This window comes from Microbacterium bandirmense, assembly GCF_037204185.1.
Taxonomy (GTDB): domain Bacteria; phylum Actinomycetota; class Actinomycetes; order Actinomycetales; family Microbacteriaceae; genus Microbacterium; species Microbacterium bandirmense.
The window spans coordinates 226386-283456 of record NZ_JBBDGM010000001.1 but is presented as its reverse complement, the minus strand read 5'-3'; the positions used below and the strand labels follow the sequence as shown (position 1 = coordinate 283456).

At 68.8% G+C, this 57071-nt stretch carries 55 protein-coding genes and 1 tRNA gene (2 of these 56 cut by a window edge); 20 read left to right on the top strand and 36 right to left on the bottom strand.

Translation table 11 applies throughout. The features are described 5' to 3' along the window. The 7 genes in view from WDU99_RS01360 to sufB are tightly spaced (at most 29 nt apart) and all read right to left on the bottom strand, a layout consistent with a single transcriptional unit that may run on beyond the window. Window positions 1-348, bottom strand: the 5' portion of a protein-coding gene (locus tag WDU99_RS01360; RefSeq protein WP_337330636.1) for an MFS transporter. 1047 nt of this gene lie to the left of the window's left edge; the window shows 348 of its 1395 coding nt (coding positions 1-348); its start codon is at window positions 346-348; the stop codon falls past the left edge of the window. Beyond that, a complete protein-coding gene (locus tag WDU99_RS01355; RefSeq protein ID WP_337330635.1) occupies window positions 345-1520 on the bottom strand; it encodes a MalY/PatB family protein in 1176 nt (391 codons plus the stop codon). The genes WDU99_RS01360 and WDU99_RS01355 overlap by 4 nt, the downstream gene beginning before the upstream one ends. A 29-nt stretch (window positions 1521-1549) precedes the next feature. Beyond that, window positions 1550-1879, bottom strand: a complete 330-nt coding sequence (locus WDU99_RS01350; protein ID WP_337330634.1) for a metal-sulfur cluster assembly factor — start codon at window positions 1877-1879, stop codon at window positions 1550-1552. 9 nt (window positions 1880-1888) lie between these two features. Beyond that, window positions 1889-2659 (bottom strand): Fe-S cluster assembly ATPase SufC, encoded by a 771-nt coding sequence (gene sufC / locus WDU99_RS01345; RefSeq protein WP_337330633.1) that lies wholly within the window; start codon window positions 2657-2659, stop codon window positions 1889-1891. Continuing rightward, window positions 2660-2986 carry a non-heme iron oxygenase ferredoxin subunit gene (locus WDU99_RS01340; RefSeq protein WP_337330632.1) on the bottom strand — a complete coding sequence of 109 codons (327 nt, stop codon included), beginning with the start codon at window positions 2984-2986 and terminating at the stop codon, window positions 2660-2662. Next, the gene (gene sufD / locus WDU99_RS01335; RefSeq protein ID WP_337330631.1) at window positions 2983-4176 is read right to left on the bottom strand and encodes a Fe-S cluster assembly protein SufD; all 1194 of its coding nucleotides are present in this window, start codon (window positions 4174-4176) and stop codon (window positions 2983-2985) included. The genes WDU99_RS01340 and sufD overlap by 4 nt, the downstream gene beginning before the upstream one ends. After that, complete coding sequence (sufB, locus tag WDU99_RS01330; protein WP_337330630.1) at window positions 4176-5594, bottom strand: Fe-S cluster assembly protein SufB; 1419 nt, start codon at window positions 5592-5594, stop codon at window positions 4176-4178. The genes sufD and sufB overlap by 1 nt, the downstream gene beginning before the upstream one ends. Window positions 5595-5833: 239 nt before the next feature. Here sufB and WDU99_RS01325 point away from each other — a divergent pair, with 239 nt between their 5' ends. Beyond that, window positions 5834-6952 (top strand): COX15/CtaA family protein, encoded by a 1119-nt coding sequence (locus WDU99_RS01325; protein WP_337330629.1) that lies wholly within the window; start codon window positions 5834-5836, stop codon window positions 6950-6952. 9 nt (window positions 6953-6961) lie between these two features. Here WDU99_RS01325 and WDU99_RS01320 read toward each other — a convergent pair whose 3' ends face one another. Next, window positions 6962-7894 carry a heme o synthase gene (locus WDU99_RS01320; protein ID WP_337330760.1) on the bottom strand — a complete coding sequence of 311 codons (933 nt, stop codon included), beginning with the start codon at window positions 7892-7894 and terminating at the stop codon, window positions 6962-6964. Window positions 7895-8127: 233 nt separating this feature from the next. Here WDU99_RS01320 and tkt point away from each other — a divergent pair, with 233 nt between their 5' ends. Genes tkt through pgl form a run of 6 tightly spaced genes read left to right on the top strand, consistent with a single transcriptional unit; the run spans window position 8128 to window position 16234 of the window. Then, entirely contained in the window at window positions 8128-10233 is a 2106-nt protein-coding gene (gene tkt / locus WDU99_RS01315) for a transketolase (RefSeq protein ID WP_420063963.1), read from the top strand. Further along, the gene (tal, locus tag WDU99_RS01310; protein WP_337330627.1) at window positions 10230-11342 is read left to right on the top strand and encodes a transaldolase; all 1113 of its coding nucleotides are present in this window, start codon (window positions 10230-10232) and stop codon (window positions 11340-11342) included. The genes tkt and tal overlap by 4 nt, the downstream gene beginning before the upstream one ends. Continuing rightward, on the top strand, window positions 11339-12943 hold the full coding sequence (locus tag WDU99_RS01305; RefSeq protein WP_337330626.1) for a glucose-6-phosphate isomerase: 1605 nt from the start codon (window positions 11339-11341) through the stop codon (window positions 12941-12943). Before tal ends, WDU99_RS01305 begins: the two co-directional genes overlap by 4 nt. 33 nt (window positions 12944-12976) lie before the next feature. After that, the gene (gene zwf / locus WDU99_RS01300) at window positions 12977-14518 is read left to right on the top strand and encodes a glucose-6-phosphate dehydrogenase (RefSeq protein ID WP_337330625.1); all 1542 of its coding nucleotides are present in this window, start codon (window positions 12977-12979) and stop codon (window positions 14516-14518) included. After that, entirely contained in the window at window positions 14515-15450 is a 936-nt protein-coding gene (locus tag WDU99_RS01295; protein WP_337330624.1) for a glucose-6-phosphate dehydrogenase assembly protein OpcA, read from the top strand. Before zwf ends, WDU99_RS01295 begins: the two co-directional genes overlap by 4 nt. Window positions 15451-15454: 4 nt before the next feature. Further along, window positions 15455-16234, top strand: a complete 780-nt coding sequence (pgl, locus tag WDU99_RS01290; RefSeq protein ID WP_337330623.1) for a 6-phosphogluconolactonase — start codon at window positions 15455-15457, stop codon at window positions 16232-16234. Here pgl and WDU99_RS01285 read toward each other — a convergent pair. After that, window positions 16228-17310 (bottom strand): multidrug DMT transporter permease, encoded by a 1083-nt coding sequence (locus WDU99_RS01285; protein ID WP_337330622.1) that lies wholly within the window; start codon window positions 17308-17310, stop codon window positions 16228-16230. The two genes, pgl and WDU99_RS01285, sit on opposite strands and share 7 nt — an antisense overlap. 43 nt (window positions 17311-17353) lie before the next feature. Between WDU99_RS01285 and def the strand changes: the two genes are divergently transcribed. From def to WDU99_RS01270, 3 genes are read left to right on the top strand one after another with little or no spacing between them, the layout of a single operon-like run. Further along, window positions 17354-17923 (top strand): peptide deformylase, encoded by a 570-nt coding sequence (gene def / locus WDU99_RS01280; RefSeq protein ID WP_337330621.1) that lies wholly within the window; start codon window positions 17354-17356, stop codon window positions 17921-17923. A gap of 54 nt (window positions 17924-17977) precedes the next feature. Beyond that, complete coding sequence (locus tag WDU99_RS01275) at window positions 17978-18373, top strand: septum formation family protein (protein WP_337330759.1); 396 nt, start codon at window positions 17978-17980, stop codon at window positions 18371-18373. A 22-nt stretch (window positions 18374-18395) separates the two neighbouring features. Continuing rightward, a complete protein-coding gene (locus WDU99_RS01270) occupies window positions 18396-19382 on the top strand; it encodes a diaminopimelate dehydrogenase (RefSeq protein WP_337330620.1) in 987 nt (328 codons plus the stop codon). 82 nt (window positions 19383-19464) lie between these two features. Here WDU99_RS01270 and WDU99_RS01265 read toward each other — a convergent pair. The 5 genes from WDU99_RS01265 to dusB all read right to left on the bottom strand — a co-directional run bounded on the left by WDU99_RS01265 (window position 19465) and on the right by dusB (window position 24843). Continuing rightward, a tRNA-Asn gene (locus tag WDU99_RS01265) sits at window positions 19465-19540 on the bottom strand. A gap of 86 nt (window positions 19541-19626) precedes the next feature. Continuing rightward, window positions 19627-20394 carry an ATP-binding cassette domain-containing protein gene (locus tag WDU99_RS01260; protein ID WP_337330619.1) on the bottom strand — a complete coding sequence of 256 codons (768 nt, stop codon included), beginning with the start codon at window positions 20392-20394 and terminating at the stop codon, window positions 19627-19629. A gap of 33 nt (window positions 20395-20427) precedes the next feature. Continuing rightward, window positions 20428-22278: a DNA primase gene (gene dnaG / locus WDU99_RS01255; protein WP_337330618.1), complete on the bottom strand. Its 1851-nt coding sequence runs from the start codon at window positions 22276-22278 to the stop codon at window positions 20428-20430. Next, window positions 22278-23672, bottom strand: a complete 1395-nt coding sequence (locus tag WDU99_RS01250; protein ID WP_337330617.1) for a deoxyguanosinetriphosphate triphosphohydrolase — start codon at window positions 23670-23672, stop codon at window positions 22278-22280. Before WDU99_RS01250 ends, dnaG begins: the two co-directional genes overlap by 1 nt. Beyond that, window positions 23662-24843 carry a tRNA dihydrouridine synthase DusB gene (dusB, locus tag WDU99_RS01245; RefSeq protein ID WP_337330616.1) on the bottom strand — a complete coding sequence of 394 codons (1182 nt, stop codon included), beginning with the start codon at window positions 24841-24843 and terminating at the stop codon, window positions 23662-23664. The genes WDU99_RS01250 and dusB overlap by 11 nt, the downstream gene beginning before the upstream one ends. Before the next feature lie 59 nt (window positions 24844-24902). Between dusB and WDU99_RS01240 the strand changes: the two genes are divergently transcribed. Then, window positions 24903-25397: a glutathione peroxidase gene (locus WDU99_RS01240; RefSeq protein WP_337330615.1), complete on the top strand. Its 495-nt coding sequence runs from the start codon at window positions 24903-24905 to the stop codon at window positions 25395-25397. A gap of 17 nt (window positions 25398-25414) precedes the next feature. Here the strand turns inward: WDU99_RS01240 and WDU99_RS01235 are convergent, their stop codons facing one another. Then, window positions 25415-26095, bottom strand: coding sequence for a DsbA family oxidoreductase (locus WDU99_RS01235; RefSeq protein WP_337330614.1), 681 nt, complete (start codon window positions 26093-26095; stop codon window positions 25415-25417). A 53-nt stretch (window positions 26096-26148) separates the two neighbouring features. On the opposite strand from WDU99_RS01235, the gene WDU99_RS01230 reads away from it, so the two are divergent. Then, complete coding sequence (locus tag WDU99_RS01230) at window positions 26149-26757, top strand: P-loop NTPase family protein (RefSeq protein ID WP_337330613.1); 609 nt, start codon at window positions 26149-26151, stop codon at window positions 26755-26757. Here WDU99_RS01230 and WDU99_RS01225 read toward each other — a convergent pair. Together WDU99_RS01225 and recO are read right to left on the bottom strand one after the other, a co-directional pair. Beyond that, window positions 26697-27500 (bottom strand): isoprenyl transferase, encoded by an 804-nt coding sequence (locus tag WDU99_RS01225; RefSeq protein ID WP_337330612.1) that lies wholly within the window; start codon window positions 27498-27500, stop codon window positions 26697-26699. The two genes, WDU99_RS01230 and WDU99_RS01225, sit on opposite strands and share 61 nt — an antisense overlap. Next, entirely contained in the window at window positions 27497-28225 is a 729-nt protein-coding gene (gene recO, locus WDU99_RS01220) for a DNA repair protein RecO (protein WP_337330611.1), read from the bottom strand. The genes WDU99_RS01225 and recO overlap by 4 nt, the downstream gene beginning before the upstream one ends. 36 nt (window positions 28226-28261) lie before the next feature. Between recO and WDU99_RS01215 the strand changes: the two genes are divergently transcribed. Then, window positions 28262-28948, top strand: a complete 687-nt coding sequence (locus WDU99_RS01215; RefSeq protein WP_337330610.1) for a trimeric intracellular cation channel family protein — start codon at window positions 28262-28264, stop codon at window positions 28946-28948. A 40-nt stretch (window positions 28949-28988) separates the two neighbouring features. Further along, a complete protein-coding gene (locus WDU99_RS01210; RefSeq protein ID WP_337330609.1) occupies window positions 28989-29513 on the top strand; it encodes a tRNA (cytidine(34)-2'-O)-methyltransferase in 525 nt (174 codons plus the stop codon). Between the two features lie 24 nt (window positions 29514-29537). Here WDU99_RS01210 and leuA read toward each other — a convergent pair whose 3' ends face one another. The 13 genes from leuA to lepA form a co-directional block, all read right to left on the bottom strand. Then, entirely contained in the window at window positions 29538-31298 is a 1761-nt protein-coding gene (gene leuA, locus WDU99_RS01205; protein WP_337330608.1) for a 2-isopropylmalate synthase, read from the bottom strand. A 177-nt stretch (window positions 31299-31475) separates the two neighbouring features. Then, complete coding sequence (locus tag WDU99_RS01200) at window positions 31476-32423, bottom strand: quinone oxidoreductase family protein (RefSeq protein WP_337330607.1); 948 nt, start codon at window positions 32421-32423, stop codon at window positions 31476-31478. Further along, the gene (gene era / locus WDU99_RS01195) at window positions 32423-33319 is read right to left on the bottom strand and encodes a GTPase Era (protein ID WP_337330606.1); all 897 of its coding nucleotides are present in this window, start codon (window positions 33317-33319) and stop codon (window positions 32423-32425) included. The genes WDU99_RS01200 and era overlap by 1 nt, the downstream gene beginning before the upstream one ends. Then, entirely contained in the window at window positions 33312-34607 is a 1296-nt protein-coding gene (locus WDU99_RS01190) for a hemolysin family protein (protein ID WP_337330605.1), read from the bottom strand. Before WDU99_RS01190 ends, era begins: the two co-directional genes overlap by 8 nt. Continuing rightward, complete coding sequence (gene ybeY / locus WDU99_RS01185; protein ID WP_337330604.1) at window positions 34604-35062, bottom strand: rRNA maturation RNase YbeY; 459 nt, start codon at window positions 35060-35062, stop codon at window positions 34604-34606. Before ybeY ends, WDU99_RS01190 begins: the two co-directional genes overlap by 4 nt. Before the next feature lie 16 nt (window positions 35063-35078). Then, window positions 35079-36104: a PhoH family protein gene (locus tag WDU99_RS01180; RefSeq protein ID WP_337330758.1), complete on the bottom strand. Its 1026-nt coding sequence runs from the start codon at window positions 36102-36104 to the stop codon at window positions 35079-35081. A 67-nt stretch (window positions 36105-36171) separates the two neighbouring features. Further along, window positions 36172-36519 carry an HIT domain-containing protein gene (locus WDU99_RS01175; protein ID WP_337330603.1) on the bottom strand — a complete coding sequence of 116 codons (348 nt, stop codon included), beginning with the start codon at window positions 36517-36519 and terminating at the stop codon, window positions 36172-36174. Window positions 36520-36561: 42 nt separating this feature from the next. Beyond that, the gene (locus WDU99_RS01170; protein ID WP_337330602.1) at window positions 36562-37290 is read right to left on the bottom strand and encodes a 16S rRNA (uracil(1498)-N(3))-methyltransferase; all 729 of its coding nucleotides are present in this window, start codon (window positions 37288-37290) and stop codon (window positions 36562-36564) included. Window positions 37291-37292: 2 nt separating this feature from the next. Further along, a complete protein-coding gene (gene dnaJ / locus WDU99_RS01165) occupies window positions 37293-38402 on the bottom strand; it encodes a molecular chaperone DnaJ (protein WP_337330601.1) in 1110 nt (369 codons plus the stop codon). 45 nt (window positions 38403-38447) lie between these two features. Further along, window positions 38448-39491: a heat-inducible transcriptional repressor HrcA gene (gene hrcA / locus WDU99_RS01160; protein ID WP_337330600.1), complete on the bottom strand. Its 1044-nt coding sequence runs from the start codon at window positions 39489-39491 to the stop codon at window positions 38448-38450. A gap of 81 nt (window positions 39492-39572) precedes the next feature. Then, window positions 39573-40811: a radical SAM family heme chaperone HemW gene (gene hemW / locus WDU99_RS01155; RefSeq protein WP_337330599.1), complete on the bottom strand. Its 1239-nt coding sequence runs from the start codon at window positions 40809-40811 to the stop codon at window positions 39573-39575. Then, entirely contained in the window at window positions 40811-41461 is a 651-nt protein-coding gene (locus tag WDU99_RS01150) for a DUF1990 family protein (protein WP_337330598.1), read from the bottom strand. The genes hemW and WDU99_RS01150 overlap by 1 nt, the downstream gene beginning before the upstream one ends. A gap of 43 nt (window positions 41462-41504) precedes the next feature. Next, complete coding sequence (gene lepA, locus WDU99_RS01145; RefSeq protein ID WP_337330597.1) at window positions 41505-43355, bottom strand: translation elongation factor 4; 1851 nt, start codon at window positions 43353-43355, stop codon at window positions 41505-41507. A gap of 252 nt (window positions 43356-43607) precedes the next feature. On the opposite strand from lepA, the gene WDU99_RS01140 reads away from it, so the two are divergent. The 5 genes from WDU99_RS01140 to WDU99_RS01120 all read left to right on the top strand — a co-directional run bounded on the left by WDU99_RS01140 (window position 43608) and on the right by WDU99_RS01120 (window position 50132). Next, entirely contained in the window at window positions 43608-44591 is a 984-nt protein-coding gene (locus WDU99_RS01140; RefSeq protein WP_337330596.1) for an ABC transporter permease, read from the top strand. A gap of 2 nt (window positions 44592-44593) precedes the next feature. Then, the gene (locus WDU99_RS01135) at window positions 44594-45526 is read left to right on the top strand and encodes an ABC transporter permease (RefSeq protein ID WP_337330595.1); all 933 of its coding nucleotides are present in this window, start codon (window positions 44594-44596) and stop codon (window positions 45524-45526) included. After that, window positions 45523-47481, top strand: coding sequence for an ABC transporter ATP-binding protein (locus WDU99_RS01130; RefSeq protein ID WP_337330594.1), 1959 nt, complete (start codon window positions 45523-45525; stop codon window positions 47479-47481). The genes WDU99_RS01135 and WDU99_RS01130 overlap by 4 nt, the downstream gene beginning before the upstream one ends. Window positions 47482-47631: 150 nt before the next feature. Further along, the gene (locus WDU99_RS01125; RefSeq protein WP_337330593.1) at window positions 47632-49341 is read left to right on the top strand and encodes an ABC transporter family substrate-binding protein; all 1710 of its coding nucleotides are present in this window, start codon (window positions 47632-47634) and stop codon (window positions 49339-49341) included. 68 nt (window positions 49342-49409) lie between these two features. Continuing rightward, complete coding sequence (locus tag WDU99_RS01120; protein ID WP_337330592.1) at window positions 49410-50132, top strand: alpha/beta fold hydrolase; 723 nt, start codon at window positions 49410-49412, stop codon at window positions 50130-50132. Here WDU99_RS01120 and WDU99_RS01115 read toward each other — a convergent pair. Beyond that, window positions 50083-51471 carry an MFS transporter gene (locus WDU99_RS01115; RefSeq protein WP_337330591.1) on the bottom strand — a complete coding sequence of 463 codons (1389 nt, stop codon included), beginning with the start codon at window positions 51469-51471 and terminating at the stop codon, window positions 50083-50085. The genes WDU99_RS01120 and WDU99_RS01115 overlap by 50 nt on opposite strands. Before the next feature lie 32 nt (window positions 51472-51503). On the opposite strand from WDU99_RS01115, the gene rpsT reads away from it, so the two are divergent. Beyond that, on the top strand, window positions 51504-51764 hold the full coding sequence (gene rpsT / locus WDU99_RS01110) for a 30S ribosomal protein S20 (RefSeq protein ID WP_337330590.1): 261 nt from the start codon (window positions 51504-51506) through the stop codon (window positions 51762-51764). A 101-nt stretch (window positions 51765-51865) separates the two neighbouring features. Here rpsT and holA read toward each other — a convergent pair whose 3' ends face one another. The 5 genes from holA to leuS all read right to left on the bottom strand — a co-directional run. After that, entirely contained in the window at window positions 51866-52921 is a 1056-nt protein-coding gene (gene holA, locus WDU99_RS01105; protein WP_337330589.1) for a DNA polymerase III subunit delta, read from the bottom strand. A gap of 51 nt (window positions 52922-52972) precedes the next feature. Next, entirely contained in the window at window positions 52973-53473 is a 501-nt protein-coding gene (locus tag WDU99_RS01100; RefSeq protein WP_337330588.1) for a hypothetical protein, read from the bottom strand. After that, window positions 53470-55734 (bottom strand): ComEC/Rec2 family competence protein, encoded by a 2265-nt coding sequence (locus WDU99_RS01095; protein ID WP_337330587.1) that lies wholly within the window; start codon window positions 55732-55734, stop codon window positions 53470-53472. Before WDU99_RS01095 ends, WDU99_RS01100 begins: the two co-directional genes overlap by 4 nt. Continuing rightward, window positions 55731-56390 (bottom strand): ComEA family DNA-binding protein, encoded by a 660-nt coding sequence (locus WDU99_RS01090; RefSeq protein ID WP_337330586.1) that lies wholly within the window; start codon window positions 56388-56390, stop codon window positions 55731-55733. The genes WDU99_RS01095 and WDU99_RS01090 overlap by 4 nt, the downstream gene beginning before the upstream one ends. Before the next feature lie 131 nt (window positions 56391-56521). Further along, window positions 56522-57071: the end of a leucine--tRNA ligase gene (gene leuS / locus WDU99_RS01085; RefSeq protein ID WP_337330585.1), read on the bottom strand. The gene runs 1976 nt beyond the window's last position; the window shows 550 of its 2526 coding nt (coding positions 1977-2526); the start codon falls outside the window, past its right edge — the gene reads right to left on this strand; the stop codon is at window positions 56522-56524.

The following is a 57071-nucleotide window of genomic DNA, read 5'->3' as shown; positions in this document are numbered from 1 at the left end:
CCCCAGCCCCTGGATCAGGCGGCCCGCGATGAACACGTACATGTCGGTCGCGAGACCCGAGACCAGCAGCCCCAGGGCGAACAGCGCGACGGAGGTGTACAGCGCCGCGCGGGGGCCGCTGCGATCGCTCCACGTGCCGGAGGCGACCATGCCGATCACGCTGGTCGCGAGCGTGCCCGAGAACGCCACCGCGTACAGCGCTTCGCCGTGCAGGTCGGCGCTGACCACCGGCATCACCGTCGTGACGGCCAGCGCCTCGATCGCCGCGAGGAAGATCAGCACGACCGAGCCGATCGTGATGCCGAGCCGGGTGCGATCCCAGATGGTCTCGGTGGTGGTGCCGCTCACCTCGACGTCTCGCCGTCGGCGTCGCGCAGTCCGGCGATGCGCAGAACGGCTTCCGTGAGGATCTCGGGACTGGTGCCGAAGTTCAGCCGAACATGACCGGCGCCCTCCGTCCCGAACGTCGGACCGGCGTTCAGCGCCACCTTCGCCTCGCGCAGAATGCGCCGCGAGGGGTTCGCACCCCAGCCGAGCTCTGTGAGGTCGATCCACGCGAGGTAGCCCGCATCGGGCATCCGATATCGCGCCCCCGGAAGGTGCGTCGCCAGCAGGTCGGCGAGCAGCCGCCGGTTCTGGTCCAGTGTGCTCAGCAGGCCGTCCAGCCAGGTGTCGCTCTCGGGTGCGAAGGCGGCGACCGCCGCCAGCAGACCGAACTGGCCGGTGCGCCACTCGACCTCGACGGGGAGCCCGCGCAGCAGCGCTCGCCGCTCGGGCGACGCGGCGACCATCAGCGCGCACTTCAGGCCGGCGAGGTTGAAGGCCTTGCTCGCACTCACCACGGCGAACCCGACGCGCTCGGCGGCGGGGCCCGTCGACAGGAACGGGGTGAACTGAGCGTGCGGCTGCACGAGCGGCGCATGGATCTCATCCGAGACGACCGTCGCGCCGTGGCGGTCGGCGAGCTCGGCCAGCGCACGCAGGGACTCGGCGGAGTGCACCGTGCCGGTCGGGTTGTGCGGGTTGCAGAGCAGCACGGCACGGACGCCGGATGCCAGCGCCGCGGCGATCCCGTCGAGGTCGAGCTGCCAGCCGCCCCCCGTCTCACGCAGCGGCACGCGCTCGACGACGCCGCCCGCTTCGGAGACGAGGTCGAAGAACGGCGGATAGACCGGCGGGTTCACGATCACGCGCTCCCCGGGCTCGACCACCCGGCGCAGGATCTCGACGATCCCCATGCTCACATCGGCGGTGCTGCGCATGCCCGCAGGGTCGGGTGCCCAGTCGAAGCGTCGCTGGGCGAACGCCGTGTAAGCGGCCGCGAGCGGTGTGCGGGATGCCACGTACCCGGTGTCCCCGATCCGCACCGCACGCTCCAGAGCGGCGGTGATCGCCGGAGCGAGCGCGAAGTCCATCTCGGCGACGAAGAGCGGGAGCACCTCTTCGGGGTACTCCCGCCACTTCTCGCTCGTGCGCTCGCGCAGCTCTGCGAGGCTCAGGGCCCGGACAGGAGCAGTCATGCGTCCTCCGACGGTGACCCGACCTCGGGTCAGATGGCGAAACCGAGGGCGCGCATCATGTCGCGCCCGTCATCCGTGATGCGCTCGGGGCCCCACGGCGGCATCCACACCCAGTTGATGCGGAACCTGTCGACGACCGCGTCCAGCGCCTGGGCGGTCTGCTCCTCGAGCACGTCGGTGAGCGGGCAACCCGCGCTCGTCAGCGTCATGTGGATGACCAGTGCGTCGTTCTCGTCGTCCCACGACAGGTCGTAGATCAGTCCGAGGTCGACGACGTTGATCCCGAGCTCGGGATCCATGACGTCCTTGAGCGCTTCGGTGACGTCGTCGTACTTCTCGGGAGTGAGGGTCGCGGTCATGCCCTCAGCCTACGCTTCGATCGGGGCTGCCGGGTCGATGAACCGGTCGTAGCCCTCGTCCTCGAGGCGGTCGGCCAGCTCGGCGCCGCCCTCTTCGACGATCTTGCCCGCGACGATCACGTGCACGAAGTCCGGGCGGATGTACCGCAGGATGCGCGTGTAGTGCGTGATGAGCAGCACACCGAGGTTCGTGGCCTCCTTGGCGCGGTTGACGCCCTCCGAGACGATCTTCAGCGCGTCGACGTCCAGACCGGAGTCGGTCTCGTCGAGCACGGCGAACTTCGGCTTGAGCACCTCGAGCTGCATGATCTCGTGACGCTTCTTCTCACCACCGGAGAAGCCCTCGTTGACGTTGCGCTGCGCGAACTTCGGGTCCATGCGCAGGTTCGACATGGCGCCCTTGACGTCCTTGGTCCACTGACGGATCGACGGCGCCTCGCCGTCGATGGCCGTCTTCGCGGTGCGCAGGAAGTTCGTCACCGTGACCCCGGGGATCTCCACCGGGTACTGCATCGCGAGGAACAGACCCGCGCGGGCCCGCTCGTCGACGCTCATCTCGAGCACGTCCTCACCGTCGAAGGTGATCGTGCCGCTGGTGACGGTGTACTTGGGGTGACCGGCGATCGTGTAGGCCAGGGTCGACTTGCCCGAGCCGTTGGGGCCCATGATGGCGTGCGTCTCACCGGTGTTGATGGTGAGGTCGATCCCGTTGAGGATCGGCGTCTCGCCCTGGTCGGTCTCGACCGTTACGTGCAGGTCGCGGATCTCGAGAACAGACATTCAGACTTCCTTAATGACAGTGGGGTCGATGAGCACGTCGTCGCCGTCGATCGTGACGACGTAAACAGGGACGGGCTCGTAAGCGGGGAGGTTGAGGGGGTGGCCGGTCTCGAGCGAGAACGCCGAGCCGTGTGCCCAGCATTCGAGCGTCTTGCCCTCCACGAAGCCCTCGGCGAGGGAGATGTCACCGTGCGTGCAGCGGTCGCCGATCGCGTGGATCTCGTCATCGGCGTCCTTGACGATCGCGATGGCGACGTCGTCGATGACCACGCGCAGCGGCGTGTCCTGCTCGAGTTCGCCGACACCGCATGCGCGCTGCGCGGTCACTTGTCCACCGCCGCGAGCTCGGCCTCGACGGCCGTGAGCAGTTCCTCCTGCACTGAGGGGATGCCGATGCGCTGGATGACCTCGGTGAGGAATCCGAACACCACCAGGCGACGGGCCTCGTCTTCGGTGATGCCACGGGCCTGCAGGTAGAACAGCTGCTCATCGTCGAAGCGCCCCGTGGCGCTGGCGTGACCGGCGCCGGCGATGTCACCGGTCTCGATCTCGAGGTTCGGGATCGAGTCGGCGCGAGCCCCCTCGGTCAGCACCAGGTTGCGGTTCGCCTCGTACGAGTCGGTGCCCACCGCGTCGGGTCCGATCAGCACGTCGCCGATCCACACGCTGTGCGCGCTCGCGCCGTTCAGCGCGCCCTTGTAGAGCACATCGCCGGTGGTGTGGGCGCCCTTGTGGTGCAGGTAGACCTGACTCTCGAAGTGCTGACCCGCATCGGCGAACGACAGCCCGTACAGGTAGCCGTGCGAACCGGTGCCGGCGAGTTCGACGTTCGGGTTCACCCGCACGATGCCGCCGCCGAGGCTGACGACGATGTGGGTGAGCTCGGCATCGCGGTCGACGCGCGCCTGGTGCGCCGACGCGTGGATCGCGTCGTCGTCCCACTGCTGCACGGTCACGAGCTTCAGCTTCGCGCCGTCGCGCACGATGATCTCGACGTTCTGCGCGTACTGCGCGCTGCCGGTGTGTCGCAGCACGACGGTCGAGACGCTGTGACGGCCCGCCTCGATCACGAGGTGGGCGTCGGCGCGACCGCCGGTGCCGTCGATGCTCACGACGATCGGCTCGTCGATCTCTTCGTCATTCGGGATGCTCAGGTGCAGGGCATCCGGTGCACCCTGCCACGCCACCGCCGCGACGATGTCCTCGGGCGTGAAGAACTCGCCGCGCGGCGCGGTGCCGTGTGCGAGAGCCGGGGCGACGTACTGCGGGTGGCTGAAGGTGTAGCCGACACCCTCGCCCTCGGCGGTCTCGAACAGCGGCTTCAGCTGCGCGACCGGGGTGTGCTTCCAGTTGACCTCACGGCCGGTGGGCACGCCGAAGTCGTCGGGATCGAACGACCGGGGCCGCTCGGAGCGGGTCTGCACCGGCACGAAGCCGGCGTCCTGCACCTGGGCGGCGGGGTCGATGTGCGCGTTCGTCTGCGGCGCCAGCTCGGGCGCCTGTGTGGGGGCCGTCATCAGCCGACCGATCCTTCCATGCCCATCTCGATGAGCTTGTTCAGTTCCATCGCGTACTCCATCGGCAGCTCGCGCGCGATCGGCTCGATGAAGCCGCGCACGATCATCGCCATCGCCTCGGTCTCCTCGATGCCGCGCGACTGCAGGTAGAAGAGCTGCTCGGCGCTGACCTTCGAGACGGTGGCCTCATGACCGAGCTGCACGTCGTCGACGCGGATGTCGATCGAGGGATACGTGTCGGAGCGCGACTGGGTGTCGACGAGCAGAGCATCGCAGACCACCGAGTTGGCGGAGTGGTGTGCCGCGGGATCGACCCGCACCTCGCCGCGGTAGCCGGAGCGTCCGCCACCGCGGGCGATCGACTTCGAGACGATCGACGACTGGGTGTACGGCGCCATGTGCACCATCTTCGCGCCGGCATCCTGGTGCTGCCCCGGACCGGCGAAGGCGACCGAGAGCGTCTCGCCCTTGGCGCGCTCGCCCATCAGGTAGATCGACGGGTACTTCATCGTCACCTTGGAGCCGATGTTGCCGTCGACCCACTCCATGGTCGCGCCCTCGTGAGCGACGGCGCGCTTGGTGACCAGGTTGTAGACGTTGTTGGACCAGTTCTGGATGGTCGTGTACCGCACGCGGGCGTTCTTCTTCACGATGATCTCGACGACCGCCGAGTGCAGCGAGTCCGACTTGTAGATCGGCGCCGTGCAGCCCTCGATGTAGTGCACGTAGCTGCCTTCATCGGCGATGATCAGCGTGCGCTCGAACTGGCCCATGTTCTCGGTGTTGATGCGGAAGTAGGCCTGCAGCGGGATCTCGACGTGCACGCCCTTGGGGACGTACACGAACGATCCGCCCGACCAGACGGCGGTGTTCAGCGCGGCGAACTTGTTGTCGCCGGAGGGGATCACGGTGCCGAAGTACTCCTCGAAGAACTCGGGGTGCTCGCGCAGCGCCGTGTCGGTGTCCATGAAGATGACACCCTGCTCCTCGAGGTCCTCGCGGATCTGGTGGTACACCACCTCGGACTCGTACTGCGCGGCCACACCGGCGACGAGGCGCTGACGCTCGGCCTCGGGGATGCCGAGGCGCTCGTAGGTGTTCTTGATGTCGTCGGGGAGCTCCTCCCACGACTGCGCCTGCTTCTCGGTGGAGCGGACGAAGTACTTGATGTTGTCGAAGTCGATCTCGCTGAGGTCGGCGCCCCAGGTCGGCATCGGCTTGCGCCCGAAGAGCGACAGGCCCTTGAGGCGGGTCTTCAGCATCCATTCGGGTTCGCTCTTCAGCGCGGAGATGTCACGCACCACGGCCTCGGAGAGACCGCGACGGGCGCTGGCGCCCGCGGCGTCGGCGTCATGCCAGCCGAATTCGTACACCCCCAGACTGTCCAGTTCCGGGCGGTCGATCAGCACATCCGACATGACACACTCTCCTCAACACGGGCCCAGACGGTGTCATCCGCCCCGGCACATCAGGTTCCCCGTCGAGTCTTCAGGGATTGGATGCCGCTCATGGGCCCTCATCATCAGCGCGGAACACGCGCCTAAACTGTAGGTGATGGATTTCGCGCTGTGCGCCTCCCTCACCACCATCCGATTCTACAGGTTCCGCCTGACAGACGGGCCGCGCCCGCTGACCCTCGGCCGGAACCGGAGGTCCCATGACTGACATCGTCGCGCCCGAGACGACTCCCGCTCCCACCGGCTGGCGAGACCGCTTCTTCGCCTGGATGCCGCGCGAGGTCGACGCGCGCGTGCGCGTGTTCGCGTGGCTCTCGTTCATCTTCGAGGTCTTCATCATCGGCACGGGCGGCGCCGTGCGCCTGACCGGCTCGGGGCTCGGATGCTCGGAGTGGCCGCTCTGCACCCCCGAGTCCCTCGTGCCGACACCCGAACAGGGCATCCACGGCATCATCGAGTTCGGCAACCGCACCATCACCGGCGTCGTGGGCATCCTCGCCATCGTCGTGCTGCTGTTCACGCTGCACATCGTCGGGGGCCGACGTGCCTTCACGACCGCACTCTGGTTCGCGCTCGGCGGGATCGGCGCCGGGTGCGTCCTGTATGCGATCGCCACGGTCGCCGGACACGACGAGCTCGCCTTCCCCGCATTCGCCGCGGGGCTCCTGCTGGTCGCCGTCCTCGCCGCAGTGCAGTCGATCCGCACCATCACCGGTCGCCGCGACCTGCCCGTGCTGGCGTGGATCGTGCTCGTCGGCGTCATCGCCCAGGCGTTCGTCGGGGGCGTCACGGTGCTCACCGGCCTGAACCCGCTGATCGTCGGATTCCACTACGTGGCGTCCCTGGCGCTGGTCTGCGTGACCGCTGCCTTCCTGGTGCGGATGCGCGAAGACCAGGGCCCGCGTGAGCGCACGGCGCCGACGTGGTTCATGATCCTGTCGCACGTCACCGGTCTGGCACTGGCGATGACGATCTTCGTGGGCGTGCTGACGACCGGGTCAGGGCCGCACTCCGGCGATGCGAACGTGATCCGCACCGGCTTCGACGCCTCGGTGCTCGCCCACGTGCATTCCTGGCCCGGATACATCCTCACCGGCCTAGTGTTGGTGCTGCTGGTGAGCGCATTGCTGCTGCGACTTCCGGTGCGCAACTGGCTGATCGTGCTCCTGGCGGCGATCGCCGTGCAGGTGCTGGTCGGCGTGTGGCAGGCGCGCGACGGTCTTCCCGCCCTGCTCGTCGGCATCCACATGGTGCTGGCGGCTCTCACCGCCGCGACCTACACGGTCGTGATGCTGAAGCTCAAGCGCCCCGTCGAGTGACGTCGCCGGTCAGAACGGCAGCAGCGGGTCGACCGCGACGGCGAGGAAGATCAGCGTCAGATACGTGATCGACGCGTGGAACACCCGCATCGGGCGCGCCTCGTCGCCATGCACGGCGCGGTTGTAGAGGCGGTGCGACTCGTAGATGAACCAGCCGCCGAACACCAGGGCCGAGACCGTGTACACCAGTCCCATGTGCGCGACGGGCACGAGCAGCAGCGAGCACGCGACGGTCGCCCAGGCGTAGAGGATCACCTGCAGGCCCACCTGCGAGGGCGAGCGGGTGACGCCGAGCATGGGGACGTCGACGTCGTCGTAGTCGTTCTTGTACTTCATCGACAGCGGCCAGTAGTGCGCGGGGGTCCACAGGAAGACCAGCACGAACAGCACGATCGGCGGCCAGGCGAAGGAGCCGGTCACCGCGGTCCAGCCGATCAGCACCGGGAAGCAGCCGGCGATGCCGCCCCAGATGATGTTCTGCTCGGTGCGTCGCTTGAGGATCATCGTGTAGATCACGACGTAGAAGAAGATCGCTCCGGCCGAGAGCGCGGCGGCGAGCCAGTTCGTGGTCAGCAGCAGCCAGACGGTCGACACCACGGCGAGCACCCACGAGAACACCAGGGCGCCGCGCGGTGAGACCTCTCCGGTCACCAGCGGCCGGTTCACGGTGCGCTTCATGTGCACATCGATGTCGCGATCGAGGTACATGTTGAACGACGCCGCGGACCCGGCGCTCATGGCGCCGCCGATCACGGTCGCGATCACGAGCCAGAAGTCGGCCCAGACGAAGGCCCTGCCGCCCATCGCGAGGATCATGACGGGCACGGTGGAGACGAGCAGCAGCTCCATCACCCTGGGCTTGGTGAGTGCGATGTAGCCGCGGATCTTCTGGCCGACCGAGTGGGTGGTCCCGGTGGTCTGCGATGTCGTCGAGATCGCGATCGCCTCCTTCTGCGCGTGCGTAGGCAAACTCCGTCCATTCTATGTCACCCGGCGTGTCGCGCCCCGCTACCGGCATGCGTCCCATTCCGCGGCAACCAACCGCAACACACCCGCACCGTCGGGCAGCGCGCCGGTATGCTGAGACCACTCGCGCGCCCGGCGCTGTGCAGCTCATCCGTGACGACGCGGACCGCGCAGGAACATGGGGCGCCTTCGCATACGTCAGAAGGAGTATGGCCGTGACAGAACTGCAGTGGGAAGACATCGACCGGCGCGCGGTGGACACGGCGCGTGTACTCGCGGCCGACGCCGTCGAGAAGGTGGGCAACGGACACCCCGGAACGGCGATGAGTCTCGCTCCCGCGGCATATCTGCTCTATCAGCGGGTGATGCGCCATGACCCGGCTGACACGCACTGGATCGGCCGTGACCGCTTCATCCTGTCGGTGGGCCACTCCTCCCTCACCCAGTACGTGCAGCTGTATCTGGGCGGTTTCGGTCTCGAGTTGAACGATCTCGAGTCGCTGCGCACCTGGGGCTCCAAGACGCCAGGGCACCCCGAGTTCGGTCACACCGACGGCGTCGAGATCACGACCGGCCCGCTGGGTCAGGGCCTCGCCTCGGCCGTCGGGTTCGCGTACGCCGCACGGTACGAGCGCGGGCTGTTCGATCCGGATGCCCCGGCAGGGACGAGTCCGTTCGACCACTTCGTCTACACGGTCGCCGGTGACGGCGACCTGCAGGAGGGTGTGACGAGCGAGGCATCCTCGCTGGCCGGCCACCAGCAGCTGGGCAACCTGATCGCCATCTACGACTCGAATCAGATCTCGATCGAGGACGACACGAACGTCGCCTTCACCGAGGACGTCGCGGCCCGCTACGAGGCGTACGGCTGGCACGTGCAGACGGTCGATTGGAAGAAGACCGGCGAGTACGTCGAGGACGTCGCCGAGCTGCACGCCGCGATCGAGGCGGCCAAGGGCGAGCAGTCCAAGCCCTCGCTGATCATCCTCAAGACCATCATCGGCTGGCCGTCCCCCGGCAAGCAGAACACCGGCAAGATCCACGGTTCGGCGCTGGGCGCCGATGAGCTTGCCGCCACGAAGAAGGTGCTCGGCTTCGATCCCGAACAGCACTTCGTCGTCGCGGACGACATCCTCGCCCACACCCGCGCGCTCGGTGAGCGCGCGGCCGAGGAGCGTGCGCAGTGGCAGCGCTCCTTCGATGAGTGGGCGGCCGCCAACCCCGACCGCAAGGCGCTGCTGGACCGCATCGATGCCCACGAGCTGCCCGACGGCATCGCCGACGCGCTTCCGTCGTTCGAGGCGGGCAAGGACGTGTCGACCCGCGCCGCATCCGGTCAGGTCATCAACGCCCTCGCGGAGCAGCTGCCCGAGCTGTGGGGCGGCTCGGCGGATCTCGCCGAGTCGAACCTCACCACCATCAAGGGCGCACCGTCGTTCATCCCGCAGGAGTGGTCGACGCACGAGTGGGCGGGTGACCGCTACGGCCGGGTAATGCATTTCGGCATCCGCGAGCACGCCATGGGCGCGATCGTCAACGGCATCGTGCTGCACGGCCCCACGCGCGCGTTCGGCGGCACGTTCCTGATCTTCAGCGATTACATGCGCCCCGCCGTGCGCCTGTCGGCGCTGATGAACATCCCGAGCATCTTCGTGTGGACGCACGACTCGGTCGCCCTCGGTGAGGACGGGCCGACGCACCAGCCCATCGAGCAGCTCGCCTCGCTGCGACTGATCCCGAACTTCACTGTCGCCCGGCCGGCGGATGCCAACGAGACCGCCGCGGTGTGGCTCGAGGTGCTGCGCCGCCACGGCGGACCCACGGGCATCGCCCTCACCCGTCAGAACATCCCGGTGTTCGAGCGAGGCGACGGCGCGGCCACCGGCGACGTGCTCGCGTCGGCCGCGGGTGCGGTCAAGGGCGCGTATGTGCTCGCCGAGGCTCCCGGCGGCACGCCGGACGTGATCATCATCGCCACGGGCTCCGAGGTGCAGCTCGCCGTCGCCGCGCGCGAGTCGCTCGCGGCGGAGGGCATCGGCGTGCGCGTGGTGTCGGCGCCGTCGCTGGAGTGGTTCGCCGAGCAGGACGACGCCTACCGCGAGTCGGTGCTGCCGGCGTCCGTCACGGCGCGTGTCTCGGTCGAGGCCGGCTCGGTCGGCGGCTGGCGCGAGATCGTCGGCGACCGCGGACGCTCGGTCGGCATCGACCACTTCGGCGCGTCCGCCGATTACAAGACGCTGTTCGAGAAGTTCGGCATCACCACCGAGGCGGTCGTCGAAGCGGCCCGCGAGAGCATCAAGGAGAACAACGCATGAGCACCCCCACCGCACAGCTTTCCGCAGCCGGCGTCAGCATCTGGCTCGACGATCTCTCACGCACCCGCATCGCGTCGGGCAACCTGCAGCAGCTGATCGACACCCGCAACGTCGTCGGCGTCACCACGAACCCGACGATCTTCGCGAACGCCATCACCGACGAGAACGACACCTCGTACGATGCGCAGGTGCACGAGCTCGCCGCCTCGGGGGCATCCGCCGAGGACGCCGTCTTCGCTGCCACGACCCAGGACGTCCGCGCGGCACTGGACGTGTTCCGCCCGGTGTGGGAGGCCACGAACCACGTCGATGGACGCGTGTCGATCGAGGTCTCACCCGACCTCGCACACGACACCGAGGGAACCGTCGCGCAGGCCAAGGAGCTGTGGGACCGCGTCGACCGTCCGAACCTGCTGGTGAAGATCCCCGCCACCAAGGCCGGACTCCCCGCCATCACCGAGGCCATCGGCGCCGGGATCAGCGTCAACGTCACGCTGATCTTCAGCCTGGAGCGTCATGAGGCCGTGATCGACGCCTACCTCGCCGGACTGGAGAAGGCGAAGGATGCGGGCATCGACCTGTCGACGATCCACTCCGTCGCCTCGTTCTTCGTCTCCCGCGTCGACACCGAGACCGACAAGCGCCTCGCCGCCATCGGCACCGACGAGGCCCTCGCGCTCAAGAGCAAGGCAGGGCTCGCCAACGCCCGCCTCGCCTACGAGCTGTTCGAGAAGAAGTTCGCCGAGCAGCGTGCCCAGGACCTCATCGCCGCCGGCGCCAACCTGCAGCGGCCGCTGTGGGCATCCACGGGCGTGAAGGACCCGGACCTGCCCGACACGCTCTACGTCACCGAACTGGTCGCGCCGGGGGTCGTGAACACGATGCCCGAGAAGACCCTCGAGGCGACCTTCGACCACGCCGTCATCGACGGCGACACCGTCACCTCGACGTACGCCGACGCCCACCGGGTGTTCGCAGACCTCAAGGCCGTCGGCGTCGACTTCGACGACGTCACCCAGGTCCTCGAGGACGAAGGCGTCGCCAAGTTCATCGATTCGTGGCACGGTCTGCTCACGCAGGTCGCCGAGGGGCTGGAAGCCGCGCGATGACCGTCGCGGTGCACGTGTCGGGCGACGCCAAGGCGGCCGTCGACGAACTCGTGCCCGGCCTGGTGGCCTCCCTCGTCGCGTCGCGCCTCACGGCCGGCGACGATGATCTCTGGGGTGAGGATGCCAGGGCCGAGGCGGCCGTCCGACTCGGCTGGGTCGAGGCCGTGTCGGTCTCGCGTCCGCTCGTCGCCGAGATCGTCGCCCTGCGCGACGATCTCGCCGCGCGCGGCGTCAGCCGCGTGGTGCTGGCGGGCATGGGCGGGTCGTCGCTCGCCCCCGAGGTGATCGCGAACACCGAGGGCGCACGCCTGACCGTGCTCGATTCGACCGCCCCGGCGCAGGTGCTCGACGCCATCGACGACGACCTGCGCGATACCGTGCTGGTCGTGTCGTCCAAGTCGGGATCCACGATCGAGACCGACTCGCAGCGCCGTGCCTTCGAAGCGGCCTTCACCGACCTGGGCATCGATCCGACCGAGCGCATCGTCGTCGTGACCGATCCGGGTTCCCCGCTGGACGCGTCTGCCCGCGAGGCCGGATATCGCGTGTTCAACGCCGACCCGAACGTCGGCGGACGGTACTCGGCGCTCACCGCCTTCGGTCTGGTTCCCGCAGGTCTCGCCGGCGTCGACATCGCCGAACTGCTCGACGAGGCGGAGGCCTCGATGCTGCAGTTCGCGGTCGATGCCGCCGACAACCCGGCGCTGCGTCTCGCCGCGGCGATCACCGGCACCGCGCCGCGGCGCGACAAGCTGGGGCTGATCACCGACGGCACGCACATCGAGGGGCTGCCCGACTGGATCGAGCAGCTGATCGCCGAGTCGACCGGCAAGGGCGGCACGGGCATCCTCCCCGTCGTGCTGCTGCCGGTCTCGCCCGAGCTCGAGTCGCGCCCCGCAGATCTGCGGATCGTGCGTCTCGTGGACGACGCCGACGAGTTCCATCTCACGGAGCGGCATCCCGGAGAGATCCTCGTCAGTGGAACGCTGGGTGCGCAGTTCCTGCTGTGGGAGTACGCGACCGCGATCGCGGGCCATCTGCTGGGCATCAACCCGTTCGATCAGCCCGACGTGGAGTCTGCCAAGACCGCTGCTCGAGGCCTGCTCGATGCGCGCCCTGAGCAGGTCGCCCCCGCCTTCGTGCAGGACGGCATCGAGGTGCGCGCCTCGGATGCCGCACTCACCGAGTCGGGCACGATCGAAGGTGTGATGGATGCCCTCTGGGCCCGCCTGGAGGCGGATGGCTACGTGTCTGTGCAGGCGTACGTCGACCGCGGCACCATGTCACAGCTGCAGGGTCTGCGCGAGATGGTGGCCGCCGATTCGGGCCGCCCGACCACGTTCGGCTGGGGACCGCGATTCCTGCACTCGACCGGCCAGTACCACAAGGGCGGACCGGCGCAGGGCGTGTTCCTGCAGATCCTCGAGCGCACCGATGTCGACCTGGAGATCCCCGGCCGCCCGTTCACCTTCGGTCAGCTGATCGAGGCACAGGCCGCCGGCGATGCGGCAGTGCTCGCCGAGCACGGCCGCCCCGTCGTGTCCCTGACCATCACGGATGCCGCCGATGACGTGCTGGCTCTGTTCGAAGCCGCGCAGTAGCTCCTCCCGATCACTTGGAGAGATCCCCCACCGATGACTGTCCCCATCTCCCGCGGACGCAATCCGCTCCGCGACGCCGATGATCGCCGTCTGAACCGCATCGCGGGGCCCAGTGCCCTGGTGATCTTCGGCGTCACCGGCGATCTGTCGCGCAAGAAGCTCATGCCCGCCGTGTACGACCTGGCCAATCGCGGTCTGCTTCCCCCCGGCTTCGCGCTGGTCGGATTCGCCCGGCGAGACTGGGAGGACCAGGACTTCGCGCAGGTCGTGTACGAGGCCGTCAAGCAGCACGCGCGCACCGAGTTCCGTGAGGAGACCTGGCAGCAGCTGCTGCAGGGCATCCGGTTCGTGCAGGGAACGTTCGACGATGCTGACTCGTTCCGCAGGCTGCGCGAGACCGTCGAGAAACTCGACGTGGAGCGCGGCACCATGGGCAACCACGCGTTCTACCTGTCGATCCCGCCGAAGGACTTCCCCACGGTCGCCCGACAACTCAAGGAATCGGGTCTGGTCGGCGAGGACGACGACGACTCGTGCTGGCGACGCGTCGTGATCGAGAAGCCGTTCGGCGATGACCTCGAGTCGGCACGCACGCTGAACAAGGCACTGGAAGTCGCCTTTCCCGCCGACTCGATCTTCCGCATCGACCACTACCTCGGCAAGGAGACGGTGCAGAACATCCTCGCGCTGCGCTTCGCGAACGAGCTGTACGAACCGATCTGGAACCGCAACCACATCGACCACGTGCAGATCACCATGGCCGAGGACATCGGCGTGGGCGGCCGTGCCGGCTACTACGACGGCATCGGCGCGGCGCGCGATGTGATCCAGAACCATCTGCTGCAGCTGCTCGCACTCACCGCGATGGAGGAGCCGATCAGTCTCTCGGCCGAGCACCTGCGGGCGGAGAAGGAGAAGGTGCTCGCCGCGGTGCAGCTGCCCGCCGACCTCTCGCACGCCGCGGCGCGCGGACAGTACGCCGGCGGCTGGCAGGGCGGCGAGAAGGTGAACGGCTTCCTCGAAGAGGACGGCATGAACCCGCAGTCGACCACCGAGACCTACGCCGCACTGAAGCTCGAGATCGCAACCCGCCGCTGGGCGGGAGTGCCGTTCTACCTGCGCACCGGAAAGCGACTCGGCCGCCGCGTGACCGAGATCGCCGTCGTCTTCAAGCGCGCACCTCAGCACCTTCTGGGTCGCACCTCGGAACTCGGCCAGAACGCGCTCGTGATCCGTGTTCAGCCGAACGAGGGCGTCACCATCCGGTTCGGATCGAAGGTCCCCGGCGCGGGCACCCAGGTGCGCGACGTCACCATGGACTTCGGCTACGGGCACGCCTTCACCGAGGCGAGCCCCGAGGCGTACGAGCGTCTGATCCTCGACGTCCTTCTGGGAGATCCGCCGCTGTTCCCCCGACACGAAGAGGTGGAGCTGTCGTGGAAGATCCTCGACCCGATCGAGGAGTACTGGGCAGGTCTCGACACGCCCCCTGAGCAGTACGCCCCCGGCTCGTGGGGGCCGGCATCGGCCGATGCGCTGCTCGCCCGCGACGGACGAGTCTGGAGACGCCCGTGATCATCGACCTATCCGACACGACGGTCAGCCAGGTCGCCAAGCAGCTGGTGAACGTGCGCGAGGAGGGTGGTGCCGTGGCCCTCGGCCGGGTGCTGACCCTGATCATCGCCGCGCGCAACGGCGTGGCGGAGGCCGCCATCGATGCTGCGAACGACGCATCGCGCGAGCATCCGATGCGCGTCATCGTCCTCACCATCGGCGAGGGTCCTGCGCGTCTCGACGCGCAGATCCGCGTGGGTGGCGACGCCGGCGCCAGCGAGGTGGTGGTGCTGCGCGCCTACGGCGAAGCCGCGAGCAACACCGAGAGCCTCGTGACCGGCCTGCTGCTGCCGGACGCCCCTGTCGTCGTGTGGTGGCCTGAGGACGCACCGGCGGACGCCGCCGCCTCTCCCCTCGGCCGCATGGCGCAGCGCCGCATCACCGACGCCGCCACGGCGACCGACGTGCGCGAACGACTCTCGCTGCTCGGTCACACACACACCCCTGGCGACACCGATCTCGCGTGGACCCGGTTGACGCACTGGCGCGAGCAGCTCGCAGCCGTGCTCGATCAGCCGCCGTTCGAGCCGGTCACCGCTGCCGAGGTGCGCGGCGCGGCGGCCTCACCGTCGACCGCCCTGCTGGCCGCCTGGCTGCAGATGGCGCTCAAGGTGCCGGTGACGTGGTCGTACGACGATCCTGAGGAGTGGCAGGAGGGCATCAAATCGGTGCGGCTCAGCCGCGCAGAGGGCGACATCCTGCTGGAGCGCCCGTCATCGTCGGTGGCCGTCCTGACCCAGCCCGGCCAGCCCGATCACGAACTGCATCTGCCGCGCCGCACGCTGCGCGAGTGCCTCGCCGAGGAATTGCGCCGGCTGGACGCCGATCTGCTCTACGGTCGAGTCATCACCGACGGCTGGTCGCTGCTCGGGCCGCCGGAACGAGGGGAATGAGCGGATGGACGTGCAGGGGACGATGAAGTCGGTCGTCGTGGAGCCGACGCCCGCCGCCCTGGCGGCGCGCGTCGCCGACCGGTTCCTGTCGCGATTGATCGCCCGCACCCGCAACGGACGCATCGCGCACGTGTGCCTGACCGGCGGCTCGATGGGCGGCGCGGTGCTCGCCGCGACGGCCGACGACCCGCGCGTCGCCGACATCGACTGGTCGCTGGTGCACTTCTGGTGGGGCGACGAGCGCTTCGTCGAGCGTGACAGCGCCGACCGCAACTCACTGCAGTCACGCACCGCGCTGCTCGATCGCATCCCGGTCCCTGCCGAGAACATCCACGAGGTCGCCGCACCGTCGGACGGCCTGACCCTCGACGAGGCCGCGCGGGCATACGCCGACGAACTCGCCCGCTTCGGCGCCAAGGGCGAGGCGTGGCCCTCGTTCGCGGTGTGCTTCCTCGGTGTCGGCCCCGACGGACACATCGCCTCGCTGTTCCCCGACCGGCCCGAGGTGACGGTGACCGACGTCGCCGCACTGCCGGTGCGCGACTCCCCCAAGCCGCCCTCTGAGCGCGTCACGCTCACCCGCCCGGTGCTGAACGCCTCGAAGCGGGTCTGGCTGGTGCTCACCGGCGCCGACAAGGCGTCAGCGCTGGGTCTCGCCCTCGCCGGAGCGAGCTACGCCGGTGTGCCGGCGGCCGGCGCGAAGGGGCGACGACGCACCGTCTTCTTCGTCGACGAGGCCGCCGCAGCCGAGGTCTCCCCCGACCTCATCGACCGCGACTACTGATCGGGCAGCTCGGTCCCTGAGCCTGCCGAAGGGGCTGACTCCGGCTGGGTCCCTGAGCTCGTCGAAGGGCCTGATCCTGTCGAAGGGCCTGAGCCCGTCGAAGGGCCGCTGCTGCCGCGCTTGATGCGCAGCTCCTGGCTCTCGCTGAGCACCTGCGGGTGATAGCGCGCCAGCCCGAACACGCCCCATACCGCGATCGCACCCGCGACGCCGAACATGATGAGAACCCACAGCGGCGCCGCGTCGGCCTCGCCCAGCACCAGGGCGCCGATCAGCACCGCGACGATCGGGTCGATGACGGTGAGTCCGGCGATCACCAGGTCGGGCGGGCCCGAGCTGTAGGCGGTCTGCACGAAGTACGCGCCGACCGCTCCCGCGGCCAGCAGCGCGATCAGGCAGACGAAGGTGAGCCAGTCGAAGTTCTGCGCCTGGATGCGGCTGATGATGGCCTTGGCGAGCGTGGCGACGAAGCCGTAGAGGATGCCCGCCCCGGTGACGTAGAACATCGCGCGCATGCGGTGACGCAGGATCAGCCAGCACGCGCCGAAGACGATGATCACCAGCAGCAGGATCGTGAGGATCATGAACAGGTCCTGATCGCTGATCTCACGCTCGACGGCGTACAGCGCGGCCAGGCCGACGAACAGGAAGATGCCGCCGATGCACGCCACGATCGCGATGACCGATCTGCGGGTGGGCGTGTGCCCCGAGATCCGTGCGTTGAGCAGCGTCGTGATGACCAGCGCAACGGCACCGAGCGGCTGGACCACGATCAGGGGCGCCACCGCGATCGCGCTCAGCTGGCAGACGATCGCCAAGCCCAGCATGAGCGTGCCGATGATCCACGACGGTCGGGTGAGCAGCGCCTTCAGCTGCGTGCCGCTCAGACCGGTCGTTCCCTCGACGCCGGTGATGCGCTCGACCTTCTCGACGCCACGGTGCTGATACTGCGCACCGAGCGACATGAAGACGGCCCCGGCGAGGGCGAGCGGGATGCCGAGGAGCAGACCCGGGTTCGCGAACACCCCGACCAGCTGATCGCTGACGTCGACTGCGAACTCCGCCCCATGTTGCACCGTCCCACCCTACCTGGCGCGGCGGGGCCAGTAGGGTTGTGGCGTGGCTGTTCTTCCGATCCGCATCATGGGCGACCCTGTTCTGCACTCCCCGGCAGGCGAGGTGACCGAGGTGACGGACGAGATCCGCGCCCTGGTCGCCGACATGTACGAGACGATGGACCTCGCCCCCGGAGTCGGCCTCGCCGCTCCGCAGGTGGGCGTCGGACTGCGCATCTTCGTGTACTCGTACGTCGACGACGACGAGCAGCCGTGGCGCGGCGAGATCATCAACCCGGTGCTGTGGATGGCTCCCCTCGAGCCGGGAGCCCCTGATCCCGATGAGGAGTCGGAGGGATGCCTGTCGTTCCCCGGCGAGCGGTTCGCACTGCGGCGCTCCGAGCGCGTGCTCGTGACGGGCACCGACCTCGACGGTGCGCCCGTGCGCATCGAGGTGGACGGCTGGCGGGCGCGCATCATGCAGCACGAGTTCGACCACCTCGACGGGGTGCTGTACGTCGACCGCCTCTCGGACGGCGACTGGAAGACCGTTCAGAAGATCGCGCGCAAGCGCGGATGGTCGCGCGGCGGTCACAGCTGGATGCCCGGCGTCGACGACCTCGAGGGAGCCTGACCCCTAGCCGGTTGGCACAGAGAAGGCAAAGTTGCCGCATAGCTTCGGGCGCGGATAGCGTGCTGTGGCAGGCATTCGGATGCTCGCGCATCACCAATTTTCAACCTGAAGGTCGGCGACTGCAAGCTGACCGACGGCGGCGCCGAGGTGCAGGCCACGGATGTCGTGCCGTGCGATGAGCCGCACGACGAAGAGGTCTACTTCGAGTTCGGGCTGGAGGGCGACGAGTTCCCCGACGCCGAGACGATCGAGACCGCGGTCTTCGAGACCTGCATCCCGGAGTTCGAGCAGTACGTCGGCATCGCCTGGCAGGACTCCGCTCTCGACATCCGCTGGCTGGAACCGTCGGCCGAGACCTGGGAGCATCTCGATGATCGCATCGTGCAGTGCATCATCGTCGACGGCGCGGGCGGAAAGCTCGACGCGTCGATGAAGGGCGCCGAGATCTGACGGATATGACGGAGGCAGGACCATGAGAACACCCATTCGCATCGGCATCGTCGGCTACGGAAACCTCGGCAGGGGTGTCGAGCGCGCGCTCACGCTCAATCCCGACATGCGGCTCATCGGCGTCTTCACCCGACGCGATCCCGCCTCCGTCGCCACCCTGTCCCCGTCCACCGCCGTGCACCCGATCGACGCCCTCGACGCGCAGACCGACGACATCGACGTGCTGATCCTGTGCGGTGGGTCCAAGAGCGATCTTCCCGAGCAGACCCCGGCACTGGCATCCGTCTTCTCGGTCGTCGACAGCTTCGACACGCATGCGCGCATCCCCGCGCACTTCGCGGCGGTCGACGCCGCCGCCCGCGCGGCGGGCACGAGCGCGATCATCTCCACCGGCTGGGACCCGGGCCTGTTCTCGCTGCAGCGTCTGTACGACGAGGCGATCCTGGCGCAGGGTCAGACCTACACGTTCTGGGGTCGTGGCCTCAGCCAGGGGCATTCGGATGCGGTCCGCCGCGTGCCGGGGGTGGCTGCCGGGGTGCAGTACACGATCCCCTCCGAGGACGCGATCGCCAGGGTGCGGGCCGGCGAGGACCCGGAGCTCAGCACGCGCGAGAAGCACACCAGGGAGTGCTTCGTGGTGCTCGAGGACGGAGCGGATGCGGATGCCGTGCGCGAGACGATCGTGACGATGCCCGACTACTTCGAGCCCTACGACACCACGGTGCACTTCATCTCGGCCGACGACCTGGCCCGCGATCACGCCGGCGTCCCGCACGGCGGCTTCGTGATCCGCAGCGGCACAACCTCCGACAGCACCGCACAGAGCATGGAGTTCCGGCTCGCGCTGGAGTCGAACCCCGAGTTCACGGCCAGCGTGCTCGTCGCCTACGCGCGCGCTGCGGCTCGACTGGCGCACGCCGGAGACCACGGCGCGAAGACGCCGTTCGACATCGCCCCCGGCCTGCTCTCGCCGAAGTCGCCGGAGCAGCTGCGCGCCGAGCTGCTCTGACCGCCGCGCTCGGTCCGGCCCACGCTCGGTCCGGCCCACGCTCGCACGACGAAGCCCCGATCCATTCGGATCGGGGCTTCTGTGGCTCCCCCGGTTGGACTCGAACCAACAACCTGCCGGTTAACAGCCGGCTGCTCTGCCAATTGAGCTACAGGGGAATGTGCCCGCCGTGCGGGCAACTCCCCCAGCTTAGCAAACTCCGCGCCGTGCTCTGAACACCGGAGGGCACCCGGGCGTGGCGGGTTCAGCGCAGCGAATCGGCCTCGGCATTGGGGGCCCACAGCAGGTTGCGCCCGACCCCGCGGGCGACCACGTGACCCCCGCGCAGCATGAGCGTCTCCGCGTCGAGCTCGCGGATGAAGTCGGCGTTGTTGGTCACCAGCAGCGCCGCCATCGCCCGCTCTGTGCGACGCCTCGTGATCGCGTCGAACACGACCGGTCGCACTTCGAGATCGAGGTTGGCGAGCGGCTCGTCGGCGATCAGGACGTGCGGTTCGAGCATGAGCGCACGGGCGATGGCGACGCGCTGGCGCATGCCGGCGCTCAGCTCGTAGGGGAACTTCGTCGCCGCCCCGAGTGGCAGGTGCAGCTCGTCGAGCAGCGCCGCCACCCGCAGCTGCAGGGCCCTGGTATTGACCTTCTTCTCGCGTGAGGTGATCGGCTCGGAGATCACCTCGCCGACGGTGAGTCGCGGCGGCAGAGCCGCGCCGGCGCCCTGCGGCAGATGGCCTGTCAGCGCGGTCAGCACCCGACGCCGTCGGCCCGGTCGCCGCACGTTGACACCGCACACCTCGGCCCGCCCTCCGGCGACCTTCAGCGATGCATCGCCCATGCCGGCCAGCGCCGTGACCAGCGAGGACTTGCCCGAGCCGGTCGGTCCTCCGATGCACATGAGCTCTCCGGGCCGCAGGGTGAACGTCACGCCGTCGACGGCCCTGGTGACCCCGCCGTGGCCGACCCTGTCGATGACGAGGTCATGGCAGTCGATCGCGGCGTCGGTGTCAGCGGGCATGAGTCCATCCTGCCCGCTTCCGCCGACGGATGCTCACGATTCGACGAATCGCATCCGCTCCGCGTCGACATCGCGCAGCCGCATGCGAAGTGCACGGCCTCCGTCGGAGTCAGCCGGCACCCGCTGCACCGCGCCGAGCAGCTCGTGCTTCTCGCGCTCGATGCCGCGCAGGATCAGCCGACGGCACATGTCGGTGGCCGACGTCAGCGCTCCGGCCTCGTCGCGTGCGGGGAACGGCATCATCAGCAGCTCACCCGCCAGCGACCGGTACGGCTCGCGCACGGCATCCGCGGCCGCCGTCGCCCAGCCGACGCGCGTGCGGTCGGCGACGGATGCCACCGACTCGCGCACCGCCTCGAGAGCGGGATGCCGGAACGGCTCGGTCAGCGCACGGGTCAGCAGCGCCTCATCGATGCGATGCCCGTACTGCAGCACCCCCATCAGCGCGTCGCGCTCGAGCGCGACCTCCGCAGTGCGCGGCAGGTCGCGCAGCCGCACCGAGGGCACGGCGTCGGCATCCGGCGCCGGCGACGGCTCCGACCTCGGATGCTGCTGCTCGCGCCCCCCGCGCATCTCGCGCTGCACCTGCTGGTGCACCGTGGTCGGGTCCATGCCCAGGCGGCGGGCGAGCACGCGCTCGTAGCCGGGACGCAGCAGCTCATCGCGGATCTCAGCGACGATCGGGGCCGCGGCGCGCAGTGCGCCGACCTGACCCTCCACCGTCGCGAGATCGTAGGACGCGAGCTTGCGGTCGATGGCGAACTCGAACATGGGCACCTTGGCGTCCATCAGACCGCGCACGGCGGCATCCCCGCGCTGCAGGCGCAGGTCGCAGGGGTCGAGACCGTCGGGCGCCACGGCGACGAAGGTCTGGGCTGTGAAGCGCGAGTCCTCGGAGAACGCGCGCAGCGCGGCCTTCTGCCCCGCCTCGTCGCCGTCGAACGTGAACACCACCTCGCCGGCGGCCGAGTCATCGCCCATCACACGCCGGAGCACCTTGATGTGCTCGGCGCCGAAGGCGGTGCCGCAGGTCGCGATGGCGGTCGTGACCCCGGCCAGGTGACACGCCATCACATCGGTGTACCCCTCGACCACGACCACCCGGCGCGGATCGCCGCGTGCGATGTCGCGCTTGGCCAGATCGAGACCGTAGAGCACCTGCGCCTTCTTGTAGATCGGCGTCTCGGGGGTGTTCAGGTACTTCGGGCCCTGGTCGTCGTCGTACAGCTTGCGGGCGCCGAAGCCGATGGTCTGCCCCGTCACGTCGCGGATCGGCCACACCACCCGCCCGCGGAACCGGTCGTACACGCCGCGCTGTCCCGCCGAGACGAGCCCGGCCGCGCTGAGCTCCTCACGTGTGAAGCCCTGAGCGGTCAGGGCCCTGGTCATGTTCTCCCAGCCGCGCGGCGCGTATCCGACCCCGAAGTGCGCGGCGGCGCCGGCGTCGAAGCCGCGCTCACCGAGGAAGCGCCGCGCGCTCTCGGCCTCGGGACTCAGCAGCTGCGAGCGGAAGTACTCCCCCGCCGCCGTGTTGGCGGCGTACAGCCGGCTGCGGCCACTGGTCTCAGGGGCCGCTCCCCCGTCCTCGTAGTGCAGCGGGTAGCCGATGCGGCCGGCAAGACGCTCGACGGCCTCGGTGAAGCTGACATGATCCATCTCGCGCAGGAACGAGTAGACATCGCCGGACGCCCCGCAGCCGAAGCAGTGGTAGTACCCCACCTGCGGGCGCACATGGAAGCTCGGACTCTTCTCGTCGTGGAAGGGGCACAGGCCCTTGAGCGATCCCACGCCGGCGGACTTCAGCGCCACGCGCTCACCGACGATGTCGGCGATGTTCGTGCGCGTCTTGACCTCTTCGACGTCAGCCTGCAGGATGCGGGGCATCAGCGCGCCCCTTCGCCGACCACCTGCGGCTGGTGCGGCGCACGGCGGTGTCCGCCCGGTCGCGCATGACGCGGTGTCCAGATGCCGACCTCAGCCGGGTCGATCTCGCCGACGAGGCGGTTGTGCCAGTCGACGGCCGTCTGGTCGGTCAGGCTGGCGACCTGATCGACGACGACTCGTGCACGACCGGCATCCGACGTCGCCGCGAGGAAGTCCGCCTCGAAGGCCGGCTCGAGCACGTCTGCGCTGGCAGACCAGAGCGCGTCCGTCGACCACAGCGCATCGGCGAGACGCGTCAGCACCCGACGCTGCTCCTTGTACACGCCTCGACGCGCGTCGAGCGTCACGATCGCCTGGCCCATGATGCCCTTGAGCACGGCGATCTCGATCTCGACCACACGCGGAACGACCACGTGCGCACTGTACCGGGCGAGCGAATCGCCGGGATACGCCTCGCGCGTCGCCGTGACCGCTGCTCGCGCGAAGCGGCCGATCAGGTCGCTGGTGAGGTTCTTCAGCTTCGCCAGGTCGCGACGCGAACGGTCGAACGACTTCAGCCACATCGGCTGCCGGGTGAGCCGGTACAGGCCGTCGGCGAGCTCCTCGCGGGTGTAGTCGTAGCCGACCCACTGCTGGATGCGTCCCACCAGCGGGTGGTGCTCCACCGGGTCGGACAGTCGCGCGACGTCGACGTAGCCGTTGACGATCGCATCCTCGAAGTCATGCACCGAGTAGGCGATGTCATCGGACAGGTCCATGATCTCGGCTTCGATGCACCGCAGGCGCCCCGGGGCACCCTCGCGCATCCAGCGGAAGACCGCCTCGTCCTCGGGGTACACGCCGAACTTCAGACGTCCACCCGGGTCGGGAACGGGGCTGTCGACGGTCCACGGATACTTGCAGGTGGCGTCGAGCGCGGCGCGGGTCAGGTTGAGTCCGACCGAGTGCTCATCGTCGTCGAGCACCTTCGCCTCGAGCCGGGTGAGGATGCGCAGGGACTGTGCGTTGCCCTCGAAGCCGCCGATGTGCTCGGCCCAGTCGTTCAGCGCGCGCTCGCCGTTGTGACCGAACGGCGGATGCCCGAGATCGTGGCTCAGGCAGGCGGTGTCGACCACGTCGGCCGACACGCCGAGCGCTTCGGCCAGCTCGCGTCCGACCTGCGCGACCTCCAGCGAATGCGTGAGCCTGTTGCGCGCGAAGTCGGCGGTGCTCGCCGGACTCAGCACCTGGGTCTTCGCGGCCAGGCGGCGCAGCGCCGCGGAGTGCAGCACCCGGGCGCGATCACGTGAGAAGTCGTCGCGCTCGGAGCGGTGCGTCTCAGCGAAGAACCGCTCCGCGTCGTGCGCGCCGTAACCTGCGACGAACGTCGCACCGGACACAGGGTCAGCCGCCATCGTTCTCGATCTCCGCACCGCGCATCATGTCGCCATCGCCTTCGCCGATGTCCCGCGAATCCAGCCAGCCCTCTGGAAGCACGGTGCGCTTGGGCGAACCGGCACGCCCGCGCTGTCCCTCGGCGCCGACGCCGGGATACGGGGAATCGCCCAGGGTTCCGAGCAGATCGTCGATCTCCTGCAGTGTGGATGCCTTGGTCAGCGCCGAGCGCAGCTCGCCGCCCACCGGATACCCCTTGAAGTACCAGGACACGTGCTTGCGCACGTCCTTGCAGCCGCGGTCCTCGTCCTCGAAGAACTCCACCAGCAGCTCCGCGTGCCGGCGGAACGCCGCGGCGACGAACTGCAGGGTCGCGTCGACCGGCGGCGCGACCGGCGCATCAGAAGGGCCGAGCGCCGCGGCGAGCTCACCGAACAGCCACGGCCGGCCAAGGCACCCGCGACCGACGACGACGCCGTCGGCACCGGTCTCGGCCAGCATGCGCACGGCGTCATCGGCCGACCAGATGTCGCCGTTGCCGAGTACGGGGATGCTGGTCACGGCCTGCTTCAGCTCGCCGATGGCGTTCCAGTCGGCGTGACCGGAGTAGTACTGCGATGCGGTGCGCGCGTGCAGTGCGACGGCCGCAGCGCCGGCATCCTCGGCGGCTCGTCCCGCGTCGATGAAGGTGAGGTGGTCGTCGTTTATCCCCTTGCGCATCTTGACCGTCAACGGCACGTCGCCGGCTGCCTTGACGGCGCGATCGACGATGTCTGCGAACAGGCCGATCTTCCACGGCAGGGCGGCACCGCCGCCCTTGCGGGTGACCTTCGGCACCGGGCACCCGAAGTTCAGGTCGATGTGATCGGCGCGGTCCTCGGCGACGATGATGCGCACAGCCTCGGCGATCGTCGCCGGGTCGACGCCGTAGAGCTGGATCGAACGCGGCGTCTCGGACTCATGGTGCTGGATGAGGCGCATGGTGATCGCGTTGCGCTCGACGAGCGCGCGCGACGTGATCATCTCGCTGACGTAGAGGCCCGCTCCGTACTCACGGCACAGCCGGCGGAAGGCGGTGTTGGTGATGCCCGCCATGGGCGCGAGCACCACCGGCACGTCGAGTTCGATCGGGCCGATGCGCAGGGCGGGTGCCTGCTCGGTGGCAGGAGCGAGTGCGGTGGCGACAGTCATATCCTGTCCATTCTCCCAGACTGCGCCGAGGGTGGGCTGTACCGACTTAGGCTGTGGATATGAGCGACTCCTCCGTACGCCAGATCCCCTTCCTCGATGCCTCCGGGGCCGAGCAGACCATCGACGGCACCGGCGCCGATGTGGCCCTGATCGTGAACGTCGCCTCGAAGTGCGGCAACACCCCGCAGTACGAGCAGCTCGAGGAGCTGCAGCGGATGTACGCCGACCGCGGATTCACCGTGCTCGGGTTCCCCTGCAACCAGTTCATGGGTCAGGAGCCCGGGTCGATCGAGCAGATCCTCGAGTTCTGCTCGACGACCTACGGTGTCACCTTCCCGATCGGCGACAAGGTGAAGGTCAACGGCCGTGGCGCGGCCGAGCTCTTCAAAGCGCTGAAGGAGACGCCCGATGCCAAGGGGGCGGCGGGCCGCGTGGAGTGGAACTTCGAGAAGTTCCTGGTCGGCGCCGACGGCTCGGTGCAGCGCTTCCGCCCCAAGCAGAAGCCGGACTCCCCCGAGGTCATCGCCGCCATCGAGGGCGCCCTCACCCGCTGAGGGTCCGGCGGAGCCGGTCAGGCATCGGCGGGCTGCTCAGCGCCCCGCTTGGCCCACAGGTCGCGCAGCACGTTCGTGAACGCCTCGGCGGGCTGGGCACCCGAGATGCCGTACTGCCCGTCGATCACGAAGAACGGCACGCCGGTGATCCCGTAGGCGCGGGCCTGGGCCTGGTCGGCGCGCACGGCGTCGAGGAACTCGTCGGCCTGCAGCGCCGCACGGGTCTCATCGGCGTCGAGCCCCACCTCTGCGGCCAGGGCAGCCAGATCCTCGATGCGTCCGACGTGCTTGCCCTCGGTGAAGTAGGCCGACATCAGTCGCTCTTCCATCTCGTGCTGCAGCCCCTTGCTCTTCGCGAAGTGCAGCAGCTCGTGCGCCTTGACCGTGTTGGTGTGCTTCAGCAGGTCGAAGCGGTATTCCAGCCCGGCCTGGGCGGCGACATCGGTGACGCGGGCCAGCATCTGCTCGACCTGCTCACGCGGCATGCCCTTGTGTCCGGCGAGGAAGTCGATCTCGTCACCGTCGAAGTCGACCGGCGTATCCGGCGAAAGCTCGAAGGAGTGGAATGTCACGGTGACCTGCGGCGCGTCCTCATCGGATGCTGTCGCGGCCAGTCCCGCTTCAAGATTGCGCTTGCCGATGTAGCACCACGGGCAGGCGATGTCGGACCAGATGTCGATCGAGATGGGTTCGCTCACATTCAGGGTCAACCACCGCGCGTCCGGATGTATTCCGTTGTTAGCATCAACGGGTGCTCACCGCCCGCGATCCGCTGCCGTCATCGCCCCGGCGGATTCTCGTCGCCGGGGTCTCCGGATCGGGCAAGACGACTCTGGCCCGGCGCATCGCCCACGCCCTCGATCTCCCGAACCACGAGCTCGACGCGCTGCATCACGGTCCTGGCTGGACGCCGCGAGCGTCGTTCCTCGACGATGTCCGCGCCTTCGCCGCGACTGACGGGTGGGTCAGTGAGTGGCAGTACACGGCCAAGGGCGTGAACGAGATCCTTCCGCCACGCGCGCAGCTCGTCGTCTGGCTCGACTATCCCGATCGGATCGTGCGCGCCCGGCTGTGGCGCAGAACCCTCGGCCGGAGCATCCTGCGCCGGGAGCTGTGGAACGGCAACCGCGAGCCGACCCTGTGGAAGCTCGCGATCACGACCGATCCCGAGGAGAACGTCCTCCGCTGGCAGACGCGGACACTGCATCGCTGGCGCGAGCGGATGCCCGCCCACCAGGCAGAGTTCCCGCACCTCACGATCGTGCGGCTGCGCCACCCGCGTGAGGTGGGCGCGTGGCTTCAGGCCGTCTCGTCCGGGGCATCCACCGCCCCGCCGAAACGACGGTCGCGCGACAGGTAGACCCCGATGGCGCGCCACAGCTCCTCCCGCGAGAAGTCGGGCCAGAGCGTATCGAGGAACACCATCTCGGCGTAGGCCGACTGCCAGAGCAGGAAGTTCGACGTGCGCTGCTCGCCCGAACTGCGCAGGAACAGGTCGACATCGGGCATCTCAGGCACGTACAGGTGCTTGCGCAGCTGCTTCTCGGTGATGGCGCTCGGCCGGAGCCGCCCCGACTTGACCTCTTCGGCCATCGAGCGCATGGCATCGAGCAGCTCGACTCTGCCGCCGTAGTTGACGCACATCGTCAGCGTCAGCACATCGTTGTCGCGGGTGAGCTGCTCGGCGAACTGCAGCTCCTTGATGACCGAGCCCCACAGTCGCGGCCTGCGTCCGGCCCACCGCACCCGCACGCCCCATTCGTTCAACTGGTCGCGGCGACGGTGCAGCACGTCGCGGTTGTACCCCATCAGGAAGCGCACCTCATCGGGTGAGCGCGCCCAGTTCTCGGTCGAGAACGCGTAGACCGACAGGTGCTTCACGCCCGCCTGGATGGCGCCGGCCACGACGTCGAGCAGCACCTCCTCACCGGCTTTGTGCCCCTCGATGCGGCTGAGCCCGCGGCGGTTCGCCCAGCGGCCGTTGCCGTCCATGACGATCGCGACATGGTTCGGCACGGTGGGAAACGGCGGCGGGGTCTTGCCCGTCCAGTCCAGCGGCCGGAACGGCACAGCGTCTTTGTGGGTGTAGGGCTTCGGTGTCACGGGGCTCCTGTCACGTGCTCGAGCGAGCGGATGCCGCGCTCGAGGTGGAACTGCGCGTAGGCGGCGATCGTGCCGGATGCCGCGGAGAGATCACCGTGCGCGGCGGTGTCGACCGTGGCCCAGTCGCCGCCCATGAGGGCGCGCAGCAGGGCGAGGGAGGATGCTGCGATGCGCGGGCTTCCGGCCGGTGCGCAGGCGTCGCACACCGACCCGCCCAGCGGCGCGCCGAAGTGGCGGTGCGGACCCGGTGCGGCGCAGCGGGCGCAGTCGTCGAGCGCGGGCGCCCAGCCCGACAGCGCCATCACGCGCAGCAGGTAGGAGTCGAGGATGCTGCGGGCGGCGTGCTCCCCGCGCGAGAGCGCGCGCAGTCCGCCGACGAGCAGCAGATACTGCTCGGAGGTCGCCTCGGCCTCGTTGAGCCGATCGGCGGTCTCGACCATGGCGCTGGCCGAGGTGAAACGCTCGTAGTCGACGGCGATGTCGGCACCGTAGGCACCGAGCGATTCGGCCTGCTGCACGATGTCGAGCGACCGTCCCTGGTACAGCTGCACATCGGCCACCATGAACGGCTCCAGCCGCGAGCCGAACTTCGATGAGGTGCGGCGCACCCCCTTGGCGACAGCCCGGATCTTGCCGTGACGCCGCGACAGCATCGTGACGATCCGGTCCGCCTCACCCAGCTTGTGGGTGCGCAGGACCACCGCTTCGTCTCGGTAGGTGGGCACGCAATGATTATCCCCCGGACAGGGGACAATGGACGTGTGAGCGAACCGACCTTCATCATCCCGCTGTGGGCCGATCTGCTGGGCGTCGGGCTGGGTGGCATCCAGGGAGCGATGTTCGCCTCCGGCTTTCAGGGGCAGCGACGCCTCGACTGGCTCGGCGTGGCGATCATCGGCATCATGATCGGCATGGGCGGCGGTCTCATCCGCGACCTCATGATCGGTCAGCCTCCGGCGACGCTGCAGAACAACTGGTATCTGGTGACGGCGGCGGGGGCCGCCCTGTTCGGGATGCTGCTCGCCGGCGTGTTCAACAGGATCAACATCTTCATCGTCGTGCTCGACGCCGTCGTGATCGGCATGTTCGGCGCGTTCGGCGTCAGCAAGGCCATCGCCTTCGGCATCCCGGTCGTGCCCGCGGTCTTCATCGGCGTCTGCGCAGCGGTCGGCGGCAGCGTGCTGCGCGACATGCTGATGGGGCTGCCGGTCGCCATCATGCACGTCGGATCGCTCTACGCGGTCGCCGCCGGTGTCGGCTGCACCTTCATCGTCGTGGCACACGCGTGGGGCATGAGCATCACGCTGGCCGCGGTGATCGGCATCGTCGTGACCGCCGTGATCCGGGTGCTCTCGGTGGTCTTCGACCTGTCGCTGCCCGAGCAGCGCCGACTCCACCGCCGCAAGGTGGCCGCCGAGACCGGGATGATCCCGATCATCAAGCCGTGAGCCTGCGTTCTGCCGCACCCGGGTGCGGCAGAATGGCCGCGTGTTCCATGTGATGTTCCATCAGCCCCTCATCCCGCCCAACACCGGCAACGCCATCCGCATGGTCGCTGCCACGGGCGCGGCGCTGCACCTGGTGGAGCCCCTCGGCTTCGATCTGAGCAACGCGCACCTGCGCAGGGCCGGGCTCGACTACCACGACCTGTCGCGGGTGTACGTGCACTCCGACTTCGATGCCGCCGTCGACTTCGTCACCCGGCACGGAACCGGTCGCATCTACGGGTTCACCGGCAGGGCGCAGCGGTCGTTCTCCGAGGTCGCCTACGAACCGGGCGACACCCTGCTGTTCGGCACCGAGACCACGGGACTGCCCGACGAGGTGCTCGTCGATGTTCGACTGGCCGACACGGTGCGGATCCCGATGCTCGACGGCATCCGCTCGCTCAACCTGTCGAACTCGGCCGCCGTCGCGGCGTACGAGGCCTGGCGACAGCACGACTACGCCGCGATGCCCGAGGGCTGGCTGCCGCCGCACCCCACCGGCACCGCGGCGGTCGAACACCCCTGACGGCGGCAGTGCCCGCCGGCCGGATCAGACCGCGGCGAGCTCGCCGGCCGCCTCACGGGTGCGGATCGAGCGGTTCACGCACGACACGATCGCCTTCAGACTCGCGGTGGAGATGTCGCCGTCGATGCCGACGCCCCACAGGCGCTGGTCGTCGACCTGAAGCTCGACGTAGGCGGCCGCCTGCGCGTCACCACCACTCGACATCGTGTGCTCGACGTAGTCGTACAGCGAGATGTCGAAGCCGCGCTCACGCAGGACCTCGATGAAGGCCGCGATGGGTCCGTTGCCGGTCCCGGCGGTGGCCACCGACTCCTCACCGTCACGCAGCACGACATCCAGCGACACATCGCCGGTCATGTCGCTGCGGGTCTGGGTGCCCAGCAGCTCGAAGCGCCCCCACTTGGCGGAGTCGTCATCGGCCGGCAGGTACTCGTCGGTGAAGATCGACCAGATCTGCTCGCTGGTCACCTCACCGCCCTCGGCATCGGTCTTCGCCTGCACGACCCCCGAGAACTCGATCTGCAGCTTGCGCGGCAGATCGAGGGCGTGATCGGCCTTCAGCAGGTAGGCCACCCCGCCCTTGCCCGACTGCGAGTTCACCCGGATGACCGCCTCATACGAGCGGCCGAGGTCCTTCGGGTCGACCGGCAGGTACGGCACGGCCCACTCGATCTCATCGACCGAGACGCCCTCGGCCTCGGCCTTCGCCGCCATCGCCTCGAAGCCCTTCTTGATGGCGTCCTGGTGCGATCCGCTGAACGCGGTGAAGACCAGGTCACCCGCCCACGGGCTGCGCTCGGGCACCGGCAGCTGGTTGCAGTACTCGACGGTGCGTTTGACCTGATCGATGTCGCTGAAGTCGATCTGCGGATCGATGCCCTGCGTGAACATGTTGACGCCCAGGGCGATCAGGTCGACGTTGCCGGTGCGCTCGCCGTTGCCGAACAGGCATCCCTCGATGCGGTCGGCACCGGCCAGGTAGCCGAGCTCGGCGGCGGCGACAGCGGTGCCGCGGTCGTTGTGCGGGTGCAGCGACAGGATCACGTTCTCACGGTGCGCCAGGTGACGGTGCATCCACTCGATCGAGTCGGCGTACACGTTGGGTGTCGCCATCTCGACGGTGGCCGGCAGGTTGATGATCACCTTGCGGTCGGGCGTGGGCTGCAGGATCTCGAGCACCTCGTTGCACACCTCGACGGCGTACTCCAGTTCGGTGCCGGTGTAGCTCTCGGGCGAGTACTCGTAGTAGACCTCGGTGTCGGGAACGGTCTTCTCGTACTGCTTGCACAGCCGGGCGCCCTCGAGTGCGATCTGCTTGACACCCTCGCGGTCGGACCGGAAGACGACCTCGCGCTGCAGCACGCTGGTGGAGTTGTAGAAGTGCACGATCGCCTGCTTGGCGCCGACGATCGACTCGTAGGTGCGGGCGATCAGGTGCTCGCGCGCCTGCGTCAGCACCTGGATCGTCACGTCGTCGGGGATCAGGTCCTCTTCGATCAATTGCCGGACGAAGTCGAAGTCGGTCTGGCTGGCCGACGGGAAACCGACCTCGATCTCCTTGTAGCCCATGCTGACGAGCAGCTCGAACATGACCCGCTTGCGCTCCGGCGACATGGGGTCGATCAGGGCCTGGTTGCCGTCGCGCAGGTCGACCGCGCACCAGCGCGGCGCCTCGGTGATGCGCTTGCCGGGCCAGGTGCGGTCGGGCAGGTCGAAGATGATCTGCTCGTGGAAGGGCCGGTACTTGTGGACCGGCATCGAGGAGGGCTTCTGGGAGTTCTTCATGATGGGGCTTCTTCTTCGTCAAAGGAAATGTGTCAGGCCAACACGAGCGCCGCGACGAGAAAGGCCTGTCAGATCAGGACTCGCCGCGGCAGCTAAGGAGAAGCAGACCGCCCAGAGGCATGCGTCGATGCTAACACCATGCTGAGCACATTGCTCACCACGGGCACCGATCCGGCCTCAGGGGATCAGCGCGAGCTTGCCCCCGGGATGCCCGGTGGCCAGCAGGCGGTGCGCGGCGCGGGCCTGGTCGAGGGGGAACTCGCCGGCCATCGGCACGGTCAGCCGCCCCGTCTCGGCGAGCTCCGCCAGATGCTCGCGCACCGTGTCGCGGAAGCGCGCGCTGTCGGGCATCGAGCCGGCGATCGCCCGGAAGCCGTGCTGCTTCGCGGCGGCCGGAGCGGCGATCGTCACGATCCTCGACCGATCGGCCACGAGGCCGAGGGATGTCGCGACCGCCTCGTCCGTGCCCACGGCGTCCAGCGCCGCGTCGACGACCGACGCACGCTCGGATGCCAGTGCGGCGGCGACACGGTCGGAGAGACCGTCGCCGTACTCGACCGGGATGCCGCCGAACCGGCTCACGACATCGAACCGCGCACGGCTCGCCGTGCCGATCACCCGGACGCCCTTCATCGCGGCCTGCTGCAGCACGCTGACGCCCACCGCCCCGGATGCACCGTGCAGCAGCACCGTCTCACCCGGTTCGGCGCGCACGACGTCGAGCATCTCGGCGGCCGTCGTGCCTGCCAGCAGCAGGTTCGCGGCCTCGGCATGCGTCAGAGTGCCGGGCTTGCGCAGCACCTTCTCCGCGGGCACGGTCAGCTCAGTGGCGTAACCCCCGCGCACCCGGAAGGCGATCACCTCGTCACCGACGGCGACCGGCCCCGTCACGATCTCGGTCTGCGGCCCCACCGCCGTGACGACGCCAGACACCTCGTACCCGATGGGTGCAGGCAGATCGACACCGGTGCGAGCTCGCGCGACATGCTTGGCATCCGCGGGGTTCACACCCGCGGCGCGCACCTGAATCGTGATCTCACCGGCGCCGGGCATCGCGGGCGAGTACTCCTCGAACACCCAGTCCTCTGGTGCGCCCCAGGTGGGGGCGACCCAGCGCCGCGCCATCAGAACCCGAGCCGACCGAGCTGCTTGGGGTCGCGCTGCCACTCCTTGACGACCTTGACGTGAAGTTTGAGGAACACGCGGGTGCCGAGCAGCTCCTCGATGCCGGCCCGCGCCGTGGCGCCGACGTCACGCAGCCGCGCCCCCTTGCGGCCGATGATGATGGCCTTCTGACTGTCGCGCTCGACGACGATCGATGCGTACACGTCGGTGATGTCACCGTCCTCGCGCGGCTCGACGTCATCGACCACGACGGCGATCGAGTGCGGCAGCTCATCGCGCACACCCTCCAGCGCCGCCTCGCGGATCATCTCGGCGATGCGGTCCTCGTCGGACTCGTCCGTGACGACGCCGTCCTCGTACAGGCGCGGCCCCATCGGCATGAGCTGCAGCATCTCGTCGGCGAGCACATCCAGCTGCTCGCGGGTGAGCGCCGAGAGCGGGATGACCGCCGCCCAATCCTCGCGCAGCGAGTCGACCTCCATGAGCCGCTCGACGATGTCGTCCTTGTCGGCGACGTCCGTCTTCGTGACGATCGCCACCTTCCTCGCCCGCGGGTAGCCGTCGAGAGAGGCCGCGATCCGCCGGTCCCCCGGGCCGACCTTCTCGGTCGCCGGCACGCAGAACCCGATCACATCCACGTCGCCGAGCACCTGCTCGACGAGATCGTTCAGCCGTTCACCGAGCAGCGTGCGCGGCTTGTGGATGCCGGGGGTGTCGACGATCACGAGCTGTCCGTCCGGGCGGTTGAGGATGCCCCGGATCGCCCGCCGCGTCGTCTGCGGCTTCTCGCTGGTGATGGCGATCTTCTCGCCGACCAGAGCATTGGTCAGCGTGGACTTGCCGACGTTCGGCCTGCCGACGAAGGTCACGAATCCGCTGCGAGTCTGCTCAGTCATGTCGTTCTTCTCCGTCGGTCGCGTCGATCAGGAACGTATAGGGGGCGCGCTCGACGAACACGGTGGCGATGCCGCGCCCGCGCCCGCGCGATGCACCACCGGTGAGCACGAGGCCCTCCACCGTGACCGTCGCTCCGGGCTGCGGGATCTGACCGAGCGCCTTGCCGAGCAGACCGCCGATCGAATCGACGTCCTCGTCGTCGAGCTCGATGCCGAACAGGTCGCCGACGTCTTCGAGCGGCAGGCGGGCGTTCACCTTGTAACGACCGTCTCCCAGCTCGACGAAGTCCGCGGGACCGCGGTCGTACTCGTCCGAGATCTCGCCCACCAGCTCCTCGATGAGGTCCTCGAGCGTCACGAGACCCGAGACTCCCCCGTGCTCGTCGATCACCATGCACACGTGCACGGCGTCGCGCTTCATCTGCTGCAGCAGACTCTCGGCGCGCATCGACTCCGGCACGAACACGGCGGGTCGTGCGATGGGCCGCACCGGCCTGCCCCGCCACGCGCTCTCGTCGCGGTAGGCGAACTGCACGAGGTCCTTCAGGTAGAGCACGCCGATGACGTCATCGGCGTCGCCGTCGACCACCGGCATGCGCGACACGCCCGTACGCAGGAACAGGGTCATCGCCTCGGTCGCCGTCGCATCGGCATCCACCGTCATCATCTCGGTGCGCGGCACCATGACGGCACGCACGAACTGATCCGTGAAGTCGAACACGGAGTGGATGAGATCGCGGTCGTCCTCCTCGATGAGGGCGTTCGACGCGGCCTCGTCGACCATGCTCAGCAGCTGCTCCTCCGACGCGAACGAGCTGCGCCCCGTGCCGGGCGTCACGCGCTGCCCGGCATTGACGAGCGCCTGCGCGAGCGGACCGAGCAGGATGCGCATGCCCCGCACCACCGGAGCCCAGGTGCGCAGCATCCGCGCCGCGTGCAGCCGGCCGAACGAGCGCGGACTGGCACCGACGAGCACGAAGGTGATGCCGGTCATCAGCACGGCGGCGGCGAGCATCGCCCACCAGATGCTGGGCAGCAGCGAGTCCAGCGCGACCGTGACGAGCACGGCCGCCGTCGTCTCGGCCAGCACGCGGATGAACGCCACGGCGTTGACATGGGGCGCGGGGTCTTCGGCGATACGCTGCAGGGCCGACGCGTTGCGCCCCTCGGACGCCAGCGCCTCGAGGTCGGAGTTCGAGCTGACCGAGAACGCGGCGTCCACCGCCGCCATCAGACCGCCGAAGGCGACCAGCAGCACGGCCGCCGCGAGGAGTATGGCCGGGGTCATCGTCGTCGTTCGGCCTGCGCGAATCCCTCGATCAGCGACCGCTGCAGCCCGAACATCTCACGCTCCTCGTCGGGTTCGGCGTGGTCGAAGCCCAGCAGGTGCAGCAGGCCGTGCGTGGTGAGCAGGATGAGCTCGTCCATCAGCGAGTGGCCGGCGGTCTGCGCCTGCGACTCGGCCACCTGCGGGCACAGCACGATGTCGCCCAGCAGCCCGGGCGGCGTGGGGTGGTCGGGGGTGCCGGGGCGCAGCTCGTCCATCGGGAAGCTGAGCACATCGGTGGGACCGGGCTCGTCCATCCACTGCACGTGCAGCGATTCCATCGCGCCCTCATCGACCAGCACGATCGCCACCTCGGCATCGGCACTGACGTTCAGCTGCGCGAGGTTGAAGTCGGTCAGGCGCTGCAGCACCGTCTCGTCGACGTCGATCGCGGACTCGTTGTTGATCTCGATCATGAGAGTGCTCGTTTCGTCAAGACAGGCCTCGCTTCGGCATCCGGTCCCTGGGGTTCTGGCGTGCGCCGCCGCGCCGGTCGGCCCGGTTCGCGAACTGGTGCGCTTGCTCGCGCTCGTGTCGCGCGGCGGTGCGCTGCTCGTCGTACTCGCTGTACGCGTCGACGATGCGCCCGACCAGCGAATGCCGCACGACGTCATCGCTGGTGAGCCGGGCGAAGTGGATGTCATCGATGTCGCTGAGCACCCTGGTCACCAGTCGCAGACCGGATGCCCCGGTGGGCAGGTCGATCTGCGTGATGTCACCGGTGACGACCATCTTCGTGCCGAACCCGAGACGGGTGAGGAACATCTTCATCTGCTCGGGTGTGGTGTTCTGCGCCTCGTCGAGCACGACGAAGGAGTCGTTCAGGGTGCGGCCGCGCATGTACGCCAGCGGGGCCACCTCGATCGTCCCGGTGGCCATCAGCCGGGGCACGACCTCGGGATCCATCATCTCGTTGAGCGCGTCGTACAGCGGACGCAGGTACGGATCGATCTTGTCGTTCAGCGAACCGGGAAGGAATCCGAGTCGCTCCCCCGCCTCGACCGCCGGGCGGGTGAGGATGATGCGCTGAACCTCTTTGCGCTGCAGCGCCTGCACGGCCTTCGCCATCGCCAGGTAGGTCTTTCCCGTGCCGGCGGGACCGATGCCGAACACGACGGTGTTCTGCTCGATCGCGTCGACGTACTCCTTCTGACCGAGGGTCTTCGGCCGGATCACGCGTCCACGGGTCGCCAGGATCGCCTCGCCGAGCACTTCGCTCGGACGCGGGCCGTCATCGCGCCGCAGGATGCGCGCGGAGTGCTCCACGTCGCTGGGCGCCAGATCGTGTCCCGAGCGGGTCATCTCGATCAGCTCATCGACGAGGTGCCTGGCCTCGGCGACATCGCCGCGGTCGCCGCCGAGGACGATCTCGTTGCCGCGCACCATCACCTGCACGCGCGGATGCTGCTTCTCGAGCATGCGCAGCAGGCGGTCCTGCGGGCCGAGCAGCTGCACCATCGCGATGCCGTCGACCGAGATGCGCTCGGTGTGCTCCGGCTGCGCGGGGAACTGCGGTGTCGGTTCGTCAGAATCCAACGAGCTTGCCCTCCTCGATATTGCCCAGCACGTGGGCGTGCACGTGGAAGACCGACTGGCCCGCCCTCGCGCCGTTGTTGAAGATCAGACGATACTCGCCGTCGGCGTGCTCGTCGGCGATCTGCTTGGCCAGCGCCACCATCTCGGCGAGCAGCCCCGGGTCGCCCGCCGCGAGTTCGGTCACGTCGCGGTACTGCTCGGTGACGGGGATCACCAGCACGTGCAGCGGCGCCTGCGGGTTGATGTCGCGGATCGCGAACACCCGCTCGGTGCGGGCGATGAAGTCGCCGGGGATCTCCCCGTTCAGGATGCGCGTGAAGATCGAGGGTTCGGTCATGGATGCCAGTCTAGTTAGCGCACCGGGTGGCGGCACCCGCCCTCACCAGCGCCCGAGGACGCCGGAGAGCACGGCGATGGCCGCCGGGCCCGCCGTGGAGGTGCGCAGCACGGTGTCCCCCAGGCGCACGCTCTCCGCGCCGGCCGCCTCCAGCTTCTCGAGCTCCTCCGGGCTGATGCCGCCCTCGGGGCCCACGACGAGTACGATGTCGCGCTCATCGGGTCGGATGCCCGTGAGCGGCGACTGCGCGGTGGGGTCGAGCACCAGCATCCGATGCGTCGCGGCGAGCCGGGCGAGCTGTCCGGTGCTGCTCACCTCGGTGACCGAGGGCACCCATGCGCGGTGCGCCTGCTTCGCGGCCTCGCGCACGATCGTCTGCCAGCGATCGCGTCCCTTGGCCGCCTTCGGACCCTCCCAGCGCGAGACGCTGCGCGACGCCTGCCACGGCACGATCTCATCGACGCCGAGCTCGCACGCGGCCTGCACGGCGAGCTCGTCGCGGTCGCCTTTCGCGAGCGCCTGCGCCAGCGTGATTCGCGACGTCGGCTGCTGCTGCACGGTGCGGGCGGTGACGCGCACATCGACCTGCGAGGCCGAGACGTCTTCGACCGTGCCCTCCAGCCAGACGCCGGAGCCGTCTCCGATCGTGACCGCCTCACCGACCCGCACCCTGCGCACCACCGAGGCGTGCTTCGCCTCGCTGCCGGTCAGAGTGAGCAGTTCGCCCTCGACGAGGTCGGTACAGGTGGGGACGATGAAATGCAATGCCATGATCAGTGGCCCCGGAAGCGATCGCGGAGCTTCGAGAACAGCCCCTGCTGGAACTGCGCCAGCTTGGGCGCGGGAGCCTTCGTCTTCTTCGCGAAATCCTCGATCAGCTTGCGCTGCGCGCCGTCGAGGCGCGTCGGTGTGAGCACCTGCACACCGACGCGCAGGTCACCGCGCTGGCTGCCGCGCAGCGGCGTGATCCCCCGGCCGGAGATCGTCAGCACATCACCGGACTGCACGCCGGCGCGCACCTCGAGATCCACCGTGCCGTCGAGCCCGTCGATCGTCGTGCTCGTGCCGAGGATGGCATCGGTCATCGATACCTCGAGCGTTGCGAGCAGATCATCGCCCTCGCGGCTGAACACCGGGTGCGGAGCGACGGAGACCTCGACGTACAGGTCGCCGTTCGGGCCGCCCGCCCTGCCGACCTCACCGGAGCCCGGCAGCTGCAGGCGCAGTCCAGTCTCGACGCCGGCGGGGATGTCGAGCGAGACGGTGCGCCGCGAGCGCACCCGGCCCTGACCCGCGCACGATCCGCACGGGTACGGGATGGTGGTGCCGAAGCCCTCGCAACTGCCGCATGGCTGGGTGGTGACGACGTTGCCGAGCAGGCTGCGCACCTGTCGCTGCACGTGTCCGGTGCCGCCGCAGACGTCGCAGGTCACCGGCGAGGTGCCCGGCTGGCAGCAGCTGCCCTGGCAGGTCTCGCACAGCACCGCCGTGTCGACCTCGATGTCACGGTGCACCCCGAAGACCACGTCGCCGAGGTCGAGATCGACCCGCACGAGGGCGTCCTGGCCGCGTTCGCGGCGCGACCGCGGGCGAGCGCCGCGACCGCCGCCGGCGGCGCCGAAGAACGTCTCGAAGATGTCGCCGAAGCCGCCGAAGCCCCCTCCGAAGCCGCCGTTCTCGTCACCGCCCATGTCGTAGCGACGGCGCGAGTCCTCGTCGCTGAGCACGTCGTAGGCGTGCGTGACCAGCTTGAACCGCTCTGCGGCGTCCTCCCCCGGGTTCACATCGGGGTGCAGCTGCCTGGCCAGCTTTCGGTAGGCCTTCTTGATCTCGTCCTGCGACGCGTCCCTGGACACCCCGAGAACTTCGTAATGGTCCGCCACGATCACCTTTCTGCGTGTGCGTGCGTGAGTCTTCCGGCGCCCGCGTCAGCGAGCGGCCTCGTCGTCGTCGAGCATCCGCGACAGGTAGCGGGCCACGGCCCGCGCCGCCGCGAGGTTGCTCGGATAGTCCATCCGGGTGGGGCCCATCACCCCGACCCGCGCGGTGCCACCGGGCGCCGCGTAATTGCTGGCCACGATCGATGCCTCGCCGAGCCCGAACGGGGCGTTCTCGGTGCCGATGCTCGTCGCCAGCCCGTGCTCATCGGTGACCATCTCGCTCATCAGCCGCAGCAGGGTGACCTGCTCCTCGATGGCCTCGAGCAGCGGATGGATGCTGCCGCGGAAGTCGTGCTCCCGACGGGCGAGCGTCGCAGCCCCCGCCATCACCAGCCGCTCCTGCCGGAACTCCGCGAGCTCCTCCGAGATCACCGCGGTGAGAGCGCTGAGAGCGGGATGCAGGCGGATGCCCGGGGACCCTGGCTCGGGTTCGCTGAGCGCCAGCATCCGCTCGCTGGCATCGCCGACCGCCCGTCCCACGACGAGCGACAGCAGCTGCGCGCGCAGCAGCGCGACATCGGTCTCGTCGAGATCGATCGGCAGCGGCGCGATGCGCTGCGACACCCCGCCGGCATCGGTCACGATCACGACCAGCATGCGGTTCGGTGCCAGTGCGACCAGCTCCAGATGACTGATGTGCGCCCGCGCGAACGACGGGTACTGCGCGAGCGCGACCTGGCCGGTGAGCTGCGTGAGCACGCGCACGGTGCGCGCCATCAGGTCATCGAGATCGCCCGGGGTGCCGAGGAAGGATTCGATGGCGTTGCGCTGGCCCGGGGACAGCGGACGCAGCTGCGCCAGGTGGTTCACGAAGACGCGGTACCCCTTGTCGGTCGGCACGCGCCCCGACGACGTGTGCGGCGCGACGATCAGCTCTTCATCCTCGAGCAGCGCCATGTCATTGCGGATGGTCGCCGCCGACACGCCGAACGCGTGCCGCTCGACGATCGACTTGCTGCCGACCGGCTCATGGGTCGCCACGTAGTCCTGCACGATCGCGCGGAGAACCTCTAGCCCTCGCTCTGTGACCATCATCCCTCCCGCTGGCACTCGAACCGGTCGAGTGCCAATCCTACCCCGCTCAGCCGGACCCTCCTCGAAGACGGCGCGCCGTCACTCCGTCAGGGCGCGCACGACGGCATCCGCCAGCAGCCGACCGCGCAGGGTCAGGCGCACGCGCTTGTCGCGCAGGGCGGATGCCGGATCGACGAGTCCATCGGAGATCAGTTCCGCCACCCGCTCGCGGTGCGCCTCTGCGATCTCGTCGATCGGCAGACCCTCGGCGAGCCGGCTGAGCAGCAGCACGCGCTCGAGCGTGCGCGCCTCCGGGTCGGGCCGTTCGCGGCCGGCGGCCGGCGACTCGCCCAGGTCCAGTCGCTGCGCGTACGCGGCGGGGTGCTTGACGTTCCACCAGCGCAGGCCGGCCACGTGACTGTGCGCTCCAGGCCCGAATCCCCACCAATCCGATCCGCGCCAGTAGGCGAGGTTGTGCCGGGATGCATGCACGGACTGCGTACCGTGGCCGGGCCCCTTGGCCCAGTTGCTGACCTCGTACCAGTCGAAGCCCGCCGCCGCGAGGCGCGCGTCGGCGAGCTCGTACATGTCGGCCTGCAGATCGTCGTCGGGCGCCGGCACCTCGCCGCGACGGATCTGCCGCGCGAGCTTGGTGCCGTCCTCGATGATCAGCGCGTAGGCCGAGACGTGGTCCGGCTCGAGCGCGATCGCGGCCTCCAAGGACCGCTCCCAATCGACGAGCGATTCGCCGGGAGCGCCGTAGATCAGGTCGACGCTCACGTCGAGCCCGCCATCCCGCGCCGCCCGCACTGCCGTGCCGACGTTCTCGGGTCGGTGCGTGCGATCGAGGGCGGCCAGCACGTGCGGCACGGCGGACTGCATGCCGATCGACAGCCGGTTCACACCGGCATCCACCAGCGTGCGCACCACGTCGTCTGTCACCGTGTCTGGATTGGCCTCGACCGTCACCTCCGCGCCGTCGCGGATGCCGAACGCGTCTACGGCCGCGCGGAGCATCCGCGCGAGGTCGCCGGGTGGCAGCAGCGTCGGCGTGCCTCCGCCGAAGAAGACGGTGTCGAGCGGACGGAGGCCGTCCCTCTCGGCGAGCACGTCGCGGGCCAGCGCGATCTCGCGGATCAGCGTATCGGCGTACTGGTCCTGGCTCGTGCCACGCAGCTCGGTCGCCGTGTAGGTGTTGAAGTCGCAGTACCCGCAGCGCACCCGGCAGAACGGCACGTGCAGGTAGGCCGAGAACGGCACGGCACGATCGACGGGCAGATCGGCCGGGAGCCTGCCGTCGGTGGGCGCGGGGTCACCCAGCGGAAGGGCGCCGGGCATCAGATGGGCGTCGCATACAGCGGCGAGATCGCCCGCAGGTACCGGGCGAACAGCTCTTTGCGGCGGCGCTTCACCATGCCGGGCAGCCGGTAGAGCAGCGCCACGGGCGCGTCGAACGCGCGCACGGTGAACCACACCTCGTCGGTGTCCTCATGCCAGTAGAGATCGAACGACTCCTCGCCGCTGACCACCGAACCGCCGACCGTGCCCAGCACGAAGCCGACACGGCGACGCTCCTCGGTCACCGAGATCACACGCAGCTCACCGTCGGCGCGCATGCCCTTCACACGCCCCCGCAGCCTCAGCGTCATACCGGGTGCCGCGAACGGCGTGCCCTCGGCGTCGAAGCGCTGCTCCTGCTCGTTGCGGTTGGGGGCGATCGGAGCGCCCTCCGCATCGAAGCTGATGCCCGTGTAGGCAGCCCCCGCGGCCGGGCGCACATCCGAGAGCTCGAGGCCGGCCGCGCGCTGGGCCGTCCACGACAACAGGGCCTCGGCCGCCGTGTGGAACCGCTCCTCGCCGCTGCCGATCCGCCACGACTCCTCGGCCGGTGTGCTGCGCTCCGGCGGATACTGCATCAGGTCCGGGGCATGGGTGGCCCCGACCGCTGCATAGTCGACCGTGCCTTCTCGGAATGTCCCGCGACGCATGATTTCCAGACTACCCAGGCGAACCTGGATGATCGCCCGCTCCCTACTTCTTGTCCTTGCCCTCGACGTCGCCCGACAGCGCGGCGATGAACGCCTCCTGGGGGACCTCGACGCGACCGACCATCTTCATGCGCTTCTTGCCCTCCTTCTGCTTCTCGAGCAGCTTGCGCTTGCGGCTGATGTCACCGCCGTAGCACTTGGCGAGCACGTCCTTGCGGATCGCGCGGATGGTCTCGCGGGCGATGATGCGGGCGCCGATCGCGGCCTGGATCGGCACCTCGAACTGCTGACGCGGAATGAGCTTGCGCAGACGCTCGGCCATGAGGGTGCCGTAGGCGTACGCCTTCTCCCTGTGCACGATCGAGCTGAACGCGTCGACCTTGTCGCCCTGCAGCAGGATGTCGACCTTCACGAGGTCGGCCTCCTGACGCCCGTCGGGCTCGTAGTCGAGGGAGGCGTACCCCTGCGTCTTCGACTTGAGCTGGTCGAAGAAGTCGAAGACGATCTCGCCGAGCGGCATGCGATAGCGCAGCTCGACGCGCTCCTCCGAGAAGTACTCCATGCCCAGCAGCGTGCCGCGCCTCGACTGGCACAGCTCCATGACGGTGCCCACGTAGTCCTTCGGCAGCAGGATCGCCGTCTTCACCATCGGCTCCGACACCGTGGCGACACGCCCGTCGGGGTACTCGCTCGGGTTGGTGACGACGACCGTCTCGCCGGTATCGGTGGTCACCTCGTAGATCACGCTGGGCGCGGTGGTGATCAGGTCGAGCCCGAACTCGCGCGACAGCCGCTCGGTGACGATCTCGAGGTGCAGCAGGCCGAGGAAGCCGCAACGGAATCCGAAGCCGAGCGCGACCGAGGTCTCGGGCTCGTACTGCAGCGAGGCGTCGGAGAGCTTCAGCTTGTCGAGGGCCTCGCGCAGCTCGGCGTAGTCGCTGCCGTCGATCGGGTAGATGCCCGAGAACACCATCGGCTTCGGGTCGGTGTAGCCCGCGAGGGCTTCGGATGCCGGGCCACGGGCCGTCGTGACGGTGTCGCCGACCTTCGACTGGCGCACATCCTTCACCCCGGTGATGAGGTAACCGACCTCACCCACGCCGAGGCCCTTGGACGGGATCGGCTCGGGGCTGGAGACCCCGATCTCGAGCAACTCGTGGGTCGCCTTCGTCGACATCATCTGCACGCGCTCGCGGGGCGTGAGCTGCCCGTCGACCATGCGCACGTAGGTGACGACACCGCGATAGGAGTCGTACACCGAGTCGAAGATCATCGCCCGCGCCGGCGCGTCGGGGTCTCCGACCGGGGCCGGGATGTCGCGCACGATGCGGTCCAGCAGGTCCTCGACGCCGAGCCCGGTCTTGCCCGACACCCGCAGCACGTCGTCGGGGTGGCCGCCGATGAGGTCGGCGAGCTCTTTCGCGTACTTGTCGGGGTCTGCCGCCGGAAGGTCGATCTTGTTGAGCACGGGGATGATGTGCAGGTCGTTCTCGAGCGCGAGATACAGGTTCGCCAGTGTCTGCGCCTCGATGCCCTGGGCGGCATCGACGAGCAGGATCGCGCCCTCGCACGCCGCCAGCGACCGCGAGACCTCGTAGGTGAAGTCGACGTGACCGGGGGTGTCGATCATGTTGAGCGCGTATGTGCCCTCGGCATCGGACCAGGGCATCCGCACCGCCTGGCTCTTGATCGTGATCCCGCGCTCGCGCTCGATGTCCATGCGGTCGAGGTACTGCGCACGCATGTCACGATCCGCTACCGATCCGGTGACCTGCAGCATGCGGTCGGCAAGGGTCGACTTGCCGTGATCGATGTGGGCGATGATGCAGAAATTGCGGATCTGCGTGGCCGGGGTCGCGGCGGGCGAGAGCGGAGTGAGAGCGCGGGGTGACATGTGGTCCTTGGGGCGTCCGAAAGGGTTCCGACAAGTCTACGTTCCGGGTGACCCAATCCCCATTCGTGCTCAGTGGTGATAGTCTCGCGAAGTTGCCCGCGCAGTGTTTCCCGACCTCGGGGCATACGACTCCGTCACAGCTCCCGGTGCTGTCGGCGTGCGCAGGGAACGGGATGATGCTTGAATGGCTTCCCGACTCAGCGTTGCGTCGGAGATCCCGCGCGTGGCTGTAGAAGAGAAAGAATCAACACCTTGATCAAGTATCTCGTGCGCCGGGCACTCGGCTGGCTGCTGATGATCGTGGTCGCGACCAACGTCACCTACTTCTTGGCATGGTCCTTCCTCGATCCGCGAAGCAACTACGTCGGCCGCAAACCACCACTCTCCCCCGAGCAGATCGAGGGTCTGCTCGGACCGCGAAACCTCAGCGAGACGACTCCGCTGATCGAACGGTGGTGGAACTGGTTCTCGGGGATCATCTTCCGATGGGACTGGGGTGTGAGCCCCACGGGCGGCTCGGTCAACGACGAGATCGCCTACCGCATGTGGATCAGCGCCGAGCTGGTGCTCGGTGCGACGATCATCGCCACCGTCATCGGCATCGCGGTCGGTGTGTACACGGCATCACGCCAGTACAAGCTGGGTGACCGCATCTGGCAGGCCGTGTCGATCGTGACGATGAACGTCAACATCATCGTGGCCGGCCTGGCCATCGTGATCCTCGCGATCAACTTCAACAACTGGGTCGGCACCCGCGTGTTCTATGTCACCGGCTCATCCAGCCCCGGGGTCACCGGGTTCTTCCCGGTGCTCATCGACACCCTGCAGCATCTCGTGCTGCCGACCATCGCACTGGTGATCATCAGCTACGCCGGAACGCACTTCCTGCAGCGCTCCCTGCTGCTCGACAACATCAACGCCGATTACGTGCGCACGGCCCGGGCCAAGGGCCTGACCAAGCAGCAGGCCATCCGCCGACACGCGCTGCGCACCTCGCTCATCCCTGTCGCCACGCAGGTCGCCTTCTCGATCCCCGCGATCTTCACCGGCGGCATCCTGACCGAGACGATCTTCGCCTGGCAGGGCATGGGTCGCTACTTCCTGACAACCATCAACACCAACGACGTGCACGGTGTTGTCGCGGTCGCCGCCTTCGGCGCCGTGCTGACCGCGATCGGCGCCATCCTGTCCGATATCGCCGTCGTGGTTCTCGACCCGCGAGTGAGGGTGAGCTGATTATGAGCACCGACACCATCGATCCGTCCGTGCAGCCCCCGGTCGGCCCGGACACCACCGCAGAGCGCATCCCCGACAAGCAGCTGTCCAAGTGGACGCTGTACACGCGGCGGTTCATGCGCAACAAGCCCGCCGTCGGCGGCATCGTGATCTTCGTCGTGCTGGCGCTGTGCTCGATCATCGTGCCGATCTTCTCGCCGTACACGGTGACCGACATGGACTTCCTGAACCTGTCGACCGGCCCCTCGGCCGAGCACTGGTTCGGCACAAATGCCTCGGGCAACGACACGTTCACACAGACCTTCGTCGGTCTGCAGCGCTCGCTGATGATCGCCGTCGTCGTCTCGGTGGGCGTCACGGCGATCTCGGCGATCGTCGGCACGGCGGCGGCCTACTTCGGCGGTCGCGTCGAACGGGTCACCCTCGTGATCATCCACTTCTTCATGGTGGTTCCCACCTTCCTGATCCTCGCCCTCGTCTCGAACGACTCGGGCGGAGACTGGCGGGTCATCTCGATCGCGCTGATCTTCACCGGATGGTTCTTCCCGGCGCGCGTCATCTGGACCATGGCGCTCTCGCTGCGCGAGCGCGAGTACGTCGACGCCGCCCGCTACATGGGTGTGCGCGGCATGCGCATCGTGATGCGCCACCTGCTGCCGAACATCGGCTCGCTGCTGGTGATCAACTTCACCTTGGGCGTCGTCGCGGCCGTGATGACCGAGACCGGCCTGTCGTTCATCGGCATGGGCGTGAAGATCCCCGACGTCTCGCTGGGCTCGCTGATCGGCGAGGGCGCGGCCAGCGTGACCAGCGCGCCCTGGCTGTTCTACTTCCCCGCCGCCGCGCTGACGCTGCTGACCGTGTCGATGGCCCTGATGGCCGACGGTCTGCGCGACGCGCTCGATCCCACTTCGGCGGCAGGAGGCCGCGCATGAGCACCTCAGCACGCACGAACACCCCCGCAGGCACCGTCCTGTCCGTCCGCGACCTCAAGGTCAGCTTCGCCTCCGAAGCCGGCCGCGTGGACGCCGTCCGCGGCGTGTCCTTCGACCTCGAAGCGGGCAAGACCCTCGGCATCGTCGGCGAGTCCGGGTCGGGCAAGTCGGTCACATCGCTGGCCATCATGGGATTGCTCGACGAGAACGCCAAGGTCACCGGATCGATCCAGTTCGAGGGCCAGGAACTGCTGGGCAAGACTGACAAGCAGATGTCGGTCATCCGTGGCAACGGCATGGCGATGGTCTTCCAGGACCCGCTGACCTCGCTGACGCCGGTGTTCACGGTCGGCGACCAGCTGATCGAAGCGCTCACCACGCACCGGAACCTCTCGAAGCAGGAGGCCTGGGACCGCTCGCTCGAGCTGCTGAGCCTGGTCGGCATCAGCGAGCCCGAGAAGCGCATGAAGTCGTTCCCCCACGAGTTCTCGGGCGGAATGCGTCAGCGCGTGGTCATCGCCATCGCGATGGCGAACAACCCGCGCCTGATCATCTGCGACGAGCCGACCACCGCGCTGGATGTGACCATCCAGGCGCAGATCCTCGACCTGATCGAGAAGGCTCAGAACGAGTCGGGCGCCGCGGTGATAATGATCACGCATGACATGGGCGTGGTCGCGCGCACCGCAGACGATGTGATGGTGATGTACGCGGGAAAGCCCGTCGAGCACGCGCCGGCCCACGAGCTGTTCCACCGCACCCGCATGCCGTACTCGATCGGCCTGCTCGGCGCCATCCCGCGCGTCGACAAGGTCGAGAAGGAACCGCTGATCCCGATCAAGGGCAATCCGCCGCTGCTGATCGACCTTCCCGACGCCTGCCCGTTCGCCTCGCGCTGCCCGATCGCCGTGGCGGCCTGCACGACGCGCGAACCCGATCTCGAGCCCGTCGCCACCGGCAGCGGTGAGCCCCACCTCGCCGCGTGCATCCGCGCGGGAGACATCGACAACGACGGACTCATCGGCGGTCTGCCGGTGTACCCCGTCGAGCGCGTACCCGAGAGCGACCTCACCCGCACCCCGCGCGAGGAGCGTCCGGTGACGCTCGAGGTGCGCAACATGGTCAAGACCTTCCCGCTGACCAAGGGCGCATTCTTCAAGCGCAAGGTCGGCGAGGTGCACGCGGTCAAGGGCATCAGCTTCGACGTGCGCGAGGGCGAGACGATGGCCATCGTCGGCGAGTCCGGCTCTGGCAAGACCACGACGCTGCTGCAGATCATGGACTTCGTCAAGCAGGACGAGGGCGACATCATCATCGCCGGCACCAGCGTGAACGGTCTGCACGACCGCAAGCTCGAGCGCAAGCTGCGGCGCGACATCCAGATCGTGTTCCAGGACCCGATGGGCGCCCTCGACCCGCGCATGACCGTCAGCGATGTCATCGCCGAGCCGATGCGCGCGATCGGCATGCCGAAGGAGCAGGTGCACGCCCGCGTGCAGGAGCTGATGGATTTGGTGGGCCTGAACCCCGCCCACCGCGATCGCTTCCCCGGTGCGTTCTCCGGCGGTCAGCGGCAGCGCATCGGCATCGCCCGCGCCCTGTCGACCAATCCGAAGATCGTGGTGCTCGACGAGCCGGTCTCGGCGCTCGACGTGTCGATCCAGGCCGGTGTCATCAACCTGCTCGACGAGCTGAAGGTCAAGCTGGGCCTGTCGTACCTGTTCGTGGCGCACGACCTCTCGGTCATCCGTCACATCGCTGATCGGGTCGCCGTGATGTACCTCGGCGAGTTCGTGGAGCACGGCGACGTCGACGAGGTGTTCGACAACCCGCAGCACCCGTACACGCAGGCCCTGCTGTCGGCGATCCCGGTGCCGGATCCCGACGTGGAGCGCACCAGGCAGCGCGTCGTGTTCGACCCCGAGACGATGTCGACCAAGCCTGCGACGGTCTGACCACCGTCGACGGTGACGATCTGGTCACGGTCTCGCGATGCTCGATCACCGTCCCATAACGGTTAGCCGGGATTCACTGTAGGCGGCCGAAAAGTCATGGAACGACAACTATCCTCCCCTTATGACACGCCGAAAGGCGAAAGGAGCACCATGAAGCAGCAGAAGCTGATGGGAGCGCTGGCACTCACCGGCGCTTTCGCACTCGTCCTCACGGGCTGTGCCTCTGACTCCGGTAACACCGGAGACAAGGACGGCGGTGACAAGCCGGCAGAGACGTCGGCCGCGGATTACAACCCCCAGCCGCGCGAGAACCTCAAGGAAGGTGGCACGGTCAACTTCCCGATCGCAGAGATCCCGGAGCAGCTCAACTCGTTCAACGGTGACGCGAGCTCAAGCACGGCAATCGTCGCCGCGTGGTACATGCCCCAGATCCTGCTGCAGGAGCCGGACGGCACGCCCTACAAGCACGACGCGTACCTCGACGCGTGGGACATCGAGACGGTCGACGGCAACACCCAGATCACCTTCACCTTCACGGAAGAGGCGACCTGGAACGACGGGACCCCGATGGACTGGACCGCCATCGACGCCACGTGGAAGGCCAACCGCTCGATCGAGGAGGGCTTCGTCCCGAACGCGACCGACGGCTACAAGCAGATCAAGACGGTCGAGCAGGGTGACACCCCCAAGACCGCGATCGTGACCTTCGACGGCGAGTTCGCCTGGCCGCAGATGCCGTTCCTCACCGGTGTGATCCACCCGGCGCTGGCCGACGCGGACAAGTTCAACACGGCGATGATCGACAACCCGCACGCCGAGTGGGGTGCCGGTCCGTACACGATCGACGAGTTCGACGCCAACAAGGACTTCATCTCGTTCAAGCCGAACGAGAACTGGTGGGGCGACAAGCCCATGCTCGACAAGGTCACCTTCACGGGCATGGACTCGCAGGCCTCGATCAACGCGTTCAAGAACGGTGAGATCGACCAGGTCGGCGTCGCCACCAAGGACCGTCTCGCACAGGTCGCCGACATGGACGGCATCACGATCCACCGTGCGCAGCGCACCGCGAACAACCTGCTCCAGGTCGACGCAGAGAAGCCGCAGTTCGCTGACGTCAAGGTGCGTGAGGCGTTCTTCCTCGCTGTCGACCTCGAGCAGCAGAAGAAGATCGCGTGGAACGGCCTCGACTACACCGAGGAGCCCGCGGGCTCGTTCACGCTGTTCTCGTTCCAGCCGGGTTACCACAACTCGCTGGAGAAGGCCGGCTACGAGTTCAACGTCGAGAAGGCGAAGAGCCTGCTCGACGAGGCCGGCTGGACCGAGGGCGAGGACGGCATCCGTGAGAAGGACGGCGTGAAGCTGTCGGTCACGTACCCGGTCTTCAGCGACGACCCGACCCAGAAGGCTCTCGCGCAGTCGCTGCAGACCATGGAGAAGGCCGTCGGCATCGAGCTGAAGGTCGACGTCCGTCCGTCGAACAAGTTCGCCGAGGACTACAACTCGAAGAACTGGGATGCTGTGAGCCTCGGCTTCACGTCGTCCGACCCGTTCGGTGCGGCCTGGTTCTGCCAGCTGTACTGCCAGGACATGGGCCTGAACCTCTCGGGCGTGCAGACGCCTGAGATGGACGCGCGCATCAAGGAAGAGGTTGAGTCGCTCAACACCCCCGAGGAGCAGACCGCTGCGGCGATGGACCTCGAGGTCGAGATCTTCCAGGACTGGGGTCTGATCCCGACCTACAACGGTCCGTCGATCACCGCCGTCAAGGACGGTCTGGCCAACCTGACCCCCGAGCCCTACACGGGTCTTGACCTGTTCGGTGTTCAGCCGGTCGAGAACGTCGGCTGGGAGAAGTAAGCACTTCTGCACTCTCTGAAGCGGGGCCGGTGGTTCATCCACCGGCCCCGCTTTCCTATGCTGGAGGGGTGACACCACAGGTCGTCCTCGTCCACGGCATCCGCACCTCCGCGACGATGTGGCGCTCCCAGCTGGCGTGGCTCGACGCGCACGACGTGCCGGCGCGGGCCCTCGACCTGCCGGGTCACGGTGCGCGCATGACGGAGACGTTCACCCTCGACGGCGCGCTGCGCACGATTGATGAGGCGGTGCGAAATGCCGCCGAGCACGGACCCGTGCTGCTGGTGGGACATTCCATGGGTGGCCTGCTGAGCCTGGAGTACACCGGCGGCGCCGACCACACCCCGGTGGCGGCTCTGATCGCGGCCTCGTGCACCGCGCTCCCCCGCGGTGCCGCGCTGCGCGCGTATCGCACACTCGCCGGTGCGCTCGACCGCCTCCCCGACCGCGGAGTGTGGCTGGCGGAGCAGGTGCTGAATGCCACCATCCCACCCGAGACGCGGGCCGATTTCGCCGCCGGCGGTTACGCCCTGGACGCGCAGGATGTCGCGCTGAAGAGCCTCTCGTCACTGGACCTGATGCAGGCGGTGGGCCGCATCGACGTGCCGCTGTGGTTCGTGAACGGCCAGTTCGATCAGCTGCGCGCTCACGAGGCCCTGTTCACCCGTCTCGCGCCGCATGCCGAGCTGATCGTGGTGCCGCGCACCTCGCACCTGGTCACGGCGATGCGGCCACGGGTGTTCAACGCGGTGCTGCAGCTGGCACTGGCTGTCGTGCACGAGCGGTCATGAGCCCACCGGCGACCGAGAGGATCGCGGCCATCACGAACACCAGCCAGAAGCCGCCCACCATCGCGACGAAGAGCGCGCCGAGAACGGGCCCGATCAGCTGACCGAGCGCCGCGGTGACGTTGACGATGCCGAGGTCTCGGGCGTGGTCCCGCTCGTCAGGCAGCAGATCGGTGGCGAAGGCGAGACCGGCGGTCGAGAACGCACCGTAGCCGACGCCCATCAGCGCGGCCGCCACCATCGTCATCTCGAATGTCGGCACCAGCACGATCGCGACGCCCGACAGCGCCTGCACGAGAGTGGCGAGCACGGTCAGCCCGCGCCGTCGTCCCGTGCGGTCGGAGATCAGGCCGACGAGCACCGAGGCGAGCACGACGAAGACCGTGTAGACGATGATGAGCAGCAGCAGGTTGTCCTGGGCCTGCGCGTTCGGCTGGCCGAGTCCGTGCAGCAGGAAGAACAGGAACAGCGCCGTGCCGAGGGCGTTCCCGACATTGGCGACCAGGCGACCGCCGAGCATCCACGCGAAGTCGCGGTCGCGCAGTGATGCCAGGCGCGGCCGGCGCGCGGTGCGCTCGGGCACCTCCGCGGCAGTGGCGGGCGGATCGGGAAGCAGCAGAGCGGCCGTTGTGCCGATCACGGCGATGATCCCGGCAAGCAGCAGATATCCGGCCGTCACCCCCAGTCCCAGCAGCACGACGAGGCCCACACCGACGACGATGCCGACGGCCTGGCTGGAGCTGATCACCGATGAGGCCGCGCCGCGCTGCGCGGCGGGGAGCTGATCGGCGATGAGTGCGGTGAATGCGGCGGATGCCACGGCGATGCCGACCGACACGCCGACCCAGCACGCGCCGACGAGCCATGGGCCCTCGGCCCCGCCGGTGAGCGCGAGGCAGATCGCGGCGACCCATACGCCGAGCAGCGCCCACGGCCGCCTGCGGCCCCGCGCACCACGGGAGCGATCGGAGAGTGCGCCGGCAGCCGGACCGGCGATCACTCCGGCGAGGCCGCCGATGCCGAGCACGAAGCCCGACGAGACGACCCCGCGGATCCAGTCGTCGTCGGCGGTGTCGAGCTGCAGGGGAAGCAGCAGCTGCACAGGGGTCAGCTGGACAGTCCAGATGGCCAGCCAGGCCAGGGTGAACAGGGTCATCCATCGCGCGCCGGCGCGGCGGGTGGGGTGCAGGGCGGTCATGCGCTCTCCTGTGACGTCTTCGTCGTTCGGGTAAGTCGATGCTGACACAGGTTCAGTCCAAGTGCTGGTAACATTGGCTCTTGGCTTGCGTGTGGGTTCGTCCCTCACGACCGCTGTACGGCGCCCCTCTCTCGTCTGCAGCATCCGATCACCATCCAGACAGAAAGCGTCCACACGTGGCAAACATCAAGTCGCAGATCAAGCGCAACAAGACCAACCTGAAGGCTCAGGAGCGCAACCGCGCCGTCAAGAGCGAGCTGAAGACCCTCGTCCGCAAGACCCGCGAGGCCGTCGTGGCCGGCGACAAGGAGGCCGCTGAGGCCGCCCTCAAGGTCGCGTCCGTCAAGCTCGACAAGGCCGTCAGCAAGGGCGTCGTGCACAAGAACCAGGCGAGCAACCGCAAGTCGGCCATCGCCAAGCAGGTCGCCGCGCTCTGACACGCCGCGCTCTGACACAGAGACTCTGAAAGGCCCGTCCCGTTCGCGGGGCGGGCCTTCTGCATGGGCCTCGAGTCTGCCGTCGGGCGCCGTCGGGCGTCTCAGGCTCCGTACGGCTGACGCGTCGCGATCACAGTGATCATGCGCTCCAGCGCGAAGAGCGGGTCGCGGGCGGCGCCCTTGACCTCGCCGTCGGCGCGTGCGGTCGCCTGGATCGCCAGACCGAGTGAGCGTTCGTTCCAGCCGGCGAGGTCCCGTCGGGCACGGTCGACCTGCCAGTCTTTCATGCCGAGACGCTGCGCGAGCTGCCGGCTCGGCTCGCGGTTGCCGGCGACCCTGGCCATGGTGCGCAGTTTCATCGCGAACGCCGCGACCATGGGCACTGGGTCGGCGCCGGATGCCAGTGCATGACGCAGCGCGAGCAGCGCCTCCCCGTGCCGGCCGGCGATCGCCGTGTCGGCGACGACGAACGCCGAGACCTCGACCCGCCCGCCGTAGTACTTGGTGATCACGTCGTCGGTGATGTCGCCCTCGACGTCGCTGATGAGCTGCTGGCACGCGGCGGCGAGTTCGGTGAGATCATCGGCGAACGCCGACACCAGGGATCGCAGAGCGGTGGGCTGGATGCGCTTGCGCGCCGCCTTGAACTCCCCCGCGGCGAAGTCGACCCGATCGCTGTCGCGCTTCACCGCGGCGCAGGGGATCTCGATGCCGCCGCCCGCGCCCGACCGGATCGCGTCGAGCAGCTTCTTGCCGCGCACGGTCGCCCCGGTGTGCCGCAGCAGCACGGTCGCGCCCTCCTGCGGGTTCTCGACGTACTTCAGCGCCTCCTGCAGGAAGGCGTCCGAGCACTTCTCCACGCCGGCGACGCGCACCAGACGGGGTTCGCCGAACAGCGATGGCGACGTGACGGCGAACAGGGTGCCCGCCTCGTAGTCGTCGGCGCGCAGGTCGGTCACCTCGAGCGCCGGGTCTTCGGCACGCAGGTACTCCCGCACGCCGGCGATGGCACGCTCGGCGAGTACTTCCTCGGGGCCTGAGACCAGCACGATCGGGGCGGGACGCGGTTCACGCCACGATACCTGCGGGATCTTCGCACCCTTCGCGGCGCCGCCGCGGGCACCGGTTCCTCGGGCGGACGAGCGGGCTGCTGGCATGGCATCCAGCCTACCGGCGACCGCCGACGCCGCCCCACCGGCGGCCCGCTCTCACAGCCCGAGCAGCAGTATGAAACTGGGACCGAGCGACCACACGCAGGCGCGACGATCATCGATGCGCACGACGACGTCGGGCAATGCCACGCGATCCCCGATCGCCACGACGCGTGCGTCGCGCAAGCCCGCTATATGGAACTCGGCATCCGGATCCGGGTCGGTGTACGTCGAACTCGACAGGTCCAGCGGCTCGGCCTCGCGCACCTCGACCTCCAGCGGCAGGGAGACGTCCGCGCCGAGCTGGTCCTTCCTCGGCAGCTCGATGTACCAGGGCTCCCTGCACTGCATCTTCTTGATCGCCGAAGTGTCGAACGACGCCACGGCATCCGCGAGCTCAGTCAGCTCCTCCTGCAGCGCCGCTGCCCGCAGCTCCCGGGTGTCGAGGGTCTGCACAGGAGTGCATCCGCTCAGCATCAGCCCGAGCGCTCCCGCAGTCGCCGCACACCGCACGGCCGTCACCCACACCATGCGTCTGTTGTCTTCGGTCATCGTCATCCCTCTTCCTTCTCGGTCCAGACGGCGATGCGGTCGCTCCGCTCGCCCAACAGGATCAGTCCGTTCACATCGGTGCGCAACACCCGGGATCCGGTCGCCTCCAGCAGCTGCAGGGTCGCGGGGGTGGGATGCCCGTAGTCGTTGTCCTCCCCGACCCCGATCACCGCGACCGGCGCCCGCGCCTGCTCATACAGGCCCGGCTCCTGGTCGCGGCTGCCGTGGTGCGACACCTTCACGACCGCGTACCCGGGTGCGATCCGCCCGCCGGCGAGCAGGCGGCGCTGCGGCGCCGCCGACAGATCGCCGAGCATCAGCATCCGCGGGACCGCACCGCCGCCGATCTCGATCACCACGCTCGCATCATTGCCCGCCGGGAACGCCGCGGAATCCGGCTCCGGCCACAGCACACGCCACTGCGCCTCACCCAGCGCGCCGTGCACGCCGACCGCGCCCTCGACGAGGCGCGCTCCGTCGGATGCCAGCTGCCGCAGCAGCCGCTCGTCCTCGGCCTCGGCGGGTGGGCCGTGCAGCACGGTGCCCACCCGTCCGAACACGGCGGAGGTGCCGCCGACGTGATCGAGGTCGAAGTGCGTCAGCACCAGCAGATCGATGTGCGAGACAGCCGTGGTCGTGAGGCACTCCTGCAGCGCAGCCGGGTCGGGCCCGGTGTCGATCAGCGCCGTCCGCTCGCCGGATCGGACGAGCACGGCATCGCCCTGCCCGACATCGCACGCCGCGATACTCCACTCCCCCGGAGCGGTCATCGGCGCGAGCGGTCCGGTGAGCAGCATCCGCCCCGCGGCGAGTGCGAGCGCCACGACCACCACGAGCAGCGATCCATAGCGCAGCCGTGGTGACGGGGGTCCCGCCAGGACGACGGTGACGGCGGCGCTCAGCACGCCGACGATCAGCGCGGCGAGCGGACCGGCGACGACGGGCACGGTCGCACCGGGCAGCGCGGCGGTCACGGTCGCCGTCATCTCGATCCAGGCGGCCGGCAGCCAGGCCGCGGCGGCGAACAGGTCGGCGAGCATCGGCAGCGGTGCGGAGAGGCAGGCGAGCAGTCCGATCACGGTCGCGATCGGTGCGGCGGGCGCGGCGAGGAGGTTGGCGACCACGCCGACGATGGACTGCTGATCCGAGAACAGCGCGACGATCGGCCCGCACACCACCTGCGCCGCCAGCGGCACCGAGAGCGCCACGGCCAGCGGTGTCGGCATCCACCGTCCGAGGCCGCGCAGCAGCGGTCGGGAGAGCACCAGCAGCGCCGCTGTCGCGGCGGCCGACAGCGCGAAGCCGGGAGTGGCCGCCAGCCACGGATCGGTGATCAGCAGCCCGCACACGGCGAGGGAGAGCATCGCCAGACCCGCGCTCGGGCGCCCGAGCAGCACCGTGAGCATCGCGAGCGCGGCCATCACCGAAGCCCGCACGACGCTCGGTTCGGGCGTGACGAGCACCACGAAGGCGCTCAGTGCGACCAGCGACAGCACCACCCTCAGCCCGCGACCGCCGCCGGTGAGCGACACGAGCCAGAACACCGCCGCGACCACGATCATGCAGTTCGCTCCGGAAACCGCCGTCAAGTGACTGAGGCCGGATGCCAGCATCGCCGCGTTCAGGTCGGCGGACACCGCCCTCGTGTCGCCGACGGCGAGACCGGGCAGGAGCCCGGCCCCTGGTTCGGGCAGCCGCGTGGCGCGGTCGATGAAGTCAGCACGGGTCGTCGCGGCGACTGCGAAGATCCCGCTGGCCGGGCGCGCCACCTCCGCATGCGTTCCGAACACCACGAGGGCGGCGCGCTCTCCGGCATCCGTTCTCTTCGCCTGCCCCGTGACGCGCATCTGCGCTCCGAGATCCGCGCCCTCGATCGGATCGATGCCCACGCGGACCGGAGCGGATACACGCTGCTGCCGGCCGGGTGGGCCGATCTCGACGGTCTGCGCATCGAACCACAGTCTGCCGTCGGTGCCGATGGATGCCGACGAGGTGACGTCGGCGAGCACCTCCACGACGTGCCCGTCGTTCGCGCCGACCAGGTCGCGCTGCGGCTGTGCCCCCGCGACCGCCGATCCTGCGGCCGCACAGCACAGCAGGGCGAGGACGATCAGCCCGTGCCCGCCACGGCGGCGCAGCACCACGATGGTCACCGCCACGACGATGAGACCGGCGCTGACCGGAACCGCGAAGGCGGGCAGGAACACCAACGCCAATGCGGTGGCCCACAGCGCCAGGGCGAGCAGACTCGTGCGCAGATCGCTCATACGCGCACCTTCTCGCGCAGCCCGGCCAGGAGCTTCTCGCCGATGCCGGACACGGCCAGCAGGTCGTCGACCGAGCGGAAGCGCCCGTTCTCCTCCCGCCAGTCGAGGATGCGCTGCGCGAGCGCCGGACCGATGCGCGGCAGCGTCTCCAGTGCCGCCTGATCCGCGGAGTTCAGGTCGATCCGGCCATCGGAGGTGCTCCCCGTGCCGCCTGCGCCGCCGCCCGCCGGCGGCTGCGCGCCGACCTCCGGCACGATGATCTGCTCGCCGTCGCTGAGCGGACGCGCGAGGTTCACCGCCTGCAGGTCGGCCGTCTCGAGGGTGCCGCCTGCCGCGGCCAGGGCGTCGACGAGGCGGGCATCCGCTTCGAGGATGTACAGGCCGGGGTGGGTGACCTCGCCCAGCACGTGCACGTACAGACCTGTGCCACCGGTCACCGTGTCGGTCCCGGCGCCGTGGTCGGTCGCGGCCGGGCCCTCGAGCGGGATGCTGTCCACCGGCGCGGCCTGACCGCGCAGGATTCCCCAGCCCACCGCGGCCGAGAGCACGACCAGGCCCAGGGTCACGGCGACCCCGATGCCCATCCTCAGGCGCGCGCCGGTCTTCAGGGAAGCACGGGGCGTGCCCTCCTGTTCGGGGCGTTCGGAAGGGGGCACTCCGTCACGCTATGCGCGACGCATGCCCTCGTCCGCCGGAATCCCGCACGATGTGCACAACTCGTCGCACACGACGGATTGTGCAGGGAGAGTCAGCCCTTCGACAAGCTCAGGGACCCAGCTGTGCGGGCTCAGCCCCTGACGGCGAAGTTCACGATCTTCGGCGCGCGCACGATCACGCGCACGATCTCCTTGCCCTCCAGGGCCCGCTGCACGCGCTCATCGCCGCGTGCGAGCGCCTCGAGGTCGGCCTCCGAGATCTTCGCCGGCACGTCGATGGTCGCGCGCACCTTGCCGCCCACCTGCACCGCGCAGGTCACCGAGTCCTCGACCAGCAGGGCGGGATCGGCCTGGGGCCAGACGACCAGACCCACCGAGGGCTCATGCCCGAGCTGCTCCCACATCTCCTCGGCGGTGTGCGGAGCGATCAGGTCGAGCATCATGGCGACGGTCTCGGCCGCCTCGCGCACGGCGGGGTCGGATGCACCCGCCCCGGTGTCGATGGTCTTGCGTGCGGCATTCACGAGCTCCATCAGACGGGCGACCAGCACGTTGAACTTGGTGTGCTCGACCAGTCCCGGCGCCTCGGCCAGCAGATGGTGCGTGACGCGGCGCAGTGCGGCATCCCCGCCGTCGAAGCCGGCTCCGGCCGGGCTGTCGACGTCGGCCGCGACGCGCAGC

What these genes read in the sequence shown, in the direction of transcription:
- ybeY (WP_337330604.1), bottom strand. Translation starts at nt 35,062, where the DNA reads ATGATCGAGATCAACAACGAGTCCGCGATCGACGTCGACGAGACGGTG.
- WDU99_RS01180 (WP_337330758.1), bottom strand. Translation starts at nt 36,104, where the DNA reads ATGGTGCAGCTGCTCGGCCCGCAGGACCGCCTGCTGCGCATGCTCGAG.
- WDU99_RS01240 (WP_337330615.1), top strand. Translation starts at nt 24,903, where the DNA reads ATGAGCGACTCCTCCGTACGCCAGATCCCCTTCCTCGATGCCTCCGGG.
- WDU99_RS01350 (WP_337330634.1), bottom strand. Translation starts at nt 1,879, where the DNA reads ATGACCGCGACCCTCACTCCCGAGAAGTACGACGACGTCACCGAAGCG.
- WDU99_RS01095 (WP_337330587.1), bottom strand. Translation starts at nt 55,734, where the DNA reads ATGAGCGATCTGCGCACGAGTCTGCTCGCCCTGGCGCTGTGGGCCACC.
- WDU99_RS01170 (WP_337330602.1), bottom strand. Translation starts at nt 37,290, where the DNA reads ATGGCATTGCATTTCATCGTCCCCACCTGTACCGACCTCGTCGAGGGC.
- leuA (WP_337330608.1), bottom strand. Translation starts at nt 31,298, where the DNA reads ATGAAGAACTCCCAGAAGCCCTCCTCGATGCCGGTCCACAAGTACCGG.
- dnaG (WP_337330618.1), bottom strand. Translation starts at nt 22,278, where the DNA reads ATGCCCCGCATCCTGCAGGCTGACGTCGAAGAGGTCAAGACGCGCACG.
- WDU99_RS01305 (WP_337330626.1), top strand. Translation starts at nt 11,339, where the DNA reads ATGACCGTCGCGGTGCACGTGTCGGGCGACGCCAAGGCGGCCGTCGAC.
- dusB (WP_337330616.1), bottom strand. Translation starts at nt 24,843, where the DNA reads ATGACTGTCGCCACCGCACTCGCTCCTGCCACCGAGCAGGCACCCGCC.
- WDU99_RS01125 (WP_337330593.1), top strand. Translation starts at nt 47,632, where the DNA reads ATGAAGCAGCAGAAGCTGATGGGAGCGCTGGCACTCACCGGCGCTTTC.
- WDU99_RS01260 (WP_337330619.1), bottom strand. Translation starts at nt 20,394, where the DNA reads ATGCCCGCTGACACCGACGCCGCGATCGACTGCCATGACCTCGTCATC.
- WDU99_RS01325 (WP_337330629.1), top strand. Translation starts at nt 5,834, where the DNA reads ATGACTGACATCGTCGCGCCCGAGACGACTCCCGCTCCCACCGGCTGG.
- sufB (WP_337330630.1), bottom strand. Translation starts at nt 5,594, where the DNA reads ATGTCGGATGTGCTGATCGACCGCCCGGAACTGGACAGTCTGGGGGTG.
- WDU99_RS01355 (WP_337330635.1), bottom strand. Translation starts at nt 1,520, where the DNA reads ATGACTGCTCCTGTCCGGGCCCTGAGCCTCGCAGAGCTGCGCGAGCGC.
- tal (WP_337330627.1), top strand. Translation starts at nt 10,230, where the DNA reads ATGAGCACCCCCACCGCACAGCTTTCCGCAGCCGGCGTCAGCATCTGG.
- WDU99_RS01115 (WP_337330591.1), bottom strand. Translation starts at nt 51,471, where the DNA reads ATGCTGCAGACGAGAGAGGGGCGCCGTACAGCGGTCGTGAGGGACGAA.
- WDU99_RS01100 (WP_337330588.1), bottom strand. Translation starts at nt 53,473, where the DNA reads ATGACGATGACCGAAGACAACAGACGCATGGTGTGGGTGACGGCCGTG.
- WDU99_RS01130 (WP_337330594.1), top strand. Translation starts at nt 45,523, where the DNA reads ATGAGCACCTCAGCACGCACGAACACCCCCGCAGGCACCGTCCTGTCC.
- tkt (WP_420063963.1), top strand. Translation starts at nt 8,128, where the DNA reads ATGGCCGTGACAGAACTGCAGTGGGAAGACATCGACCGGCGCGCGGTG.
- lepA (WP_337330597.1), bottom strand. Translation starts at nt 43,355, where the DNA reads ATGTCACCCCGCGCTCTCACTCCGCTCTCGCCCGCCGCGACCCCGGCC.
- sufD (WP_337330631.1), bottom strand. Translation starts at nt 4,176, where the DNA reads ATGACGGCCCCCACACAGGCGCCCGAGCTGGCGCCGCAGACGAACGCG.
- WDU99_RS01200 (WP_337330607.1), bottom strand. Translation starts at nt 32,423, where the DNA reads ATGGCGCGGCGCTGGGTCGCCCCCACCTGGGGCGCACCAGAGGACTGG.
- hemW (WP_337330599.1), bottom strand. Translation starts at nt 40,811, where the DNA reads ATGCCCGGCGCCCTTCCGCTGGGTGACCCCGCGCCCACCGACGGCAGG.
- hrcA (WP_337330600.1), bottom strand. Translation starts at nt 39,491, where the DNA reads ATGGTCACAGAGCGAGGGCTAGAGGTTCTCCGCGCGATCGTGCAGGAC.
- WDU99_RS01150 (WP_337330598.1), bottom strand. Translation starts at nt 41,461, where the DNA reads ATGCGTCGCGGGACATTCCGAGAAGGCACGGTCGACTATGCAGCGGTC.
- pgl (WP_337330623.1), top strand. Translation starts at nt 15,455, where the DNA reads ATGGACGTGCAGGGGACGATGAAGTCGGTCGTCGTGGAGCCGACGCCC.
- WDU99_RS01190 (WP_337330605.1), bottom strand. Translation starts at nt 34,607, where the DNA reads ATGACCCCGGCCATACTCCTCGCGGCGGCCGTGCTGCTGGTCGCCTTC.
- WDU99_RS01250 (WP_337330617.1), bottom strand. Translation starts at nt 23,672, where the DNA reads ATGGCGGCTGACCCTGTGTCCGGTGCGACGTTCGTCGCAGGTTACGGC.
- zwf (WP_337330625.1), top strand. Translation starts at nt 12,977, where the DNA reads ATGACTGTCCCCATCTCCCGCGGACGCAATCCGCTCCGCGACGCCGAT.
- holA (WP_337330589.1), bottom strand. Translation starts at nt 52,921, where the DNA reads ATGCCAGCAGCCCGCTCGTCCGCCCGAGGAACCGGTGCCCGCGGCGGC.
- WDU99_RS01270 (WP_337330620.1), top strand. Translation starts at nt 18,396, where the DNA reads ATGAGAACACCCATTCGCATCGGCATCGTCGGCTACGGAAACCTCGGC.
- sufC (WP_337330633.1), bottom strand. Translation starts at nt 2,659, where the DNA reads ATGTCTGTTCTCGAGATCCGCGACCTGCACGTAACGGTCGAGACCGAC.
- WDU99_RS01135 (WP_337330595.1), top strand. Translation starts at nt 44,594, where the DNA reads ATGAGCACCGACACCATCGATCCGTCCGTGCAGCCCCCGGTCGGCCCG.
- era (WP_337330606.1), bottom strand. Translation starts at nt 33,319, where the DNA reads ATGACTGAGCAGACTCGCAGCGGATTCGTGACCTTCGTCGGCAGGCCG.
- WDU99_RS01175 (WP_337330603.1), bottom strand. Translation starts at nt 36,519, where the DNA reads ATGACCGAACCCTCGATCTTCACGCGCATCCTGAACGGGGAGATCCCC.